The following is a 56,134-nucleotide window of genomic DNA, read 5'->3' as shown; positions in this document are numbered from 1 at the left end:
GACCACCACCGAGAGCAGCGAGACGTCCACCGAGTCCAGCACCTCGGAGGTCGAGCAGGGGCCGAGGAAGATCCTCGCGCTCGCCGACCACCCGATCCTGCAGGACCCCGACGCCGGCCTGCAGAACCTCGCGTGCCACCTCCCCGCGTGGGAGAGCAACCCCGCGGCCGCGGAGGCGTTCTTCACCGCCGCGGCGGGCTGCCTCGACGCGGCGTGGGGGCCGTTCCTCGAGTACTACAACCTGCCGTTCGTGTCGCCGACGCTGCACTTCCCCTCGGGCGGCGGCTTCGACACCCCGTGCGGCACGATCGAGGTGGGCATCGCCACGGCCGCCTACTACTGCGAGAACAACCTGTACGTGCCCTTCGCGGGGCTGCAGACCGAGCAGTACGGCAACAACCCCGGCGTGTACCTGGCGCTGTTCGCCCACGAGTACGGCCACCACGTGCAGGAGGTGGCGGGGATCATGGACGCCGCGTGGGAGGAGATCTACGCGGCGGGCCAGAACAGCCCGGCGGGACTGGAGATGTCACGGCGCAAGGAGCTGCAGGCCCAGTGCTTCTCGGGCATGTTCATGGGCGCGCACGTCGACCGTGGCGGCACGATCACGAGGGACATGTACGACAAGGCGTGGTACGACCAGGAGACCCGCGGCGACGACACGTCCGGCACCCAGGACCACGGCAGCAACCAGAACTACGCGGCATGGTGGCGGGCCGGCGCCTACGACAACCGCATCGTCGACTGCAACACCTTCGCGGCCAGCAGCGCCGACGTAGCCTGACCAGCCAACCCCAGCCAGCCCCAGCCAGCCCCAGCCAACCGCAGTGAAGGCCACCTTGCCTGCGTTGAACGCAGTGATGGTGGCCTTCACTGCGGTTGGGCAGAGTGGCCGGGTTGCGTCAGAGGACCGCGGCCGGGCGGCGGGGGCCCCGGGCGAGGAGGAAGGCGTAGGTGCCGCCCCCCGCGCAGCTCAGCACCAGCAGCGCGAGCCCGACGGGGCGCCGCAGGTCACTGCTGCCCACCGCTGCGTTGGCGAGCTGCACGTCGATCAGCCCTTCGGCCGCCGCGTGGGGCACCGCGATCTCGATCCGCTCGTCCTGGTTGTGCCCGCAGCCGCTGAGGGTGCCGTTGCGGGTGACGCCGTCCAGCTCGAAACGCACGGTCTCCTCGGCGTTCGGCCTGGTGCAGTCGGCAGGCAGCGTGACAGTGGCCTCGACGGTACGCGTGTCGGCGACCTCAGCGGTGCCGAACAGCGAGGGACCCGCCCACCAGGCGGCGAGAACGATGAGAATGCCAGTGGCGGCGGAGACGCCGAGGACCTTCCACGTCAGCGGCGGCATCGGCCGCCCGGATCCATTCGCTCGCTGCCACACGCGGCCAATCGTTCCAGATCATCGAACCGAATCACAGAAAGTGCAGTGCTCCCAACATCACACGACCGGGCACCTCAGCGCGCCGCGTGCTTCGCGGGTGTGACCTTGCGGACGTACAGCAGCCGGTCGCCCCGCTCGATGGCGTCGACCTCGGGCGAGTCCACGCGGTAGAGGCTGCCGTCCCGCACCACTCCGAGCACGATGTCGGGCAGGTGCCGGGGCGAGCCGCCCTCCTCCGACGGCTCCACGGGCCGCTCCGCGATCGCCAGCCCCGTCTCCGGGGTGAGCAGGTCCTCGACCATGTCGACCACGAGCGGCGTGCGCGTCGCGATGCCGAGCAGCCTGCCCGCGGTCTCGCTCGACACCACCACCTGGTCGGCACCGGACTGCTTGAGCAGGTGGACGTTCTCCGCCTCCCGCACCGAGGCCAGGATTCTGGACTTCGGGGCCAGCTCCCGCGCGGTGAGCGTCACCAGCACGGCCGTGTCGTCGCGGTTCGGGGCGACCACGATCGCGCGCGCCCGCTGCGCACCGGCCACCCGCAGCACGTCCGAGCGGGTCGCCGACCCGTGCACGGTGATGAGCCCGAGCGCGCTGGCCGCGTCGAGCGCCGCCTGGTCGGTGTCCACCACCACGATCTGGCTCGGCTCGGCGTCTTCCTCGGCGAGCAGGGAGTTGACCGCCGACCGGCCCTTCGTGCCGAAGCCGACGACCACCACATGGTCCCGCACCCTGTGCCTCCACTTCTGGATCCTCAGCGCCTGCCGCGAACGCTCGGTCAGCACCTCCAGTGTGGTACCGACCAGGACGATCAGGAACATCACCCGCAACGGGGTGATCACCACGATGTTGATCAGCCTGGCGAAGTCGGTCACCGGCGTGATGTCACCGTACCCGGTGGTCGACAGCGAGACGGTCGCGTAATAGAAGCAGTCCAGGAACGACAGGCCGTCGTCGTTAGCGTCGCTGTAGCCGTCCCGGCCGATGTACACGATCAACACGGCCGCGAACAGGAACAGAAATGCCCCGATGATCCGCCGCCCGATCGAGCGGAGCGGGCTGACCTTCGTCTCCGGCATGCGGATGACGCCGACGAGCGCGTGACCGGGCTGGTCGGACAGCGGCTGCCGGATGAGGCGCTTGATCACGCGCGAACCTTAACCGCTTCCCGGGACTCCGCGCAGTAGCTCGCGCAACCCGTCCGCGTCGAGCAGATCCACCGGCCGCACCGTCCGGTCGGGCCGCACGTAGTGGAACGCGGCCCGAACCTTCTCCAGCGGGGCGCCCGACAGGCCCGCCCACGCCAGCCGGTACGCCGCGAGCTGCACCGACAGTGCGGGCAGCTTGCCGTCCTCGGGCACCGTGCCCGTCTTCCAGTCCACGACGGTCCAGCCGCCGTCGTCGTCGGCGAACACGGCGTCCATCCGCCCGCGCACGGTGACCCCGTCGATGTCGGTGGAGAACGGCACCTCCACCTCGTGAGGCGTGCGGTGCGCCCACGCGCTTCGCTCGAACGCCTCCTGCAGCGCCTCCAGCTCGGCGTCACTCGCCTCGCCGAAGTCGGCGGCGCCGGGCAGGTCCTCCAGCTCCAGGAGCCGCTCCCCGGCGAACCGCCGCTCGAGCCAGCCGTGGAAGGCGGTGCCCCTGCGGGCGAAGGCGTTGGGCGGGAACGGCAGCGGCCTGCGCAGCCTGCGTGCGAGCGCCTCGGGCTCGCCGGCGAGTTCCACGAGCTGACTCACCGAGAGCTGACCCGGCAGGGTCACCTGGTCGCCGTCGCCCGACGCGCGCTCCCGTTCCGCGAGCAGCACGTCGGTGTCGGCGATCCACCCGTCCGGGTCGTCGTCCGCGATGGGCAGGTCCAGCTCCTCCAGTGCGGCGAGCACCAGGTCGGCACCCTCACGCACGGCCGCGCGCCGTTCGCCCAGTGGGTCCACCGGCCAGCTCGCGGAGCGCGACGCCGTCACCAGCGGGTTGTCCTCGTCCTCGCCGGGCGGCTCGGCCCAGTGCACGACCGTGCCGACGCCTTCCTCCGCTCTGAGCACGTCGGCGATCTCGGTGAGGAACTCCGAGGGCCCCTTCGGCCGCGCGCTGCTCTCGTTCCACCAGTGGCCGGAGGCGAGCAGACAGTGCTCGGCCCTGGTCAGCGCGACGTAGCAGAGCCGCCGCTCCTCCTCGGCGTGCCGCGCGGCGAACCGCTCCTCGTGGTCGGCGCAGGCGTCGAGCACCTCCTTGCGGTTCTCGTCGCCGTGCAGCCGAAGCTCGGGCAGGTCCTGTGCGTCGCCACGCAGCGCGGCGGGCAGCTCGGGCACGGTCCGCAACCACGACGACGAGCGCCGTTTGCCGGGGAAGGTGTCCTGCACCAGGTGCGGCACCGCCACGACCCGCCACTCCAGGCCCTTCGCGGAGTGCGCGGTGAGCACCTGCACGCGGTCGGCCACCACCTCGACCTCACCGGGCGGCAGACCGTCCTCCGCGTGCTCCGCCGTCGCGAGGTAGTCCACAAAGGACAAGAGGGTGCCGGTGGGCGCGTGCTCGGCGTACTCGGTGACCACGTCGGCGAACGCGTCCAGGTGCGCACGCCCCGCGCTGCCCGGCCTCGCCAGCGCCTCGACGTCGAGCAGCATCGTGCGCTCGACGTCGGCCACCAGCTCCGGCAGCGGCTGGTCGAGTCTGCGCCGCAGCGCCCAGAGTTCCCTGCTGAGCCTGCGAATCCGGGCGTAGCCCTCCTCGGAGTAGCGGGCCGGGTCGCCGGGGTCGTCGATCGCGTCCACCAGCCCGGCCTGCTCGGCGCGCTCGGCGACGAGCACGTCGTCGTCGGCCGACAGCTCTCCCGCCCGCCGCCACAGCGCGCCGAGGTCGGCGGCCGCGAGCCGCCAGCGCGCGCCGGTGAGCAACCGGGCGGCGGCGGTGCCCGACAACGGCTCGGCCAGCACCCGCAGGGTCGCGACGAGGTCGGCCACCTCGGGCTCGTCGAGCAGCCCGCCGAGACCGACGACCTCCACCGGCAGCCCCCGCGCCCGCAGTGCCGCGGCGACCGGGGCCATGTCGGCCCTCCTGCGCACGAGCACCGCGGCCGTGGGCGGCGTGCCCGTCTCCTCGCGCTCGGCGAACCACACCGAGGCCAGCTCGCCGGCGAGCCAGTCGCGTTCGGCCCGAACGTCGGGCAGCAGCGCGCACCGCACGTCGGCGGGGCCGGCGCCGTCGCGGGCCCGCAGGCGCTGCACGCCGAGGCCCTGCGCGCGCAAGGGCTCGGCGACGGCGTTGGCGAGTGTGAGCACCTCCGGCGGGTTGCGGAAGCTCGTCAGCATCCCGTACTCGCGCGCGGGCAGCAGACCTTCCTTGCCGCGCCGGGGGAAGTCCGTGGTGAAGCGGGGCAGGTTGGCCGCGCTCGCCCCGCGCCAGCCGTAGATCGCCTGCGCGGGGTCGCCGACGGCCGTCACCGGCATCGGGTCCGTGCCGCCGAACAGCGACCGCAGCAGCACACGCTGGGCGTGCCCGGTGTCCTGGTACTCGTCGAGCAACACCGCGCCGTAGCGATCGCGCTCCCCCGCGACGACCTCGGGCTGCGACTCGGCGAGCGTGGCCGCGAGCGACATCTGGTCGGCGAAGTCGAGTGCGCCGTCGGCGCGTTTGCGCTGCTCGTACGCCTCGATCAGCGGCAGCAGCTCGAGCCGGAACCGTTGGGCCACCAAAATGTCGTTGAGCGCGACCGGCAACGCCTCCCGCTGCCCCTTGGCCCTCGGCGCGTTCTCGACGATCCGGCAGAGCCATGCCGTGTAGGCCCGCAGCTGCTCCGGGTCCACCAGGTGCTCCCCCAGCTCCCCGGCGAGGCCGAGCAGCTGCGCGGTGACCGATGGCGGCACGCGGTCGGTGTCCAGGTCACTGTCCCACGTGGACACCACGCGGTGCGCGAGCTGCCACGACGCCGTCTCCGACAGCATGCGCACGCCGGGCTGCACGGGCAGCCGCAGCCCGTGCTCGCCGAGCAGGCGGCCCGCGTAGGCATGGTAGGTGAGCACGGTGGGCTCGCCGGTGAGCACGGCCATTCGCCGCTCGCCGCCGGGATCGAGCCGGTCGAGCAGGCCGGACCCGGCGAGGCGGCGCAGGCGGGCGCGCACGCGGTCGGCGAGCTGCCGCGCGGCCTTGCGCGTGAACGTCAGCCCCAGCACGCGTTCCGGCGTCACGAGACCGTTGGCGACGAGCCACACGACGCGCGCCGCCATCGTCTCGGTCTTGCCCGCACCGGCACCCGCGACCACGAGCGCGGGCTCGGCGGGCGACGCGATCACGGCGGCCTGCTCGGGCGTGGGCGGATGCAGGCCGAGCGCGTGGGCGATCTCGGCGGGATCCACGAGGCTCATGGCGCCTCCGCGGGAGAAAGCACGTCGGCGCGCCTCATGGCCCGGTCACCTGCCTGCCCTCGGGCCGCAGCGGGCACGACGAACGGCCGGGGCAGCGGTCGCAGTCCGCGTTCTCCTGCGCCGCGTACTCCGGACCAGCCGTCGCCGCGGCGGCCTGGCGCACCAGCTCGAGCCACTGCCTGCCGCCGTCCTCGTCGAGCGGCGGCTGCGAGCGCTGGGAGGCGCCGGTCTTGTTGTGCGCCTTGGCGACGTAGACGAGCTTCGCACCGCCCGTGGTGCCGCCGTGCTCCGCGAACGCGCCCAGCAGCAGCGCCAGCTGGTAGGCAGCGAGCTGCGGGTGCTTCTCCGCGTCGGCGGCGCTCACCGGCGTCTTGCTGGTCTTGACATCGATGATCACGGGCCTGCCCTGGTTGTCGACCTCCAACCGGTCGACGCGGCCCGCGAGCTTGACCCGCAGCTCGTCGGCACCCGCGGGCAGCTCCACCTCCATGTCCTGCTCCACCGCGAGCTGGGTCAGCTCGCCCCGGCTGTTGCGGAGCCAGGCCAGGAAGTTCTGCACCATCTGCTCGACACGGCGGCGTTCCCGCCGCGAGAACCACGGCGCTCCCGCGTCGACCTTGGCCCACGCGGCGTCCAGCTCCGCCTTGAGCTGCTCGTCGTCGGCACCGCTCGCCGCGGCCTGCGCGAGCGCGTGCACGAGCGTGCCCGTGACGGCGGCCAGCTGCGCCGGATCGCTGCCGCCGTGCCGCTCGAGCAGCCAGCGCAGCGGGCACTTCGCAAGCACGTCCACAGTGGACGGTGAGACGCGGATGAGCGCGTCGGCTGGCCGCAGCGGCTCCTCCGTGCTCGGCCCGTGCAGGCCGTACCACTGGTCCGGATGGGCGCCGGGCACCCCGGCGCGCGCGAGCCGGGCGAGCTGCCGGACGGCGATCTCCCGCCTGCGCGGCTCGGCGTCGGAGTCGCAGGCCACGGACCGCAGCTCGCCGACCAGTTCGGCGAGCACGAGCGAGCGCTCGCGCGTGTAGCGGCGGACGTCGGGACCAGGGTCGTCGCCGCCCTCGTCGATCAGCTCGTCCACGAACCGCGACGGCTGCTCGTCCTCCCCCTGCACGGCACTGACCAGCAGCACGCGGCTCGCCCGGCTCGCCGCGACGTAGAAGAGCCTGCGCTCCTCGGCCAGTAGCGGCGCCGTCGCCGAGAGATGCTCACCATCCACACCGGACAGCAGATCGACGAGCCGCTCGACGCCCAGCAGTGTGCCCCGCAGGCGCAGGTCCGGCCAGCTGCCCTCCTGCGCGCCGACGACGGCGACGACCGTCCACTCCCGACCGGCAGCACCGTGCGCCGTGAGCAGGGAGACACCCTTGCCCCGCGCGGCCGTCGGCGCCAGGCTGTCGCCCGCGATGTGCTGCGAGGTCAGATACTCGGCGAATCCGGCGACGCTCGCCTTGGGCAGCCTGTCGACATAGCGACCCGCGGCGTGGAAGAGGGCAACGACGGCGTCCAGGTCGCGGTCGGCCTGCGCGGCGAGCGAACCGCCACGCGCGATCTGACGGAGCAGCCTGCCCTCCAGCTTGCTGACCTGCCACACCTGCCACAGCACGTCCTCCACGCCGAGTCCCCTGCTCACGCAGTCGCGCGCGGTGGCGAGCAGCCCCCCGACACGGCGCACCGGCGCGGCCTCGGCGTCGGCGAGTCCGGCGAGAATGTCGTTGTCCCGCAACGCCTCCACGAGCAGCTCGTCACTGGAGCGCTCCCCGCCCGCGGCCAGCTCCAGCCTGCGCAGCCCCCGGCGCAGGCGGCGCAGCGCGAGCGGGTCGGCCCCGCCGAGTGGCGAGGAGAGCAGCATCTCGGCGACGTCGACGTCGAGCGCGTCGGGCTCGGTGGCCAGGCGCAGCACCGCCAGCAGCGGGCGCACCCCCGGCTGGCGGGCGAGCGGCAGCTCCTCGGTGGCCGAGGCGATCGGCACACCCGCGGCGCCGAGCGCGCGCTGCAGCACGGGGAACGAGCGCGACGGCGAGCGGACGAGCACGGCCATCTCCGACCACGGGATCTCGTCGATCAGGTGCGCGCGCCGCAGCTGGTCGGCCACCCAGCTCGCCTCCGCGGCCGGGGTCGGCAGCAGCTTGGCGCGCACCACGCCCTCGTCGTCGCTCGCGGGCTGCACCGGGCGGCGCGCGCCCGGCAGGTTCGCGGCCACGCGCGAGACGGCGGCGTGCACCTCCTCGGTCATCCGGTGGCTGCGGGTGAGCGTGATCGTGCGGTCGCCGTCGTCGAGTCCGGCGAGCAGGCGTGGATCTGCGCCGCGGAACGAGAACACGGACTGGTCGGGGTCCCCTGCGACCACGAAGTCGTCGGCCGCGCCGCCGAGCAGCCGCACGAGCCGGAACTGCAGCGGATCGAGATGCTGGGCATCGTCCACGAAGAGGTACCGGATGCGCCGCTGCTCGCGGGCCAGCAGCTCGGGGTCGCCCTCCAGTTCCACGAGCGCGCTCGCCACCAGCTCGGCGGCGTCCAGCGCGGGCGCGCCGGGCTGGCCGAGCGCGTTGCCTCCCGAGCCGAGCAGGAGTGTGACCTCCTCGTACTGCCGCCAGAACGTCCCGGCCGCGACCCACGCCTCACGCTGGTGCTGGCGGCCGAGCTTGACCAGGTCCTCCGGGCCGAGGCCGCGTTCGGCGGCGCGCAGCAGGAGGTCCCGCAGCTCCTCGGCGAAGCCGGGCACGAGCAGGGCGGGGCGCAGGGTCTCTGGCCAGTAGCCGGCGCCGCGTTCGAGGTCACCCGCGAGCAGCTCACGCACCACGACGTCCTGCTCGGGACCGGAGAGCAGGCGCGGCGCGGGCAGGTCCTGGAGCCCGGCCTGCAGGCGCAGCACCGCGAAGGCGTAGGAGTGCACGGTGCGCACGAGCGGCTCGCGGATCGTGCGGCCGCTGTGCTCGGGATCGGCGGTGAGCCTGCGGGTGATGTCGGCGCGGACGGCGTCGGCCGCGCGGCGCGAAGCCGTGAGCACGAGCAGGCTCTCGGGGTCGGCGCCGTTCCGGACGCGTTCGGCGGCGACCGTGGCGAGCAGCGTGGTCTTGCCGGTGCCGGGGCCGCCGAGCACCCGCCGGAAGCCCGAGGGGGCCTCGATGAGCCCGGCCGCGCCGCCCTCCCACACCTGTGGCCGGGGAGGCTGAGCCGACGAGCGCACGAGCCTCGCGTTCAGTCCACTCCTGCTCACGATCTGATGGAACCACGCCGGACCGACGAAACCGCACAGCGCCACGGCAGATCACAGTTGACCAGGGAATTTGCCTAGAGTGTGCACTATGGACGAGGAGCTGCACGAGCGCGTGCGGGAGGTCGTGGCGGCGATCCCGCCCGGCTCGGTGTCGACCTACGGCGACGTCGCCGCGGCGGCGGGCGCGAACACCCCTCGGCTGGTGGGGCGCATCCTCTCCGAGGACGGGCACGATCTCCCCTGGCACCGGGTACTGCGCGCGAACGGCACTCCCGCGCCGCACCTGGTGCACCGGCAGCTGGAGCTGCTGCGCGCGGAGGGCGTGCTCGCCGACGGGCAGCGGATCGATCTCAAGAGGTACCGCTGGCGCCAGTCGTAGGTTAGCCTTGCCTAATGACGACGGCCGCGCCTCAGCTGACCTACCGCTCGCTCCAGGTGACCGCGATCCGGCGGCTCACCCCGCACATGGCCCGGATCACCTTCACCGGCGAACTGGACGGCTTCCTGAGCGTGGCGCCGGACCAGTACGTCAAGGTCTTCTTCCCGCTGCCCGGCGAGGACCGGCCGCAGCTGCCGCCGCCCGTGTCCTCGGACGTCACCTCGTGGTACCGCACCTACCTCGCGATGCCCGACGGCGTCCGCCCGCCGATGCGGACCTACACGGTGCGGGCGCACCGGCCCGAGGCACGGGAGATCGACATCGACTTCGTGCTGCACGGCGACAGCGGTCCGGCGTCGGCGTGGGCCGAGCGGGCAGTGGTCGGCGGCCAGGTCGCGCTGCTGGGTCCGCACGGCCTCTACTCGGTGCCGGAGGGCACGTCGTGGCAGCTGCTCGTCGGCGACGAGACGGCTGTGCCCGCGATCGGCGCGATCGTCGAGGCGCTGCCGTCGGGGTCGGCGGCGCGGGTGTTCATCGAGGTCGGCGACCCGAGCGACCGGCAGGACTTCACCACCGACGCCGACGTGGAGATCAACTGGGTCACCCGCGACGGCTCCCCGCACGGTCAAGCCGTGCTCGACGCCGTGCGCACCGCGACGTTGCCCCCAGGGCGGCCGTACGCATGGGTGTCGGGCGAGGCGGGCATGGTCAAGTTCGCGCGACGGCACCTCGTGCGCGAACGGGGTGTCGACAAGCGGGCCATCACGTTTACGGGCTACTGGCGGATCGGTCGCAGCGAGGAGGACACCGGCCGGGAGAGCCTGCGGCAGATCGACTCCGGCGCTGCTCCCGAGGAGGATTAGACCGCCGTCGGCCTTCGGGAACGCAGAACTCGGCGTCGGGAACGCAGAACTCGCGGGCTGGAGCGGGGGACTCGCGGGTCAGCGGGCCAGTTCGGCCACCAGCAGCTTGACGAGGGCGCCCAGGCGCTGACGTTCGGGCTGCAGGGTCGGCACGTCGAGCGCCGTCAAGGGCGCGGCCGTCACCGGGCCGACGCAGGCGCACACGACGTCCTTGCCGAGCCTGGCCACGAACTCGTCGTGCACACCCCGTTCGCGCGCCAGCGCGAGGAGGTTCGCCGTCGCGGGCGCGCTGGTGAACGCCAGCGCGTCGACCTCCCCCGCCAGCACGCCGTCGATCAGGCGGTGCGCGGGTGTGAGATCGGCGGGCCACTGCCAGCGGTACGGCTGCAGCTCGGTCACCTCGGCGCCCGCCTCGCGCAGCGAGTCGGTGAACTCCGGCAACGGCTGACCATGCAGCTGTACGGCCACCCGCTTGCCGTGCACGCCCTGCTCCAGCACGTGCTCGAAGAGCTCTTGGTTGCTCTCGCCGGGCGCCGACCACTGCTCGGTGAGTCCCCGCCCGCGCACCGCGCCCTTCGCCTTCGGGCCGCGCACGTAGACCTTCGCCCGCGACAAGGTGCCGTGCAGTCGCTCGGCGAGACCCCACTGCTCCGCGGCGGAGAACCAGCCGCGGAACCCGGCGCCCGTCGTCACCGCCGCGAAGTCGACGTCCGCGGCCAGCACGGCCTCCGTCGCGGCCCGGAGCCGCTCGTCGCCGGAGAGCGGGACGATGCTGATCGTCGGCGCGTGCCACACCGTCGCACCGTGGCGCTCCAGCGCGCCGATGAACTCCTCCGCACGCCGCTCAGCGGTGATGCCGATGGTCACTCCGCCCAGCTCACCCATACAGCGCACCCATCCTCGCCACCGCTTCGGCCACCTGTTTCCGGAGGTCGGCGGGCTCGAGCACCTCCAGCTCGGCACCGAAGTGCAGCAGCTCGCCGAGTGCGGGGGCGCCCGGTTCGACCGGCAGCTCCACGCGCGACCATCCGTCCTCGTCGGGCTCGCCGCCGCTCTCGCGCAACGCCCGCGCGCCGACGGCTCCCAGGTAGAACGGTACGAGGTCGCGTCCGAGCGGCGAAAGCCGCACCACGGCAACTCTGGGAAACATCCTGCGCTCGAACTGCTCCGACCACTGCCGCCAGTACCCGGCGAGGTCGAAGCCGTCGGGCCGGACGAAACCGCCGTCGTCGGCCAGCTCGTCGATCCGGGAGACGCGGTAGGTCCGTTCGCTGCCGTCGCACCGCGCCGCGAGGTACCAGTTGCCCGCCTTGAGCACGAGCCCGAGCGGTTCGAGGACCCGCTCGACCACGCTGTCGTCCCACCGCCGGTAGGTCACCTTCAGCCGCCGCGAGCGCCACACGGCGTCAGCGACCTCTTCGAGCCGGTCGAGCCGCTCGATGCCACGGTGCCAGCCGGGAACGTCGAGGTAGAAGCGCTCGGCGACCTGGCCGGCGCGCGTACGCAGCTCCTCCGGCAAGGCGGCGTAGAGCTTGAGCTGAGCCGCGGCGAGCACCGTGCCGAGCCCCAGTTCCGCCGCGGCGACCGGCAATCCGGCCAGCGCCAGCGACCTGGCCTCCTCCTCACTCAGCCCCGTCAACCGCGTGCGGTAGCCGCCGACGAGCCGGTAGCCGCCGGAGCGGCCGCGGTCGGCGTACACGGGCACGCCGGCCTCGGCGAGCGCCTCGATGTCGCGGTACACGGTGCGCACCGAGACCTCCAGCTCGCTCGCCAGCTCGTCGGCCGTCATCCGGCCCCGGTTCTGCAACAGCAGCAGCACCGACAACAACCTGCTCGCCCGCATGCCACAAGTCTCTCGCCAATACCTGACAGAAGATGACAGTCATGGCTGTGAAAGTGGGCCCATGAACGAGAACACCTTCACGATGAAGAGCTGGGACGAGCAGGTCGTGAGCGGTCCCGAGGACGGGCCCCGCTACGCGCACGCCCACGCGACGTTCGCCTACACCGGCGTGATCGAGGGCACGTCGAGCTGCGACTACCTGCTCTACTACGCCACGCCGGGCTACGACGACGGCAACGGGCAGGCCGCGCCGGGCTACGAGCGGATCGAGGGCAGCGTCGCGGGCCGCAAGGGCAGCTTCCTCGTCCGGCACGACGTACGTTACGGAGCGGACGGCATCTCCGACACGTGGTCCGTTGTGCCCGGTTCGGGTACCGGCGAGCTGGCCGGGCTCTCCGGCGCGGGCACGGCGAGCGGCAACTCGGAGACCGTCGACTACACCTTCGACTACACGCTCGGCTGAGGAGAGACGATGCTGGAGGTCGATCGCAGGCAGGTCCTCGCCTACCGGATCGCCGCGCACGGCCTGCACCGCGACGCGCGCGACGCGGCCGAGCTCGCGGTGTTCGACCTCGGCGTGCAGGACGTCACGAAGCGCGACACGGCCGTGCTCGCGCTCGTGGCCCGCCTTCCGGCCGGGGCGGAAACGCTACTCGACGACACGCGGTTCACTCTCGGCTGGACCCATCGCGGCGCCCCGCACTACCACCGCGCCGAAGAGTTCCGCGCCCTGATTCCGGCGCTGGTGCCCCTGGACGACGCCGACGCCGAGGCGCGGATGCTGTGGCAGCGCAAGGAGGTCGTGGCCGCCGGGATGCCGGCGAAGGACGTGCTGCTGACGGCGGCCAAGGCGCTGCGCGACGTGGTGGACCGTCCGATGACCAAGGGCTCTGCGAGCACCGAGGTCACCAAGCGCATCCCCGAGGGTTTCAGCCGGTGGTGCCGGGCCTGCCAGGCCACGCACATCCACGAGCAGCTGATGCGGCTGGCGACACCGCTCGCGGGGCTGCGGCTGGAACCGGGCACGAGCCCGGCCACCCTCGCGCCGCTGGCGAAGCGGCCGCGGATCCCGGCGAAGGCCGACGTCGCGGGAGCGACCCGCCTCGTGGAGACCTACCTGCGCCTGCACGGTCCGGCGACGGCCGCCGACGCGGCCGGGTTCGTCGGAACCACGCGCAAGACGGCCGCCGAGCGGCTGTGGCCGTCCGACCTGGCGGAGGTGAAGGTGGCCGGGCGCACGGCGTACCTGCCCGCCGCGCACGTGGCGGAGCTGGAGAACCCGCCGGAACCGGGCGTGGTGCGGCTCCTGCCGCCGTGGGACCCGCTGCTCCAGGCACGGGACCGCGCGATCCTGGTGCCGGACAAGGCGCACCAGAAAGAACTGTGGAAGATCCTCGGCAACCCCGGCGCGCTGCTGGCCGACGGGGAGATCGCGGGCTTCTGGCGGACGAAGTCGGCGGGCAAGCGCCTTGAATTCACGCTCACCGAGCTGTGGGCACTGACCAGGGCCCAGCGCGCCGAGGCGGAGGCGGAGGCCGAACGCGTGGCCGCCGCCCGCGCCTACGCCACCCCGCGCATCACCTGGACGTGACCCCTCCCAACTGCAGTGAAGGCCACCATGCCTGCGTTCAACGCAGTGATGGTGGCCTTCACTGCAGTTGGGGCTACGCGGCTCGGCGCTCGCGGAGGGCTTCTCGGTAGCGGCGGAGCACCAGGGCGGCGACTGCGGGGTGGGCGCCCAACGGCTCGGCGGTGACGTCCGCGGCCGCGTCGGTCACCCTTCGCTGGAACAGGCCCGGCGCCAGCAGCCACGACGCCACCGCGACCCGCCTGCCCTCGCTGTGAGCCGCCGCGACGACCTCGGCCACCGAGGGGCGGGCCGTCGCCGCGTAGCCGACACGCACAGGGGTGCGCAGCCGTCCGGCAAGGGAGTGCGCCGCCGTGGCGACGTCGCCGCGTGCCCGTTCGTCGCTGGAGCCCGCCGCCGCGAGCACCACCGCGTCGCCGGGCCGACGGCCCGCCTGCCGCAACCGGTCCGTCAGCGCGTCGAGCAGCTCGGGTGCGGGGCCGAACGCCTCGGCCACCACGACGTCGCCGTTGCGGCTGGCCGCGACCTGCGCCGGGATGTCCACGCACACGTGGTACCCGGCGGCGAGGAAGGCCGGTACGACCACCGCGGGTCCGCGCACGGAGTCGAGCACCGTCGTCACGTCGGGCTGCCGGACGTCGGCGTAGGCGATCTCCACCTCGGCGCCCCGCGAGCGCACCAGAGCGGCCAGTTCCTCCGTCACCTTCGGTCCCGCCGGGTCACGGGTGCCGTGCGCGACCAGTACGATCACGCCGACTCCCCCTCGGCGACGACGGCGAGGCGGTAACCGCGCTTGACGACCGTCTGCACGAGCCTGCCCTCGCCGAGCGACGTGCGCAGTCTGCCGATCGCGGTCTCCACCGCGTGCTCCTCTCCTCCGCTGGGCAGTGCAGCCGTCAGCTCGCGCCGGGACACGACCCGGCCCGGCTGCCGCGCGAGCGCGCGCAGCACGGCCATGGGCGCGGGAGCCACCTCGCACAGCTGACCGTCGACGACGGCGGCCTGTCCGCGCAGCTCGATCTGCCTGCCCGCGGCACACAGCCGGGGCGAGCGGGCGATCAGCGCCTCCGAGAGTGTGCGCGCGAGCGCACCGATCCTGGCCCGCTGCGGTTGCACGGTCGGGATGCCCAGCGCCGCGAGGGGTCCCGCGGTGATCGGGCCGACGCACGCCACGAGCACGCGGCGCGTGAGCGCGTCGACGAGCGCAGGCTGCCGCCCGGTCCGCTTCGCCATCGCGAGCATGCTCGCCGCGGCCGGCGCGCTGGTGAACGGCAGCGCGTCTACGGAGCCGTCCAGCACCGCGTCGATGAGCCGGTCGAGCGGACCCGGATCGGTGGGGCCGACCCAGCGGTACACCGGGATCTCCACCACTTCCGCGCCCGCCGAGCGCAGCGAGTCCACGAAGTGCGGCAGCGGCTCACCGTGCAGCTGCACCGCGATCCGCTGACCGTCCACACCGGAGTCGAGCAGGTGCTGCAGCAGCTCCGCGTTGCTCTCCGACGCCGGGGAGTACGCCTCCGAGAGCCCCGCCGCCCGCACCGCGCCCTTCGCCTTCGGGCCGCGCGTCAGCACGTTCGTCGAGGCGAGCCGGTCGAGTAGCGCCTCGCCGAGGCCCCAGCCCTCCGCGGCCTCGATCCAGCCGCGGAAGCCGATACCGGTGGTCGCCACCACGGCATCCACGGGCTCTTCGAGCAGCAGCCTGGTCGCCGCGTGCAGCTCGGTGTCGTCAGCCAGCGGCACGATCCGGATCGCAGGGCCGTAGCGCACGGTGGCGCCCTTGCGCACCAGCAACGCGCCGAGCTCGTCGGCGCGCCTCGCGGCCGTGATGCCGATCGCGAACCCGGCCAACGGCATCACGTCGGTCACGGCGAGCCCACGTGCACGACACCGTCGACGACGCGCACCGGGTAGGTGGCGACGCGCACGGTCTCGTCGTCGAGACACCGGCCCGTGCGCAGCTCGAACTGCTGCTTGTAGATCGGCGAGGCCACCACGGGGAGGCCGCCCGCGTCGCCGACGATTCCCCGCGACAGCACGGCCGCGCCACTGAAAGGGTCCAGATTGGACAGTCCGTAGAACTCGTCGTCCCAGGTGCGGAAGATCGCCACCTGTTCGCCGTTCTCGAGCAGGGCGGCCACCCCGTACGCCCGCAGCACGGCGTCGGCACGGCACACGGCCACCCAGGTCCGCTCGGCCGTCGCGGTCATCGGCTCACCACCTCCGGAACTCCCAGCAGCACGGGCACCTTCTGCTCACGTTCGGTACGGAAGGAGATCGTCGGGTCCGGCGTGCCGGGCGCGTTGACGAAGGACGTGAACCGCGCGAGCTTCTCCGGGTCCTCCAGTACGCCCTTCCACTCGTCGCGGTAGCTCGCCACGTGTTCGGCCATCGCCTCCTCCAGCTCGGCGCAGATGCCGAGGCTGTCGTCGACGATCACCGCACGCAGGTGGTCGAGCCCGCCCTCCATCTCCTCCACCCAAGGCGCCGTGCGCTGCAGCCGGTCGGCCGTGCGCACGTAGAACATCAGGAACCGGTCGATGATCTTGATCAGCGTCTCCGTGTTCACATCGGACACGAGCAGGTCTGCGTGCCGCGGGATCGCTCCCCCGTTGCCGCCGACGTAGAGGTTCCAGCCCTGCTCGGTGGCGATGATGCCGAAGTCCTTGCTCCTGGCCTCGGCGCACTCGCGGGCGCAGCCGGACACGGCGGACTTGAGCTTGTGCGGTGAACGCAGGCCCCGGTAGCGCAGCTCCAGCTCCACGGCGAGGCCGACGCTGTCCTGCTGGCCGTAACGGCACCACGTGGTGCCGACGCACGACTTCACCGTGCGCAGCGCCTTGCCGTACGCGTGGCCCGACTCGAACCCGGCGTCGACGAGCCTGCGCCAGATGAGCGGCAGCTGGTCGACGGTGGCACCGAACAGGTCGATGCGCTGCCCGCCGGTGATCTTGGTGTAGAGCCCGAACTCCTTGGCGACCTCGCCGATCACGATGAGCTTGTCGGGGGTGATCTCGCCGCCGGGGATGCGCGGCACCACCGAGTAGGTGCCGTTGCGCTGCATGTTGGCGAGGAACTTGTCGTTGGTGTCCTGCAGCGTCGCCTGCTCGCCGCCGAGGATGTGCCCGTTGCCGAGCGTGGCGAGGATCGAGGCGACCGCGGGCTTGCAGATCGCGCAGCCCTTGCCCTTGCCGTGCTTGGCGATCAGCTCGGAGAACGTGGTGACGCGCGTGGCGCGGACGATCTCGAACAGCTCGGCGCGCGACTGCGGGAAGTGCTCGCACACGGCCTTGGACTGCTCGACGCCGCAGGAGTCGAGCAGCTTGCCCAGCATCGGCACGCACGAGCCGCACGAGGTGCCCGCGCGCGTACACGCCTTGATCTTCGCAACGCTGTCGCAGCCCTCCTCGGTGACGGCGTGGACGATCGCGCCCTTGGTGACCGCGTTGCACGAGCAGATCTGCGCGTCGCCGGGCAGCGCGTCGACGCCGACCGCGGGGTCGCCGCCACCGACGGGGGAGATCAGCGCGGCGGGCTCGGCGGGCAGCTTGTTGCCGACGAGCGGGCGCAGCAGGTTGTACTCGCTCGCGTCACCGACGAGCACGCCGCCGAGCAGGGTGCCTGCATCGTCGGAGACCACGAGCTTCTTGTAGGAGCCGCTGACGGCGTCGTTGAACACCACTTCCAGCGCGCCCTCGGTGGTGGCGTGCGCGTCGCCGAAGCTGGCCACGTCGACGCCTATCAGCTTGAGCTTGGTGGAGGTGTCGGCGCCGGGGAACGAAGCCTCCTTGCCGAGCAGCGTCGCCGCGGCGACCTCGGCCATCGAGTAGCCGGGCGCGACCAGTCCGTACACCCGGCCCTCCAGCGCCGCGCACTCCCCGATCGCGAAGACGTCGGGGTCGCTCGTCCGGCACGTGGCGTCCACGAGCACGCCGCCCCGCTCGCCGACGTCGAGGCCGCACGCGCGGGCCAGGTCGTCGCGCGGGCGGACACCGGCGGAGAACACGAGCAGGTCGACGTCGAGCTCGGTGCCGTTACCGAGCTTGGCGACGAGCCTGCCGTGGTCGGCCTCGATCGCGTCGGTCGACGTGCCGGTGTGCACGGTGACGTCGAGGTCGGTGATGAGCCTGCGCAGCAGGCTGCCGCCGCCGTCGTCGACCTGCAGCGGCATGAGCCGGGGCGCCATCTCCACGACGTGCGGGGAGAGGCCCATGTCGCGCAGCGCCTTCGCGGCCTCCAGCCCGAGCAGGCCGCCGCCGACCACCGCGGCGGCGGGCCTGCCGCGGCCGTGCCTTGCCCGCTCGACGGCGTCCCGGATGTCGTCCAGGTCCTCGATGGTGCGGTAGACGAAGCAGCCGGGCAGGTCGTGCCCCGGCACCGGCGGCACGAACGGCCGCGACCCGGTCGCCAGCACCAGCGCGTCGTATGGCTGCACGTGCCCGGTCGCGGTCGTGACGCGCTTCGCCTCGCGGTCGACCGCGACCACCGGGTCGCCGAGGCGCAGTTCGACGTTGTCGTCACCGGCGTAGGTGGAGCCGGGCAGCGCCAGTTCCTCGGGGTCCCAGTTGTCTACATAGGACGTCAGCGCGACCCGGTCGTAGGCGGGGCGGGCCTCCTCCCCGAGCACGACGATCCGCCACGTCCCGTCGACGTCGTCGGAGCGGACGGCCTCCACCAGCCGGTGAGCCACCATTCCGTGCCCGACGACAACCAACGTTCGACTCATAGACCAACCTCCGTAGAACTGCCCTCAATGCTCGCCAGTGCGCGTATCCCCGGCGCTTCCGCGACGTTGCGGCGCTGTTACCAACAACTCCCTTCGCAGGTCAGAACCCGTGCATGGGGCGAAAAGGTCAGATACCGGCGCCCGCGAGCGCTGCCTTCCTCTCCTCGGTGGTGCGCACGATCGGCCCGCGCAGGTACACGGCCCACGTGGTGAGGAAGCACAGCCCGTAGAAGACGAGGAAGGCCACGAACGCGGGGACCCCGCTGCCGGTGCTCGTGAACGCGGAGCGGAAGACCAGGTTGATGAACAGGCCGCCGAGCGCGCCGACGGCGCCCGCGATGCCGATGAGCGCACCGGAGAGCCTGCGGGCCCTCGGCATCGCCGCCTCCCTGGCCTCACCCTCGGCCACGGCCGCGAGTGCCTTGGTGCGGAAGATCGCCGGGATCATCTTGTAGGTCGAGCCGTTGCCGATGCCGGAGAACACGAAGAGGCCGATGAACCCGGTCATGAACAACGCCAGTGAGTCCCCATTGGACGCCACGATGCACAGCACCGTGCCCACGGCCATACCGAGGAACGTCCAGAGCGTCACCTTCGCGCCGCCGAGCTTGTCGGCGAGCCAGCCGCCGACCGGGCGGATCACCGAGCCGAGCAGCGCGCCGATGAACGTCACCTGCGCGGCCTGCAGCGGGCTGCGGTCGAACTGGTTCTGCAGCACGAGACCGAAGGCGAAGCTGTAGCCGATGAACGAGCCGAAGGTGCCGATGTAGAGGAAGGACATGACGTACGAGTGCTTGTCCTTCAGCACCTCGCGCATCGCGTTGCCTTCCTTCTTGACGTCGGCGATGTTGTCCATGAACAGCGCGGCGCACGTCATCGCTACGACGATCAGCGGGAGGTAGATGTAGAAGATGATCTGCGGGGCCGAGGCGCCGGCGGTGCTGATCACGACCAGACCGACGACCTGGATCGCGGCGACACCGAGGTTGCCGCCACCCGCGTTGAGGCCCAGCGCGGCGCCCTTGAGCCGCTCGGGGAAGAACGAGTTGATGTTCGTCATCGACGAGGCGAAGTTGCCGCCGCCGACGCCGCCGATCGCCGCGATGACCATGAAGACCCACAGGGGTGTGCCCGGCTCCATCGCGATCGCGGCGAGAACCGTCGGCAGCAGCAGCATTCCCGCACTGATGATCGTCCAGTTTCGACCGCCGAACTTCGCCACGGCGAGCGTGTACGGAATACGCAGGAGCCCGCCGACGAGCGAGGGCGTTGACACGAGCAGGAACTTGTCGGCGGGCGAGAGCCCGTACTCGGGGCCCATGAACAGCACCAGCACCGACCACAGTGTCCAGATCGAGAACCCGATGTGCTCTGCGAAGATCGAGAACCAGAGATTGCGGTTCGCGACCTTCCTGCCGCCGTTCTCCCAGAACTCGGTGTCCTCGGGATCCCAGTGCTGGATCCACCGTTTGCCGGTGTGCGTCGCAGCGGACATGGTGTCACTCCTCTTCGTCGGGCGGGCCCGTGTTGAGCGCAGAACCTAGGCGGGGCCCGTTTCACGAACCGGCGTCACGTGGTCGCGTCGTTGCTAACTTCTCCTCACCGCAGGCGATCCCCGCTGTGAGGACCGGGTCTACGCGGTGCTCGCGAGCCAGTCGGCGATGCCGCACACCGCGTCCTCGCAGCTGCCGCATCCGGTACTGGCTCTCGTCGCCGCCGCGAGCTCGGCGACGCTCGACGCACCGGCCCGCCACGCGTCGACGAGCTGTCCCTTGCTCACCGAGTTGCACCGGCACACCACCGCGGAGGCGGGCAGATCGGCCGGGCTCGCCGCGTTCGGCGCACCGGAGGGCAGGGCACGGCCGAGCAGCAGCGCGAGCCGGTCGCTCGGCGCGGGCAATCCGCGGTCGTAGAGCTGCGTGATGGTGGCCGCCGCGTCGGGAACTCCGAGCACGATGGCACCGGCGACGCGGTCGTCGCGCAGCACGAGCTTGGCGTAGCGGCCGCGCGCGGGATCGTCAAGGCACAGCACCTCGGCACCGTCGTCCCCGGTCCCGGCCTGGGTCTCGCCGAGCGCGGCGAGGTCGACGCCGCGGGCCTTGAGCCGCGTCACTACCGGCGTGCCCCGGTAGCGGGCCGCCGTGTCGGCGCCGGTGAGCAGGTCGGCCAGCACGTCGGCCTGCTCCCACGCGGGCTGTACGAGCCCGGACACCGTGCCGGGATGCTGGGCGCAGTCACCGATCGCGTGGATCCGCCCGTCGCTCGTGCGGAGCGCGTCGTCCACGAGCACCCCCCGGTCCACGGCGATCCCGGCCCCGGCGGCGAGCTCGGTCTCGGCGCGCACCCCGGCGGACACCACCACCAGGTCCGCGGGCACATGGCTGCCGTCGTCGAGCTTCAAGCCGTCACCGGGCACGTACTTGGCGGCGAACCGGCCGAGCCGGAAGTCGATGCCGAAGTCACCGAGCGTCCTCGCGAGCACGCGGCCCGCGCCCGCGTCGAGCTGGCGTTCCATCACGTGATCGGCCGGATGAACCACGGTGACGAGGTTTCCGCGTCCGGCGAGGCCCCTCGCGGCCTCCAGCCCGAGCAGCCCGCCACCGAGCACCGCGACCGGCGCGCCGACGGCCGCGGCCTCGAGGATGCGCTCGCAGTCGGTGAGCGAGCGGAACGCGACGGCGCCCTCGGCGAGCTCGCCGTCCTCCCCGGTCAGGCCCTCGACCGGCGGCAGCCACGGCTTGCTGCCGGTGGCGAGCACGAGCGCGTCGTACTCGACGCTCGTGCCGTCGGTCAGCGTTACTGTCCGCGCGGCGCGGTCGAGCTCGCGTGCCTGGACACCGAGCCGCAGGTCGATGCCGTGCCTCGCCGTCCACTCCTCGTCGTGCAGGCGAACGCTCTCCGGCCGCATCGTGCCACCGACCACGGCCGAGAGCAGCACCCGGTTGTACGCATGGTGCGGCTCGTCGCCGATCACGGTCAGTCGCACGCGCTCACCCCGTGGATCGCGGCGGCGGAGCTCGTCGGCGAGCCGCGCCCCGGCCATCCCGTAACCGAGCACGACCACGTTGCGCGGGCTCATTCGGCACCATCCTCTTTGGTCAGTCGGACCGCGCAGACCTTGAACTCGGGCATCCTGCTCGTGGGGTCGAGCGCTGGGTTGGTGAGCAGGTTCGCGCGCTGGGCTCCGGGGAAGTGGAAGGGCAGGAACACGACGTCCTGGCGCATCGAGCCGACGCAGCGGACCCGCGCGGTGGTGCCGCCCCTGCGCGAGGTGACGCGCGCGAGGTCGCCGTGGGCCAGTCCGGCGCGCTCGGCGGTGTCCGGGTGCACCTCGACGTAGACCTCGGGCACCGTGTCGTTCAGCTCGGCGACCAGCCGCGTCTGCGCGCCGGACTGGTAGTGCTGGAGCACGCGGCCCGTGGTGGCGAGCAGGGGGAAGCCGGCGTCCGGCGGTTCGGCGGGACCGGTGTGCTCGACGGGCTCGAACCGCGCCCTGCCGTCCGGGTGGGCGAAGGCGTCGAGGAACATGCGCGGCGTGCCGGGGTGTCTCTCGTCCGGCACGGGCCAGTACAGCGCCTCGCCGTCGCGGAGCCGTTCGTAGCTGATGCCGGAGTAGTCGGCGGGACCACCGGCGGAGGCGGCGCGCAGCTCGGTGAACACGGTCTCGGCGTCGGTGGGGAACCGTTCGGCGGGCTGGCCGAGCCGCTCGGCGAGCCCGGCCAGGACGTCGAGATCGGTCCGCACGCCCTCAGGCGGGTCGACCGCCTTGCGCCGCAACAGGATCCGGCCCTCGAGGTTGGTCATGGTGCCGTCCTCCTCGGCCCACTGGGTCACCGGCAGCACCACGTCGGCGAGCGCGGAGGTCTCCGAAAGGACGAGGTCGGCGGTCACGAGGAGGTCCAAACGGGACAGCCGCTCGGCGACCCGCGCCGAGTCCGGCGCGGAGACCACCACGTTGCTGCCGAACACGAGCAGGGCCCTTGGCCCACCCTCGGTGCCGAGCGCGTCGAGCAGCTCGAAGGCGGAGCGACCCGGCCCGGGCAGCGACTCGGCGGGCACGCCCCACACCGAGGCGACGTGCTCGCGTGCGGCCGGGTCGGTGATCTTGCGGTAACCGGGCAGCTGGTCGGCCTTCTGGCCGTGCTCGCGCCCGCCCTGGCCGTTGCCCTGCCCGGTGAGGCACCCGTAACCGGAGCCCGGGCGGCCGGGCAGGCCCAGCGCGAGCGCGAGGTTGATCCACGCGCTGACCGTGGCGACGCCGGTGGCGTGCTGCTCGGCGCCGCGGGCGGTGAGCACGTAGGCGTTGCGGGCACGGGCGAGCAGCGCGGCGACGCGGCGCTGGTCGGCGGCCGCGACACCGGTGACGCGCTCGACCTGCTCGGGCCAGTACCCGGCGACAATGCGCCACACGGCGTCGAACCCGCTCGTGCGGTCCTCCACATAGGACTGGTCGAGCAGCCCGTCGGCCACCACGGCGTGCAGGATGCCGAGCGCGAGCGCGAGGTCGGTGCCCGGTGCGGGCGAGAGGTGCAGATCGGCCTGCTCGGCCGTCGGCGTGCGGCGCGGGTCGACCACCACGAGACCGCCCTTGGCGTTGGCGCCGCGCAGGTGCTGAACGAAGGGCGGCATGGTCTCGGCCGGATTGGCGCCGACGAGCACGATCGCGTCGGCGTCGGCGAGGTCGGTGAGCGGGAACGGCAGGCCCCGGTCGAGGCCGAACGCCTTCATCCCCGCCGCCGCGGCGGAGGACATGCAGAACCGGCCGTTGTAGTCGATCTGGGACGTGCCGAGCGCGACGCGGGCGAACTTGCCGAGCAGGTAGCTCTTCTCGTTGGTGAGCCCTCCGCCGCCGAAGGCGGCGACGGAGTCGGCCCCGTGCTCGGCCCGAAGCTCCTGGAGCCTCCTGGCGATGAGGTCCAGCGCGGCGTCCCAGCTCGCGGGGCGCAGCTCGCCGTCGGTGCGGACGAGCGGGGTGGTCAGGCGCGCGGGCGAGCGCAGCAGCGCGGGCGAGGTCCACCCCTTCTGGCACAGCCCGCCCGCGTTGGTTGGGAACTGGCGGGGCGTGACGTCGGCCTCGGGGCTGAGGGTCATGCCGCACTGGAGTGCACAGTAGGGACAGTGGGTGGCTACGGCGGTCGTAGTCGTCGGCTCGGCCGTCAGCGTCAACGGGCACCTCCTGCTGCTCGCTGGCAGTCCCTGACGGTAGGTAGCCCGTGTTACTTGGACGTGGCGGAATGTTTCGGCCGTGCGACATTGCCCGCCCCGGTGGTGCCCAATGCAGTGAAGGCCACCTTGCCTGCGCCCACCCGTCTCCCACCACCCGAACGGAGACGCTGCGTGCCGCTGTGTTGATCCAGCGCAGTGAAGGTGGCCTTCACTGCGGTCAGATGAGCTCGCTCACCTCGCTGGCCGCCGCTCGGAGGCCGTCGAGCGCGGCCGCGGTGGAGCGCGGATGCAGCGCGTTGAAGGCCAGCCGGAACAGTGCCGCGCGCAGCAGCAGCTGCGACCACTCCGGCAGGTGGGACCAGCGGCGCAGCAGCTCGCCGTCGGCACCACCCCAGGCGATGGCGTCCACGGCGGCGACGGCGGCGCCCCATTCGGCGGGGCGGAAGTACGGGACGAAGTCGACGATGCCGGGCGGGGCGTCGCCGTCGAAGAGGACGGTGCCGAACAGCTCACCGTGCACGAGCTGGTCGGGGAGTTTCACGGGGCGTCGCGCGGGAGCGAGTACCTCGAACCAGCGCCCGCCCTTGGTCTCGTCGAGCTCGGCGTCCTGCTCTCCCCATGCGATGCGTTCGGCGACGGAGGCGATGTCGGTGCGGCGGGAGAGGAAGTCGGGACGCGGCAGATCCGCGACGGCGCGGTGGAGCCGAACGGCGGTGAGGACGACGTCGTCGGGGCGGTCCTCGGGGGTACCGGTCACGTAGCGGCTGGCTGCCCAGCCGGCGATCACCCACCGGCCGTCGGTGGTCTGGAGTGGGCGGGCGAGGCGAATGTCGGGGCTGTCGATGGCGGCGAAGGTGCGGGCGAGCCAAACGGCGTGGGCTCTGTCGCTGACCTGTCTCAGCACGATGTCGCCGCAGAGCCACGCGTTGCCCTCACCGGCAAGGCGCTCCGCGTCGTGGTGGCTGACGCCGAACGCCGTGCACACGTGCACAGGCGGCGGCTCACGGCTGGGGACCACAGCGTGCGACGTTACCGCGACCACACCCGGCCGGGCGTTAGCCACCCCGCGCTCGCCGCGCAACCCCGCTTTCCCGCCCCGAAGGGAGCAAGGGAGCTTTACTCCCGTTTTCCGGTAGCAAAGCTCCCTTGCTCCCGCCCGGCCAGGGGCACGAAAAAGGTGAGGGCTCCGTTCGCACCACACGAACGGAGCCCTCACCGCACCCTTGAAACGTACCCGCCAGACGCCCTCGGCGCCTCGGCGCCTCAGCTCGTCAGCACCTCGATACCCCGGCCCTCACGGGCCCGAACGCGATCAGTACGTCGGCAGGCTCTGGTCGATCTGCTTCGCCCACGCGAGCACGCCACCGCCAAGGTGCGTGGCGTCCTTGAAGCCGGCCCGGTGCAGCGCCGCCAGCGCCTCCGCCGAACGCGCACCCGACTTGCAGTGCAGCACGATCGGCTTGTCCTGCGGCAGCTCGACCAGCGCCTCGCCCGACAGGATCCGGTCCTTCGGGATCAGCTTGGCGCCCTTGATGTTGACGATCTCGTACTCGTGCGGCTCGCGGACGTCGATCAGCTCGAAGTTCTCGCCCGCGTCGAACTTGGCCTTCAGCTCGGCCGGGGTGATCGTGCTGCCCGACGCCGCCTCCTGCGCCTCGTCCGACACGACACCGCAGAACGCCTCGTAGTCGATCAGCTCAGTGATCTTCGGGGTGTCCGGGTCCTTGCGGATCTTCACCTCGCGGTACTTCATCTCGAGCGCGTCGTAGCTGATCAGCCTGCCGAGAAGCGGCTCCCCGATGCCCGTGATCAGCTTGATCGCCTCGGTCACCATGATCGAGCCGATGGACGCGCACAGCACGCCCAGCACGCCACCCTCGGCGCACGACGGCACCATTCCGGGCGGCGGCGGCTCCGGGTAGAGGTCTCGGTAGTTGAGGCCCCTGCCGTTCGGCGCGTCCTCCCAGAACACACTGACCTGGCCCTCGAACCGGAAGATCGAGCCCCACACGTACGGCTTGCCCAGCAGCACCGCGGCGTCGTTCACCAGGTACCGGGTGGCGAAGTTGTCCGTGCCGTCCAGGATCAGGTCGTAGCCGCGGAAGACGTCCAGCGCGTTGTCCGTGGTCAGCTGCTCCTGGTGCAGGATTACGTCGACGAACGGGTTGATCTCGGCCACCGACTCCTTCGCCGACTGCGCCTTCGGCTTGCCGACGTCGGACTGTCCGTGGATCACCTGGCGCTGCAGGTTCGACTCGTCGACGACGTCGAAGTCGATCACGCCGAGCGTGCCGACGCCGGCCGCGGCGAGGTACAACAGCGCCGGGCTGCCGAGACCCCCGGCGCCGATCACGAGCACCTTGGCGTTCTTCAGCCGCTTCTGCCCGTCCATCCCGACATCCGGGATGATGAGGTGCCGGCTGTACCGCGCGACCTCGTCCTTCGTGAGCTCGGCGGCCGGCTCGACGAGCGGCGGCAGCGTGCCTGACATCGGGTCCTCCATCTCGCGCGAATCGCGGTCCATCAATCTATAACCGCTAGCCGGGTCCAGGTCTTCCCCCGGTCCACATCGTGGACGTGCGCGTCGTCAGCGCCCCTGCACCTGTGGGTTCGGCCATGCGTTCGGCTTGCACACCTTGCCGTCCGCGGGCACCGTGCCCTGGTCCCCGCCCGGGGTGTCGTTGAGCTGCGCGACGTAGTCGTTGGCGACGCCGAACGTCTGCTGCATCATCACGGGCGCCAGCGCGTCGTTCTGCGCGCAACCCTCGTGACCGTTGCCGAGAGCGTGCCCGACCTCGTGGTTGATGGCGTACTGCCGGTAGCCGGTCATGTCCGAGCTGAAGGCCAGCGCCCCGCGCACCCACCGGGCCAGGTTGATCACGACGCGGTCCTCGCCCTGGACATCGCGCCGGTAGCAGGAGGACTCGAACGGGATCGAGCCGCCGCAGATGTCGGGCCGGTGCGCGGTGTCGGGGGTGGTGAGGCTCACCCGGAAGTCGGGGTCGGGGTGGCTCGCGTCCACGCGCTGCAGCGAGATCTCGCCGCTGCCGGTCCAGCTCCTCGGATCGGAAAGGGTGCCCTCGACGGTGTCGGCGAAGCTGTCGTCGCCCGCGTAGCTCGACGGGTCGATGCCGTCCTCGACCTCGACGGTGTAGGTGAGCACCTCGTCGCTGGCGCCCACCGGATCGCTGGAGCCTGGCACGACGTGCCACGTGCCCGCGCCCTTCTGCGTGAAGTCGCCGCCCTCGGGCAGCTTCGCGGTGGGGATGTCGAGGTCCACGGCCTTCGCCGGGTTCTCGCTGGCCACCGGCCCCTCGGCACGGGCTCCACCGGGGTTCACCGTGTTCTCGGACGTCGAGCCGAGAGCCGTGCCCGACTCGCCGGGGTCACCCCTCGTGGTGTCGACCACCACGAGCGCGGTGATCACCAGCAGCACCGGGATCGCGTAGACCCGCCAGCCGTAGGTGGAGGTGAGCCTGCGCAGGCCCGATGGTCTGGGCGGACGCTCGTCCTCACTCTCCTCCGGCTCGGCCGTCGGCCGCCACGACGCACGTAGCGGCTCGGCCGACACCCGGCGGGCGCCCGGCCGGTAACGATCTTCCGCCGACGGCCTTGACGGGTGTCGGTACGCCGACGACGTACGGCGCGGATACTCGGCCCGCCTGCCATCCCGTCGTACGTCGTGCGTCACCCGGTCCACCGCCCCAGGGTGCCACACTCGCACGGTGAGACCCGTGCCGACCGGCCGCCGTCGACCGTTCCGGCATCACCCGATCGGCGCAACGTCCGGTCACCAGGTGCCGGCTTCGACGCTCTCCCACATGCCCAGCACGGCCCTGGCCACGGTCACCGGACGTTCCATCTGCGCGACGTGACCCGTCTTCGGCAGCACCAGCAGCCGCGCCCTGGGCATCAACTGGGCGGTACGCGCGGCGCGCCGCACGGAGATCACCTTGTCCTTGGTGCCCCACACCACGAGCGTCGGCACTTCGACCGTCGGCGCCACGGCCCACAACGACCGCTCTCCCCTGGTGAACCACGCGCGGAAGATCTCGAAAGTGCTGCGCGCCATCGCCATGTTGGCCCAGGTGAACCCCGCCCGCTTGCTGTGCTCGTCCGCGAGCTCGTCGAACCGGTGCGCGGGGAACGACTCCGGGTCGGCGAAGCACAGCCGGATCACCTGCTGGGCCCGCTCCCTTGGGCCCATCGCGGCGAGCTGCCTGCGCACCCGCCTGCCGACGAACGGCAGGTACGCGAGCGCCATGCGCGGGTCGGACAACCGCCTCGGGTCGGGCCTGCGGTCGGGCATGGCGGGCGAGATCAGCGTCAGCGTGCGCACCAGGTCAGGTCGTTTCGCCGCGAGCAGGAGCGACACCGCGCCGCCCATCGAGTTGCCGACCACGTGCACCGGCCGCGTCGAGTTCCGCTCGATGAAGTCCGCCACCACCTCGGAATGCGCCCTGAGGCTGAACGTGAACCCGTCCTTCGGCTCGGAGAACCCGAAGCCCGGCAGGTCCAGCGCGATCCCGCCGGCGTGCGGTGCGAGCAGGCCCGCGAGGTCCGTCCAGTTGGTGGACGAGCCGCCGAGCCCGTGGACGTACACCACCGTCACGTCGTCGGCACCGGGAGTCCGCCGCACGTGCAGATCGAGGTCACCTACCCTTTCCTGTTGGCCCGGCCACGGGGCCACCGTGGCGTCGAGCGGGGGTAGCGGGGTATTCGACAGCGGTACGTGCGTCAGCGGCGGCCGCTTCGCGGAGCGGGGAGCCACCTGGCGGGACAGTGTTTCCGACACCGTCCCAGGATGCCTCAAGTTCGCCGCCCTTGGCGTTCAACGCGTACCGGCGAGTAATGTGCGGTGGGAATGAAGTTGGAGGCGGGATGACTGAGACGGCGCACCCTCAATCGCAGGGGACGAGCGAGAGCACCGGATCGGCGCAGTTCGGCCGTGGTGTCCGGCTCCCTCGCACGGAGCGCCGCGCCCAGTTGCTGGCGGCGGCGCAGCAGGTCTTCGCCGCGAACGGGTACCACGCGGCGGCCATGGACGACATCGCCGAGCGCGCAGGCGTGAGCAAGCCGGTGCTGTACCAGCACTTCCCCGGCAAGCTCGACCTCTACATCGCGCTGCTGGAGAGCCACGTCGACAGCCTGGTCAAGGCCGTGCAGGACGCCCTGTCCTCCACCACCGACAACAAGCAGCGGGTGAAGAACGCCGTGGGCGCCTTCTTCGACTTCGTCAACGGCGACGCCGGGGCGTTCCGCATGGTGTTCGAATCGGACCTGCGGGGCGAGCCCGCCGTGCAGGAGGCCGTGGACAGGGCCACGTCGGCGAGCGTCGACGCGATCACCGAGACGATCACCGCCGACGCCGGCCTCGACGAGGAGAAGGCGCGCCTGCTGGCCGTCGGGCTGGTCGGCCTGAGCCAGGTCAGCGCGCGGTTCTGGCTGACCCACCACAGCACGATGAGCCGTGATGACGCCGTCGCGCTGACCTCGACCCTGGCCTGGCGCGGCATCGGCGCCGGCTTCCCCCTGCAGCAGCCCCAGTGACGGTCAGGACGCGCTGACCGGCACCGGCCCCCCTCGAGCCTGCTCAACCGCGCGAAGCCTGTCCGCGGGGGCGGTGCCGGGTGGCGGGTGGGCGTCTCCTCGCGAGGACAGCGCCGTCGTGGTGAGTGGGCATTCAGGAGGCGATCCCGGAGCGAGGAGGAGCCATGGGTTCCGCCACCCGCACCAGCCCGCCCAGCTGCACGGCCACCTCGTGCGCTCGTTCCTGGGGCAGCATGTGGCCCGCCCCCGGGTACAGCCGCAGCCTCGCCCCCGGCAGCTCGTCGGCGATCGCCCGCGCGTGCGAGACGGGGCAGAGCCGGTCGGCGTCCCCCGCCAGCACCACGGCGCGTGTCGTCCGCAGCGCAGCGAGCGCCACCCTGCGATCGTGCAGCGAGATGGCGTTCTGGAAACCGCCGATGCTCGCCGGGTGGGCGCACAACAGCTGGTCGACCACGGACGCCACGTCCTGCCTGCGCGGCCTGCGCCCGAACACGAGCCAGCGGGCTCCAGCCCTCGCCGCACCGGGCCGCAGCGGCAAGGCGTCTTTGCGGTAGGCCAGCAGCAGCTGGGCGAGTCGCCGCTCCGCCTTGGCCGCGCCCGCCCCGGCCACACCCGGCAGCCCGAGGGTGATGCGGTCCATGTTGCCGCAGGACGTCGCCACGAACGCTGCTCCGTCCACGCGCTCGGCCACCAGCGCGGGATGCCGGTCGGCGAGCGCCATGATCGTCATCCCGCCCATCGAGTGCCCGGCGAGCACGAGCCTGCCCTCGGGCACCCGCTCGGCGACGAGCTCGGCGAGGTCGTCGGCCAGCTGGTCGATCGTCGCCGTCCCGGGCCTCGCCGGCGCCGACCGGCCGTGCCCGCGCAGGTCGTACCGCAGCACGCGGAGGCCGGACGGCAGCTCGTCAACCACCCGGTCCCACGTGCGAAGGTCCTGCGTCCAGCCGTGGACCAGCACGAGCGTCACCGCCGAGTCCGAAGGCCCGCTCAGCTCGACGTGCAGGCGCGTGCCGTCGCTCGTGACGAACTCGCCGCGCTTCGCCCGCGCGGTGTCCAGCGCAGAACGGGCCGCGGTCACCGGTCGTTCACCAGGAACGAGCGGCGCCACCAGCGCATCCCCGGTGCGCCGACGAGACCGGCCTCCTCGAGGAACGGCATGATCCGCTCGCCCGCGTAGTGGATCGTCTGCTGCCAGTGCGGGTTGTTCATCGCGGCGTGGTAGCCGTCCCGGGGCCGGATGCCGACGGCCTTGTAGACGGCGGGGTTCACGAGGCTGCGCGTGATCTCGTGGGACACCAGGGCGATCAGCAGCCGCTGGTAGGCCAGCTCGGACTTCGAGAGCTTGGCCATGCCGCGCGTGACCTCCTCGCGCGCGAACGTGACGTGCCGCGCCTCCTCGAGGACGTGGATGCGGTTGACCATGCGCACGAGGGGCTGGATGTCGGGGTCGTTCATCTGCTCGCGCTGCAGGCGATCGAGGATCTCCTCGGCGACCAGGATCGAGCCGTAGAGAGCGGGGCCGTAGCCGATGACGGGCAGGATCTTGCCCAGCCTGCGGCGCCACTTCACCGGGCCGTACGGCGGGCAGCCGATGCGCTCGGCCATGCGGGCGAACATCGTGGAGTGCCTGCACTCGTCGGCGACCTCGGTGAGCGCGTACTGCGCGTGGTTGCTCGTCGGGTCGGCGTCGTAGACCTCCTTGAGCAGCATCTGCATCAGCAGGATCTCGAACCACAGGCCGTTGGTGGCCACGCTGGCGATCTCGTGCTTGCCCAGCTCGATGCGCTGTTCCGGTGTCAGCTGCTCCCACAGCTCGGTGCCGTACAGGGTCGAGCGGTGTTCCGGGATGTAACGCTTGCCCTCGACCAGCGGCGCGTCCCAGTCGATGTCGACCTCGGGGTCGTAGAACTTGTTCGCCGACGACTTGAGCAGCCGTTCGGCGGTCTTCTCACGGCCAGCGTCGCCCAGGGTCCGCGTCATCGCCGACACCACCTTCCCCTTGTATGTAACCTCGGGTAACAGTTACTTTTGGTAGCATGAGCCGCATGGCCGACCGTGTCAAGCGCGACAGCAAGCAGAAGGCCCCGAGCAGCCCGGGAGACGCCCGCCGTGACCGGTGGCGCAAACACCGCATCGCCCGGCGCGCCGAGTTCGTCGAGGCCGCGCTCAAGGCGCTCGACGAACACGGCCCCGAGCTCGGCATGGAGGACGTCGCCGCGGCCGCCGGCGTCACCAAGCCCGTGCTCTACCGGCACTTCGAGGACAAGGCCGACCTCTACGTCGCGCTGGGTCAGCGCGGCACCGAGCTGCTGTTCGAGCGACTGATGCCGGCGATCAACGCCGAGCTCGCGCCGGTGCCCCGCATCCGCATGGCGCTCAACGCGTTCTTCACGGTGATCGAGGAGCACCCGAACCTCTACCGCCTGCTCGCCCGCAACTCGTTCGCCGACAAGCCCGTGGACGCCGACGTGGTCGCCGAGGACAAGGAAGTGATCGCGACGGCGCTGACGGCCCTGCTCGGCGACTACATGCGGATGTTCAACATGGATTCCGGCGCCGCGGAGCCGTGGGCCTACGGCATCGTCGGCATGGTGCAGAACACCGGAGAGTGGTGGCTGGACAAGCGGACCATGAGCCGCGACAGCGTCGTGGAGTACCTGACGCAGATCATCTGGGCGGCCATCGACGGCCTGTCCCGCCAGCACGGCGTGACGATCGACCCCGACCAGCCGCTCGAGGCGAACAAGGTCGTGAAGCTGGCGCACGTGCGCACCGAGAAGACGGGAGAGGGATCGTGAGCGAACACCACCACGAAGAGGACGGTTACACCGGACCCGCGAAGCTGCTGGTCGAGGAGGCCGAGCTCGACATCGAGGTGGAGCTGCGCGGCCACTTCCAGCCGATCGACGGCTACTACCACTGGTACGGCCGCGTGAAGGTGAACGAGCAGCTCTCCGCGCTCGCGGGCGGCAAGAAGAAGAAGGTGGAGATCCGCACCCCGGAAGGCACGGCGCAGGGCGAGATCTCCGACCCCGACCCGTGGGGCCGCTACCGGATCATGGGCACCAGCACGCCCCCGTTCACGGTGCCCACCACGCTCGAGGCGATCAACGGCTGAAAAACGACGCGGGCCGGGGCCGTGCGGCTCGTGCACGGCCCCGGCCCGCGAGTGCGTCAGGAGCCGACGGCGAAGCCGACCTTGCGGACGTCCGACGGCGCGATCTCGACATAGGCGATCCGGTCCGACGGAACCAGGTACTTGCGGCCCTTGTCGTCCGTCAGGCGGAACAGACCGTTAGCGGCACTGTCGGCACCCAGCGCGTCGGCAACCAGCTTCTCGACCTCTTCGGCCGACTGGCCGCTGGACACCACGAGCTCCCGTGGGGTGTCCTTGATGCCGATCTTGACCTCCACGTGCAACCTCCGCCTGGGTTCATGCCGGTTCGTTCACCGTCAAGGCTAGCCGAGACCGAGCACCTGCATCCGCTTGGTGTGGCCCTGCTGCAGCCGCCGGAACAGCGCCGCGATGCCGGAGAGATCGCCGGAGCCCGCGACGATGAGCTCGGCGAGCCCGTCGCGCTCGGCCACGATGTACTGGGCCTGCGTCAACGCCTCGCCCAGCAACCTGCGGCCCCACAGCGCGAGCCGGTCGCGCTGCTTGGCGTCGGCCATGATGCCCGCGGCGACTTCGCGCTCGGCGAACGCGGAGTGGCCCGTGTCGGCCAGCACCGTCAGCACGAGCTTGCGGGTCTCCTCGTCAAGCACCTGGGAGAGCTCGCGGTAGAGGTCGGCGGCGAGGTTGTCGACGACGTACGCCTTGACCAGCGACTCCAGCCACGACCTCGGCGACGTGGAGTTCTGGAAGGCGTCGATGTGCCGCATGAAGGGCTTCATCGCGTCCTCGATGTCCACGCCGTGGTCGCTGAGGTGCCGTTCGAGCATCTCGTAGTGGCCGATCTCGGCAGCGGCCATCGACGCCAGCGCGGCGCGCCCGGCCAGCGTGGGGGCCGTCCTCGCGTCCTCGGCCAGCCGGTCGAACGCGGACAGCTCGCTGTACGCGAGCACCCCCAGCAGGTCGGCGACCCCTGGGGCGATCTGTGCCTTCGCCTCACTCACAGTGTCACCGTAGTGGGGAAACTCGTCCCCGTAACCGGGGAGACCAACAACACGTGACACATTGCGAGCACGGTCACCGACTGAGCAGGTAGACAAGGTACACTTCGGACTGATAGTGAAGTTGTCACTTCATCGTGTGCCGCCGCACGTCGGTGAATACACAGTGTGCGTGCACGCCTCGAGCGGTGTTCCCACGCAGGACGCGTTTCGCGTGACCAACCGCGAAGCGGACCGCAATCCGCGTGGTCGAGTGCCGCGTAATGCCTGGCCGTGCGCGCTGGTATGAGAGAGGCGATCGACAATCGACCAGAACACCAGTCCAAGTACAGACCCCGTCCAGCTCGAACACAGTGAGAGCGGCCTGCCCGCGACCGACACGTCGCACCCGCTGCAGGCCGATGCCCCGGTGAAGCCGGAGTCCCCGACCTTCGCCGAGTTCGGCGTCCGCCCGGAGATCGTCTCGGCGCTCCAGTCGGCCGGAATCGAGCGGACCTTCGCCATCCAGGCGCTGACCCTCCCGCTCGCCCTCGCGGGCGACGACCTCATCGGCCAGGCCCGTACCGGCATGGGCAAGACCCTCGGCTTCGGCGTCCCGCTGCTCCAGCGGCTCGAGCTGCCCGGTGACGGCACGCCGCAGGCGCTCGTCGTGGTCCCCACCCGCGAGCTGTGCCTGCAGGTCACCCACGACCTGACCGACGCGGGCAAGAACCTCGGCATCCGCATCGCGTCCATCTACGGTGGCCGTCCGTACGAGCCGCAGATCGCGACACTGCGCAAGGGCGTCGACGTGGTCGTCGGCACCCCCGGCCGCCTCCTCGACCTCGCCGAGCAGCGGCACCTCGTGCTCGGCAAGGTCCGCGCGCTCGTGCTGGACGAGGCCGACGAGATGCTCGACCTCGGCTTCCTGCCCGACATCGAGCGGATCCTGCGGATGGTGCCGGAGAAGCGGCAGACGATGCTCTTCTCGGCCACCATGCCCGGCCCGATCATCACGCTGGCCAGGACGTTCCTCAACCAGCCGACTCACATCCGGGCAGAGGAGAACGACGCGGGCGCCGTGCACGAGCGCACCACGCAGTTCGCCTACCGGGCCCACTCGCTCGACAAGATCGAGCTCATCGCCAAGGTGCTCCAGGCGAAGGACCGCGGCCTGACGATGATCTTCGCGCGCACCAAGCGCACCGCGCAGAAGGTGGCCGACGACCTGGCCGAGCGGGGCTTCGCCGCCGCGGCCGTGCACGGTGACCTTGGCCAGGGCGCCAGGGAGCAGGCGCTGCGCGCCTTCCGCTCCGGCAAGGTGGACGTGCTGGTGGCCACCGACGTCGCGGCCAGGGGCATCGACGTCGACGACGTCACCCACGTGATCAACTACCAGACGCCGGAGGACGAGAAGACCTACGTCCACCGCATCGGCCGCACCGGCCGGGCGGGCAAGACGGGCGTCGCGATCACGCTGGTGGACTGGGACGAGATCCCGCGCTGGAAGCTGATCTCCGACGAGCTGAACCTCGACATGCCGGAGCCGGTGGAGACCTACTCCACTTCCGAGCACCTGTTCACCGACCTCGAGATCCCCGAGGACGCGACCGGTCGGCTCCCGCTGGCCAAGCGCACCCGCGCGGGTCTCGCAGCCGAGGAAGAGGAGGACTTCGGCGGCAAGCGCAGGGGACGTTCCTCCGGCACCGCCTCCTCCCGGCGGTCCAGCAGGTCGCGCCGTCGCACGCGGGGCGGCAGGGACGTCGCGGGCGAGGCGAAGTCCGAGGGCGAGTCCGCCGAGTCCGGCGAGGCGGCCGCGGGGACCGAGAACGGCCGCTCCCGCAGCCGGCGCCGCACGCGCGGCGGCGGTTCGAAGCCGGCGGGCGAGTCGCCCTCGAGCAACGAGAAGGCCGACGCGGCCACCGGCGAGGGGGCCGAGCGTCCCGCGCGCCGCCGCCGCAGGCGCAGGGCCGGGGTGCCCAACGCGGCCGAGACGTCGGCGGGGGCAGACTAAGGCACGTGAACACCTCCTCCGGGCGGCATCGCAGGCACGACGACCGCGAACGGCACGACGCGGATCCCCCCGTGCTCCCGCCCGGCACGGAGGACGTGCTCACACCGGCCACCGAGCACCGCGCCGACGAGGCGGACGCCGCACCGGGCAGGTCCCGGCACGCGGCGCTGCCCCATGTCCGGCCGTCGCCGTGGAACCGCAGGCGGGACCGGGTGGCCGCGGCGCTGATCACGGTGGTCGTGCTGGTCGCCGGTGTTCTCGTCTGGGCGTTCAGCGATCAGCGGGCCACCAGCCACGAGCTGGCCGATCCGCCGGCGGCACTGCCGCCCGCACCCCCTTCGGTGCCCGCGTCCCTGCAGGAGATCTGGCAGGCCGAGAGCCCGGCGACGCCGGTGCCCGTCAGCGAAGGCTCGTCGGTGGTCACCGGCTCCGGAGGCGAGGTCGCCGGCCGCGACCCGCTGACCGGTGAGGTGCGCTGGCGGTATGCGCGCGACCTGGAGTTGTGCACGGTCGCGGGCGCCTGGTCGAGGGCGCTCGCCGTCTATCACAAGGACACCGGCTGCAGCGAGGTCACGCAGCTCGACCCCGCCACCGGCAGGCGCACCGCACAGCGCAACGGCGACGCCGAGCTGAACACCCGGCTCGTCAGCGACGGCGGGCACGTCACGACCACGGGCGAGCGCCTGCTCAACACGTGGCGAAACGACCTGGTGAAGAGCCTGGAGTACGGCGAGGTGTTCCCGAAGGTCAACCCCGGCAAGCAGCCAAGGGAGGGCTGCACGTACGGCACGGTCGCGGCGAACGCGGGCGAGGTCGGCGTGATCGAGGACTGCCCAGGCGAACAGGGCGCGCGCCTCACCGTGCTCAAGGCCGCCGGCGAGGAGGCCGACGAGCCCGAGGAGGTGTTCAGCACGGTGTTGTCCGACTCCTCCGCGTGGCTGGTGGCGATGTCCGGCGACACCATCGCGATCGCGCTCCCCCAACGCCGTCAGCTGGTGCTCTACGGGTCCAAGGGCGAGCAACTGGCGGCGTACCCGCTCGACGTCCCCGCCGCCGATCTGCGGCACGCGCCGGAGGGCGGGGTGACGCCGACCGCCAAGGGCACCGACAACATCTACTGGTTCACGGGTTCGAGCACCGTGGCCCTCTCGCGCAAGGACCTCACGCCGCGGTGGACCCTCGACGGCACGCACGGTCCCGGCGGCATGTTCGCGGGCCAGTACGTGGTGCCGATCGAGGGCGGGCTCGCGGTCGTCGACGAGGGCACCGGCGCCACCGTGCGCACGGTGGGCGTCGACCGGCACGGCTACCGGGGGGCAGGTGCAGCTCGCATCGGCGGGCCCGGTGTTGCTGGAGCAGCGTGGCGGCACCGTGGTGGCGCTGCGATGACGGCCGCCTTCTCACAGCTGTCGCCGCACGGCGCTAGCCGGACATCGCTGGCGGGCCGGTACGGACCCGTGGCGGCGCTGTCCGGGCCGCGTCCCGCCGAACCGCTGGCCACCGTGCTGCTGCTGCCGGGCTACACGGGTTCGAAGGAGGACTTCGCGCCGCTCCTCGACGGCATCGCCGAGGGCGGTCTCCATCCCGTCGCGATCGACCTGCCGGGCCAGTACGAGTCGCCTGGCCCGGACGACGAGTCGTGCTACCTCCCGCTGGCGCTGGGCGAGGCGGTGGCCGAGCTGATCACGGGGCTCAGCGGCGACGGCCTCCCTGTGCTGCTGCTCGGGCACTCCTACGGCGGCCTGGTTGCCCGTGGTGCGGTGCTGTGCGGTGCGCCGGTCGCCGGGCTGACGCTGCTGGGCAGCGGTCCGGACCGGTTGCCGCCCGGCGCGCGGCTCAGCGCACTGGACGTGGGCGAGCCACTTCTGCGAGGCCACGGCGTCGAGGCCGCCTACGCGGTCCGCGAGCAGGTGAGCGCGCGGGCGCCGGCCTGGCTCGCCATGGCCGAGGAGCTGAGGGCGTTCCTGCGGACGCGGTTCGTCTCGTCGAGCACGGCGGGTCTGCTCGGCATGGCGGCGGGCCTGCGGTCGGAGCCGGACCGGGTGGAGGAGCTCGCCGCGGCGCTGCGGGACCGCGGTGCTCCGGGCCTGGTGGTGGCCGGTGAGCACGACGACGCGTGGAGCGTGGAGCAGCAGAAGGACATGGCTCGGCGGCTGGAGGTGCCGTTCGCGGTGGTCGAGCGCGCCGCGCACTCGCCGAACACCGAGAACCCGCCGGGGTTGCTGGAGATCCTGGTGCCGGAGTGGCGATCCTGGCTCCGGTGAGTCAGGCCCACCAGTAGAGCCACAGCACGCCGCCCGCGATCGCGAGCACACACAGCGCGGCAACGCCCGCGAGGCGCCCGCGACGGCGGTCCACCACGAGCTGAGCGATGACGGCGAGCGCCGCGCCGGCGAGGTGGCCGAGCACGGAGACGAGTCCGGGCCCCTCGGCGTCGCCCAGCCAGCTCACGACCTGCACGCCGAGCACGAAAAGGGCGAGCACCACCAGCCCGGCCGCGAGGGAGCCGGTGAGGCCGCGCCACCACCGGCCCGTGCGGCGAGAAGGCGGCTGCCCCCCGGTGCCGGGCGTGGCCAACTCGACCGTCTCGAGCTCTGTCGTGTTCGGCCCGTGCAATCTCACTCCACGTGTGTCTTCCGCGCTCAGGGCGCGAGCAGGTCCCACGAACGGGCGGCGGGCGCCGCCTGCTGCCCGTCCGGGCAGCTCGGCCGGAAGTCGCACCAGGAACAGCGCCGTGACGTGCGCGCGGGGAACAGCGTGTCGGCGTCTCCGCCCGCCTCAAGGGTATCCGTTGCGGTCTGCAGCTCCGCCGCCGTCTCATCCGCGCGGGTGAGCTGCCTGCGCAGGCTTTCGGGCGTGTGCTCGGCCGCCGCGACGGTGCCGCTGGGCACGTGGTGCAGCTCGACGCGGTGGCAGGGCCTGCGCAGCGTGCGGGCGGCGGCCACGGCGTAGAGGGCGAGCGCCTGGGAGCCGCGGGCCTCGTACTCGTCGGGCGCATTCCTGCCGGTCTTGTAGTCGATGATCACGAGCTCGCCGTCGCGCTCGTCGATGCGGTCGGCGCGGCCCTCGACGATCAGCGACGGCGGCCCGTCACCCGCGCTGACGGGCGCGGAGACCCAGCGTTCGAGCCCCACCGGGTCGCCGCTGACGTCGTTGTGCTCGACGTACTCGGCGACCCACTGCCTGGCCCGCTCGCGGTACTGCTGCGCCTGCGCGGCGTCGAGGAAGCCGGCGTCGTTCCACTGCTCGGTGACGAGCGCGGCGGCCCGCTCCGGCGTGCGCCGGTCGGCAGGCAGGTCGAAGAGGGCACGCAGGGCGTTGTGGACGACGGCGCCGAGCGTGCTGTGCGCCCAGGCGCCGGTGCGCTGCGGGGTGGGACGGTCGAGGTAGGTGAGCCGGTAACGACGCGGGCAGTCGTCGAACGTCGACAGCCGCGCGGGCGTCACCTTCGTCAAACGCTTCGGCTGCACTCCGAAGTCGAAGCCCAGCTGCCCCATGCACACCACCCTGTCCCAGCGTACGTATCCCCACCGACAACCCCGCGCCCGAAAGGCGAGCAAGGGAGCTTTGCTCTCGCCAAACGGTAGTAAAGCTCCCTTGCTCCCGGTGGGGACGGGGCGCGAGCGGAGACCTCACGCCCCCGAGATGAACCCGCGCACCGAGTCGGCGACCAGCTGCACGGCGATCGCGGCCAGCAGCAGGCCGGCGATCTTCGCCAGCAGCGTGATCCCGCTTTCCCTGATCACCTTGATCAGCACGCCCGAGTAGCGCATGCACGCCCACAGCACCACGTGCACGGTCACGATCGCCAGCGCCAGCGCCACGTACGCACCGGCCCGACCGTCGGCCTGCCGCACGAACACGATCGTCGCCGCGATCGCGCCCGGGCCCGCCAGCAGCGGCGTGCCAAGCGGCACGAGCGCCACGTTCACGTCCTCCGCCGCCTCGGGCTCGGAACCGCCCCGGCCGGTGAGCAGGTCGAGCGCGATGAGCAGCAACAGCAACCCGCCCGCGCCCTGCAACGCCGGGATCCCGATGCCGAGGTAGGTCAGGATCGCCTGGCCCGCCACCGCGAACAGCGAGACGACCAGCAGGGACACCAGCACCGCCTGCCGCGCCGCCTTCGCCCTCGCCGACGGCGGCTTGCGGCCGACGAGACTCAGGAACACCGGCACGGTCCCCGGCGGGTCCATGATCACGATGAGCGTGATGGCGGCCTCGAAGAACAGGTTCGCGTCGAAGTAGTCCGCGAACGCCACGGCGCTCAGCCCACCTGCACGGCGGCGCCCGAGGCCCGCGCGACGAGCGCCTCGAACTCCTCGGGGTCCGTGGTCTCCTGGCCGATCGCGATCGTCTTGTTCGTGCCGTGGTAGTCGCTGGACCCCGTGCGCACCAGGTCCAGCTCCTTCGCCAGGTCACGCAGTTCGGCGCGCGTCTCGGAGTCGTGGTTCGGGTGGTCGACCTCCAGCCCGGTGAGCCCGCACTCGGCGAGGTCGGCGATCACCTCCGGGGTCACCGTCGGGCCGCGCGAGGCCGCGAACGGATGCGCCAGCACGGTCACGCCGCCCGCGTCGGCGATCATCTCGATCGCCGTCTCCACCGGCGTGTCCCGGCGGGGCACGTAGTAGCCCCGCCCGTTGCCGAGGTAGCTCGTGAACGCCTCGTCGACCGACGACACCAGCCCGGCCCGCACCAGCGCCTGCGCCAGGTGCGGCCTGCCCGCGGGCGCGTCCGGGTCGAGCAGACCGAGAATCTCGTCGGGGTCCACCGGCAGGCCGTCGGCCGCCATGTGCACCGCCATCGTCCGCAGCCGGTCGCGCCGCTCGCGCCGCAGCCGCTGCTGCTCGGCGACGATCGTGGGCGACGTCGGGTCGAACAGGTACGCGAGCAGGTGCACGCTCACCCTGCGGCCGTAGGCGTCGACCGACTCACAGGACAGCTCGGCCCCGGGAACGAGCCGCATACCCGGTGGCAGAGCCTGGGTCGCGGGCTGCCAGCCCGCGGTGGTGTCGTGGTCGGTCAGCGCGACGACGTTCAGGCCGGCGCGTGCCGCCGTGGCCACCAGCTCCGCGGGGCTGTCAGTGCCGTCCGAGACGGTCGAGTGGGTATGCAGGTCGATGCGCACACGGTCCATTGTCCAGCGCGCCCGGCGCGGGAATCAGCCGACCACTCGCTTACCCCGCGCGGCGCGCTGCGCCTTGATCATGGAGAACCGCTCCGCCTGCTTGGCCTTGTCGCCGAACACCAGCGCCGAGATGGTGTCGTAGAACTCCTCCGGCTTCGGCAGGTACTCGATGCGGTTCAGCGCCTGGATCTGCCCCGCCGACTCCACGACCATGGTCCCGTAGCCGAGCATGCGGCCCCAGAACGAGCGCTCGTAGGTGAGGTCGGTGACCTTGGTGATCGGCATCATCAGCACCTTCGTCGTCCAGACGCCGGTGGTCATGATGAACCGTTTGTCGGTGACGACCAGCCGTTCGACCCACCACTCGATCACCTGGTACGCGAAGCGCAGCACGACCAGCAGCGCCAGGTACCAGAGGATGTTCTGCACCACCCACATCGACGGCGGCAGGATGTACGACACCATCACGCAGATCGCGATCAGCGCGATGGCCTCGAACATGTCCCAGGCCAGGCAGGACCAGTGCCGCCTGATCCGGATGACCCTCCGCTCTGTGTCGAGGAGGTACTCGTCTGGGTCGCGCGGAGCGAACATAGAGGAAGGGTAGCGTCGATCAGCTGAAGATGTTGCTCACGAAGGTGATCACGGCCTCCGCCGCGTCGCGGAGGAAGCCGATGATGTTGTTCACGAGGCCCGCCGCGTTTCCGGGTTGGGCGATCACGAAGAACAGAACCAACGCGATACCAGCGAAAGTCGCAAGCTTTTTCGCGTTCACGGCGATCAATCCCGTCTCTCGAGTGCAGACCTGGTGGCAAGGTGCCACTAAGTTTGTACCGCACTGCGCAGCGTTACGGGAGGAAAGTCCTGCGCTTGGGTCAGCGGACTGCGCAAATCGGCCCCATTGACTACCGAGCGTGACATGGAGGACTACACATGGGCGGGGTTCGGTGCGTCGGCGGCATCGTGCACGACGACGCCGGCCGACTGTTGCTCATCCAGCGTGGCCACGAGCCCTCGGCCGGCCGGTGGTCGCTGCCGGGCGGGCGGGTCGAGGAGGGCGAGAGCGACGCCGACGCACTGGCCCGTGAGCTGCGCGAGGAGACCGGGCTGGACGTTGTCGCTGGTCAGCTCGTCGGCAGTGTGACGAGGGGGTCGTACGTCATCTACGACTACGCGTGCACCGTGAGCGGCGGCGAGCTGAAAGCGGGCGACGACGCGGCCGACGCCCGCTGGGTCGACGCCGCCGCCTTCGGAGCACTCGCCGCGGCGGGGGAACTCACCGAAGGGCTCGCGGCCACCCTGCGTGACTGGGGTGTGCTTCCCCACGGCGCGGGTGACCGCTAGCCCTGGACGCGGCTCACCCTTCCGGCCCAGTCCCTCTCGCGCAGCTGGAACTTCTGGATCTTGCCGGTCGACGTCTTGGGCAGCTCTGTGACGAACTCCACCACGTCGGGCACCTTGTACCGCGCGATCTGCCCGCGGACGTGCTCCAGCAACTCCTCGGCGCTCACCTGCTCGCCCGGCCGCAACACCACGTACGCCTTGGGCCGCTCGCCCCACTTCTCGTGCGGCACGCCCACCACGGCGACCTCCAGCACGGCGGGATGCGAGTCGACGGCCGCCTCCACCTCGATCGTGGAGATGTTCTCGCCACCCGACACAATGATGTCCTTGGCCCGGTCACGCAGCTCGATGTAGCCGTCGGGGTGCCACACGCCCAGGTCGCCGGAGTGGAACCAGCCGCCGCGGAAGGCCTTCTCCGTGGCCTCGGGGTCGGCGAAGTAACCGGACATCACGTTGTTGCCCCGCATCACGACCTCGCCCATCGTGACGCCGTCCCTCGGCACGTCCGTCATGTCCTCGGCGACCACTCGCACGCCGTCGGTGACCACCATGCCGACGCCCTGCCTGGCCAGCAGCCTGCTCCGCGCCTCGACGTCGAGCTTCGGCCAGCCCTCCTGCCACTCGCACACCGTGTAGGGCCCGTAGGTCTCGGTCAGCCCGTAGACGTGCACCAGCCGCGCGCCCAGCGCCGTCATGCGCTTGATGACCGTCGGGCTCGGTGGCGCGCCCGCGGTCGTCACCACGACCTCCTGGGCGAGCGGATGCGCGCCCTCGAAGTTGGCGATCGTGTTGAGCACGGTCGGCGCGCCGTTGAGGTGCGTGACGCCCTCGGTGTCGAGCAGCCGCCAGATCTCCGCGGCGGCAGGCGCCCGCAGGCACACGTGGGTGCCGCCGATCGCCGTGATCGCCCACGTCGTGCACCAGCCGTTGCAGTGGAACATCGGCAGCGTCCACAGGTACCGCGACTCCGGGGTGTGCCGGGAGTGGACCAGCTCGGCCAGCGAGTTCAGGTACGCGCCGCGGTGGTGGTACATCACGCCCTTCGGCTTGCCCGTGGTGCCCGACGTGTAGTTGATCGAGATGGTGGCGCGCTCGTCGGCGACCATCCACGGGAGCGGCTCGTCGCTCCCGCGCGCGAGCAGGTCGGCGTAGGAGATGCCGCCGGCACCGGCGTCCGGGCTCGCGCCGGACGCCGGGTCGGTGACGGTCACGATCTCCCGCACGGGCGCGTCACCGGGCACCGAGCCGTGCAGCGCGGCGTCGACCACCAGCAGCCTCGCGCCGGAGTGCTCGAGGATGTACCGGATCTCGGCAGGCGCGAGGCGCGTGTTGATCGCCACCAGCACCCCGCCCGCGAGCGGCACCGCGAAGTGCGCGACGAGCATCTCGGGGATGTTCGGCAGCAGGTAGGCGACGCGGTCGCCAGGCTCGACGCCGCTCGCACGCAGTCCGCTCGCGACTCTCGTCGTCTCCGCGGCGAACTCGCGGTAGGTGAGCCGGCGCTCCCCGTAGGCGATGGCGACCTTGTCGGGGAACACCTCGGCCGACCGGCGCAGGAACGACAGCGGGGTGAGCGGCGTGTGCCACGTGTCCGCGTGTTCCGGGGTGACTGCCATCACCCCATCCTGTCCAGCGGCGGCCTACCGGGCAAGCCAGGTCATGCGCTGACCATGCGAGGACGCGAGCGCGAGCGCCTGCGCCTGCACGGTGCCGCCGTTCCACGTGGCCACGCCGAGCACGGACTGGGCGGTGCGGGTGTAGGCAAGCTCGTCGCGGCCCGGCAGCACGTGGACGAGCGCCGACTCGTACGGCTCGGCCGTGACCCACCACAGTGGACGGTCGGCGGCGACCTCGGCGAGCGCGGACACGAAGGCGGCGCGCTGCTCGGCGGCGAGGTAGGCGAGCACCCAGCTGGTGAACACCACGAGCGGCAGCTCGGTGGGCACCCGTGCGGCCGCCGAGGCCAGATCCGCCACGGCGTCGCCGGTCACCAGCTCCGGCGGGTCCTTGCGCTGCGCGGCCGCGGCCGTGCGCAGCAACCGGATCCGGTCGGGCTGGTCGGCCCACACGCACGCCTCGAGCCACGCGAGCTCGTCCTCGTCGGCACTGTCCACCGGGGACCGGTCGAGCCCGACCTTGGCGCCGACCACGAGCTTCTTCGGCACCTTCGGCAGCGCCGCGCCCTCGCCGAGCTCCAGCGCGCAGTGCAGCCCGACGGGCGTGCGTGCCGGGCCCGCCGCGATCTGCTCTCCGCCGTCGCACTGGTAGTGGTAGCCGTACGAGGCCAGGCCCAGCAGCAGGCCCGCGCTGCACCCGACCTCCAGCAGGCCGACCGCGCCCTTCGGGCCCTTGGCCTGCTTGGCGACCATCGCGACCGCCGGGTACAGGATCGTCGCCCTGCGGACCTCGTTGGTCTGCGTGAACCGCGTGCTCACCAGCTCACGCACCTTGTCGGCACGCTCCAGCAGGAACTCGCGGAACAGCGGCCACGTCTGCGAGTCGACGCCGTCGAACCCGCCCAGCGACGGGTAGTAGCGCGACAGCGGATGGATCGGATCGGCCTGCACGAGCCGGTGCGCGGCGGCCAGCAGCAGCGTGGGCTGCGCGTCCTCCGGATCCGCCGCCGTCAGCAGGCCCGCGATGTCGTCGTCCTCGGCGGCCTGCGCCGCCAGGTGCTCGTACAGCGGCGAGGTGCCGCCCGCGTCGTGCTCGGCGAAGCGGCGCAGGCGGCGCTTGATTCTGTCCAGGTCACTCATGGGGCACCGGACGGCCCGGCTGCTCGCCGCCCCGGGCCTCGCCGTAGGAACGCTTGGGAACCATGACCTTCCTCCGGAACGTGCACACGACGGTGCCGTCCTGCTTGTAGCCGCGGGTTTCCACGTACACCACGCCGCGGTCGTCCTTCGACTTCGACGGCGTCTTCTCCAGCACCTCGGTCTCACCGTAGATGGTGTCACCGTGGAAGGTCGGCTTGATGTGACGCAGTGACTCCACCTCCAGGTTGGCGATGGCCTTTCCGGAGACGTCGGGCACGGACATGCCGAGCAGCAGCGAGTAGATGTAGTTGCCCACCACCACGTTCTTGCCGAAGTCCGTGGTCTCCCCCGCGTAGTGCGCGTCCATGTGCAGCGGGTGGTGGTTCATCGTCAGCAGGCAGAAGAGGTGGTCGTCGTACTCGGTCACCGTTTTCCCGGGCCAGTGCTTGTAGACAGCGCCGACCTCGAACTCCTCGTAGTACCGCCCGAACTGCACCGCTGTAGCCTCCTTGCCGGTAACGTCACACCGCCCTGCGGCGACGTCCAGTGATGTTGGGGAGTACCCTTGACCATTGGCGCGCGGTGCGTCAACGCGAGTAACACCACCCTTCGGCCTGAGGAGGTGAGGAACGCACGATGAGTAGTGGCGATAGTCCGCTCCCTAGTTCAGCCGGCGTTCCCTCCTGGGCCGAGCACGTTCTCTCTCGGTAACCGGGCCGGGTCCGCTGGCAGTGCCGGGCGGACGTTTCACGTCTTTCGTCCGGTGCGTCGTCCTCATCAGTGACGAGCCAGGAGATCTCCCATGCCTGCGATTCCCTCCCTCGGTGGTCTGCGCGGCCGGGGCAACGGCCGTGCGGCGCGCGCGGTCACCCCGCCGAAGCCCGTGCCGCCGTCGGCCTACGTGGTCGACTGCGGGGTGTACGTCGACGGGGTCCGTCAGCCTGGTCCGTGGACGCACGCCGAAGCGATCCGCGAGGTCCGGGAGCGCGGTGAGGGCTTCGTCTGGATCGGTCTGCACCAGCCCGACGCCGAGCAGATCCAGGGCGTCGCCGACACGTTCGGCCTGCACGAGCTGGCCGTCGAGGACGCCGTGCACGCCCACCAGCGGCCGAAGCTGGAGCGCTACGACGACACGTTGTTCATGGTGTTCCGCACGGTCCGCTACGTGGAGCACGACTCCCCCACCACGGCCAACGAGATCGTCGAGTCCGGCGAGCTCATGGCCTTCCTCGGCACCGACTTCATCATCACCGTGCGGCACGGCAACCACGCAGGCCTGGCCAACCTGCGCCGCGAGCTCGACGCCGACCCGGAGCGGCTGGTGCCGGGCCCCGCGTCGGTGCTGCACGCGATCGCCGACCACGTCGTCGACCACTTCCTCGAGGTGACCGACAAGATCGAGGACGACATCGACGAGATGGAGACCGAGGTCTTCGCCCCGAGGACCCAGGTCACGTCCGAGCAGATCTACCTGATGAAGCGCGAGGTGCTGGAGCTGCGCAGGGCGGTGTCGCCGCTCGCGACGCCGCTGCGCAGGCTTTCGGAGGGCTACACCCGGCTCGTGCCCGACGACGTGCGCTCGTACTTCCGTAACGTCCACGACCACGTCACGACCGTGGCCGAGCGCGTCGAGTCCTTCGACGAGCTGCTCACGACGCTGGTCGACGCGACGCTGGCCAAGATCACGCTCCAGCAGAGCACCGACGTGCGGAAGATCACCGCGTGGGCGGCGATCATCGCGGTGCCCACGGCACTGGCCGGGATCTACGGCATGAACTTCGACTACATGCCGGAGCTGCATTCCCGCTACGGCTATCCGATGATCATCGCCGTCATTCTCATCATCTGTCTGCTGCTTTATCGAATATTCCGGAAGAACCGCTGGCTCTGACCCGAATCGTTCGACATGCGACTGGAGAATGCCATGCCCCGCATGCTGACCAACATCAAGTTCTGGGCGCTGGCCGCCGCGATCACCTGGATCGTCGTGGTCGTCGCCGTCATCGCGAAGAACCCCGACTACGCGCTCGGGACGCAATAGCCGCTTAGTCTGGCTGTATGCCGCGAGCGCTGGTGGTCGCCGACGAGGTCGACGAGAAGCTCTGGACCGACTGCGTGCGGAGCCTCTCGGTCGACCTCGTGCTGGGTGCGGGCGACCTGCCGTTCGACTACCTCGAACACCTCGCCGACACGCTGGAGAAGCCGCTCGTGTTCGTGCCCGGCAACCACGACCCCGACCTCACCGGGTTCACCCGCTACCGGGGGCTCGTGCTGCGCGCGGGCTTCCCGGCCCGGTGGCCTGGGCCGTGTGGGGGCGTCAACGCGGACGGCCGCGTCGTCGAGGTCGCCGGGCTGCGGATCGCGGGCCTCGGCGGGTCGATCCGCTACAACGAGGGCCCGAACCAGTGGACGCAGCGCCAGCAGGCCCGGCGCGCCCGGCGCCTGGTGCGCTCGGCCCGCGGCAAGGCCGTCGACGTGCTGCTGACCCACTCGCCGCCGCGCGGGGTCGGTGACCGCGAGGACCGCGCGCACCATGGGTTCGACTGCCTGCACCGGACGGTCGAGCGGCTGCGCCCGCGCTGGCTGCTGCACGGCCACATCCATCCGCACGGCGAGAAGGTCCGAGAGCACCGCGTGGGCGATACGCGCGTGCGCAACGTCGTGGGCGCCCACGTGCTCGAACTCGGCAGGCAGGGGGTGGGAGTTCCGTGAGCTCGCGAGAGACCGGGTTCCCGAGGGCCGACGCCGAGCACGACTTCCTGCGGGCCCGCCGCAGACAGGTCCTTTCGCGGCTGGCGACGTGGCTGCGCAGGGAGCCCGACGACGTCAACATCATGCTGCCGTTCGACGAGGTCGTCGACGCGCTGGGCTGGGAGGGCGAGCGCCGCATCGGCCTGCGCGTGATCCGGCTCGACTCGATAGTCGGCAGCGTCGACCGGGGACGGGACTTCGACCGGCGGTTCCGCCCCACGTCGGGGCGGGTAAGGCAGCGCTGGGAACGGCTCGCGCTGGCGAGCCGCCGCGGCGAGGCCATCCCGCCGATCGAGGTGTACCGGATCGGTGAGCTGCACTTCGTGATCGACGGCCACCACCGCGTTTCGGTGGCGCACGCGCTGGGGCTGGAATCGATCGAGGCCTACGTCACCGAGGTGCGCACGAAGCTCAACCCGAGCGGCATCCGCTACCGCGGCGACCTGATCGTCAAGGACTACCGGCGGCTCTTCCTCGAACGTGTGCCGCTGACCGGGGAGGCACGCGCGGCGATCGTGCTCTCGGACCCGTGGGACTACGCGGAGCTCGGCGAGCACGTCGAGGCGTGGGGGTTCCGGCTCATGCAGGACGGGGGCACGTTCCTCGACCGGGTCACCATCGCGGCGCGCTGGTACGAGACGGAGTACGAGCCGGTGGTGCGGATGCTGCGGCAGGCCGACCTGATCGGCGACCGAACCGAGGCCGAGGCGTACATGTGGGTGGCGGGCGAGCGCTACCGGCTCATCCGCACCCACCGCTGGGACGACGACGTGATCGAAGCCCTCCGCAGCCGCCGCAGGTAACCCCACAACGGTCAGCCCCGCTGCAGTGAAGGCCACCTTCACTGCGTTGAACGCAGTGAAGGTGGCCTTCACTGCAGTTGTGTGGGTCAGGAGGAGGTGTGGGCTTCACCGCGCAGGCGGCGGCGTTCCACGGCCTCCGGGTGGTGTCGGGCGAGCACCACGATGCCGCTCACCGCGATCACGCCGCACACCACGAGCGTGGTGAGGAAGTCAGAGCTGATGCCGCCCGCCTCGTCGAGCACGGCGAAGCCGATCGTGGTGGCGACCGCGGGGTTGAGCATGGTCTGCGCGCCGACCACGACGTCCGGCGGTCCGCTGGCGTAGCCGAGCTGGATGAACCAGGAACCGGCGAGGAAGGCAACCGCGAGCGCGACCAGCGAGAGCATCGGCAGATGGGAGATGCCCTCGGTGCGGACGGTGTAGGTCACGTCGCGGATGAGCACCGTCACGAGCCCGTACGCGGCACCCGCCGCCATCGCGAGCGAAACGCACCGCACGATGCCCCTGCTCAGCGCCGCGAGCAGGCCCAGCAGTGCCACGCCGAGCGCCACGAACTGGCCGGCCAGCAGCACCGCGCTCGCCGGGATCTCCTGCTCGGTCACCTCACCGGCCGTGCGGGTCACGAACAGCACGATGGCCGCCGTGGTCGCGCCGACGGCGATCCAGCCAGGGACGTCCAGCTCGCGCGCGTTCAGCAGGGCGACCATCGGCAGCGCCAGCACCACGATGGGCGCTACGACGGTGACGGGGGCGAAGGTGAGCGCGAGGATCTGGAGCACGGCGCAGGCGAACAGCACGGCGAACCCACGCGCCCACAGCGGATTGCGCACCAGGTCGCCGAGCTTGCGCAGCGTCAGCTTGCCGCCCTTGGTCTCGGCGCGGACCCCGTCGTGTTGCAGCTGCGCGCCGATCGCGCTGCACGCCGCGCCGAGCACGGCGAAGAAGATCGCGACGGTGATCATGACGTCAGCACCGGCTCGTCGGCAGTGCGCCGGGGCGCGCGGATGGCCGTCCACGACACCACGAGCAGGCGGACCGCGAGCACGAGCAGCATGGCCAGCTCGAGCGTGAACAGGCCGCGCTGGATCAGGCCCGAGACCGCCCGCCAGTCGAGCACACCGGGGAACTCCCACCACGCCAGGAGATCCGGCGACCGGGCGGCGAGGTAGGCCAGCGCGAGCACGACGCCGCCGAGCGCGAGCACGCGCAGGACGCGCGCCGTGTCCGCCCAGCCGGGCTGCGTGCCGAGGGCCCTTGCCAGCGCGAGCCCCGCCAGCGGCAGCGTGACGAACAGCGAGGCACCCGCGAACTGGTGGATCCAGCCGCTGGCCGTCTCGATGCGCGGGGAGTTGTCGGTGGGGAACACGGCGCAAAGGACCAGCGCGACACACCACGCGCCGAAGCCGACCACGGCGCGCGCACCGAGGCGGACGCGCAGCTGCGCCATGCCGACCAAGATAGTGGCTGTCGCCATGGCGACAGCGAAAAGCGCGGCGTCGAATGTTTCGGCGCCACGCTCCACGAAGACGTAGTAACTGACCGCGCGCGACAGCGGGTCGACCTCGTCGGCGAAGTGAACGTTCAGGTAGGTCATCGCGAGCACCGAACGCGCGAGCGTCAGCAACGCGAACACCGCAAGTGCACAGGCCAGCACGGAGAACGCACCCGCCCAGCGAGCGCGTCTGACGCTCGGACCCCCTGCGTTCAATCCGGACCTCCCCTACCGCGAGGCTCCCTCAGGTCAACGTCGAGATCGTCGCACCTGTTCCCTGAGAACACGCGGAGAGAAAGGCCCCCAAGGCCACCTTTGGTGCGTTGAGCCAACGCTGCGGCGCGTCAGCGTCTCCGTTTGGGTGGTGGTGGGAGACGGGCGGGCGAAGCAAAGGTGGCCTTGGGGGCAGGTGGGCGTTAACCCGAGTAGGTGAGGTTGGTTCCGTTGGCGGGGTCGAAGAGCTGGATACGGTCCGGGTCGAACCAGACGTCGAGCGGCTGGCCTTCCCGCGCCTCCGAGCTGGCCGAAAGCCGGGTGACGATGGCGGAGCCGGTGCCGGGGACGTCGGTGGCGCCGGCGTCGGCGGCGAGCTCCTCCAGCTCGGCCGTGGTGGCGAGCTCCTCCTCGACGGTGAAGTAGGCGTACTTCTCGGCGCCCATCGACTCCAGCACGTCGACGGTCGCCGTGAACGTCGAGCCGCCCTGGCGGTGCGACTCCTCCATCAGCGCCGCGTCCTCGAAGTGCTCGGGGCGGATGCCGGCCACGACCTCGCGGGGCGCGTCGGCCGCCTCGGCGAGGCGGCGGACGCGGTCGGTCAGCGTGATGGTGCCCAGCGGGGTCTTCAGGCTGCCGTCCTCGAGGGTCGCGGGGACGAAGTTCATCGACGGCGAGCCGATGAACCCGGCCACGAACAGGTTCGCCGGGTGGTCGTAGAGGAACTGCGGCGAGCCGATCTGCTGCACGATCCCGCCGCGGAGCACGACCACCCGGTCGCCGAGGGTCATGGCCTCGGTCTGGTCGTGGGTGACGTACACGGTGGTGGTGCCGAGCTGGCGTTGCAGCTTCGACACCGAGGTGCGCATCTGGCCACGCAGCTTGGCGTCCAGGTTGGACAGTGGTTCGTCCATGAGGAACGCCTTGGGGCTACGCACGATCGCCCGGCCCATCGCCACGCGCTGGCGCTGGCCGCCGGAGAGGTTCGACGGCTTGCGGTCGAGGTGCTGGGTGAGGTCGAGGATCGCTGCCGCCTCCTCGACCTTGGAGCGCACGGTGGCGTCGTCGACCTTCGCCAGCCGCAGTGGGAAGGCCATGTTCTCCCGCACGCTCATGTGCGGGTAGAGGGCGTAGGACTGGAACACCATGGCGATGTCGCGGTCCTTGGGTGCCTTCTCGTTGGCGCGGGCGCCGTCGATGCGCAGCTCGCCGGAGGAGATGTCCTCCAGTCCCGCGATCATGTTGAGTGCGGTGGACTTGCCGCAGCCGGAGGGCCCGACGAGGATCACGAACTCGCCGTCGGCGATCTCGATGTCCATCTCGGACACTGCCAGTGCTCCGTCCGGGTACCGCTTGGTCACCTTGTCGAGCACGATCTCAGCCATTGCGTTACCCCTTAACCGCACCGGAGGTCAGCCCCGCGACGATGCGGCGCTGGAAGAACAACACGAACAGGATGATCGGGATGGTGATCACCACGGCCGCCGCGGAGATCGTCCCGGTCGGGTCCTCGAACTGCGAGGTACCCGTGAAGAACGACAGCGCCGCCGGCACCGTGCGCGACGCCTCGGTCGACGTCAGCGAGATGGCGAACAGGAAGTCGTTCCAGCAGAAGATGAACACCAGGATCGCCGTGGTGAACACGCCAGGCGCGGCCAGCGGGGCGATGACCCTCCGGAACGCCTGTCCCGGGGTGGCACCGTCCATTTTGGCCGCCTTCTCCAGCTCCCACGGGATCTCGCGGAAGAACGCCGACAGCGTGTAGATCGCCAGCGGCAGCGCGAAGGTGATGTAGGGCAGGATCAGACCGGGCCAGGTGTCGAACAGCCCCAGCTCGCGTTCGATGTTGAACAGCGGTGTCACCAGCGAGATCTGCGGGAACATCGCGATCAGCAGCGAGATGCCGACGAGCAGCTTCTTGCCGGGAAAGTCGAGCCTGGCGATGGCGTAGGCCGCCATCATGCCGAGGATCACCGCGATCAGCGTCGCGATGATCGAGATGCCCAGCGAGTTGATCAGCGGCCGGATGAACTCGTTGGTGGCGAAGATGTCGGCGTAGTTCTGGAACGTCCACTCGCGCGGGATGAAGTTGCCGTCCGACAACGTCTCCTTGGACTTGAACGACAGCGAGACGATCCAGAGCACGGGGAACAGCGCGTACACGACGACGATCACGTCGACGAGCGCCCACCTGGCTTTGCGGCCCGTCGTGACCGCACCTCCGATGGCCATCAGCGCCTACCCCCTTGGTCGCTACCCGGTGCCGCCGTCCCGAACACCTTGACGAAGATGAACGCGATGATGGCGACCGTGATGAAGATCAGCACGGCCATCGTCGAGCCGATGCCTAGGTTCAAACCCTTGATGAGATTGTTGTAGGTCTGCATCGACACCGACGACGTGTCGTTGGCGCCGTTGGTGAGCACGAAGATGTTGTCGAAGATGCGGAACGCGTCGAGCGTGCGGAACAGCAGCGCCACGAGGATCGCCGGTTTCATCACCGGCACCATCACCTTCGTGAACCGCTGCCACGCGTTCGCCCCGTCCATCGACGCCGCCTTCAGCAGGTCGTCCGGCACCAGCGCGAGCCCCGCCATCAGCAGCAGAGCCATGAACGGCGTCGTCTTCCACACCTCGGCCAGGATGATCAACCACAGCGACGGCCACTGCTGGGTCAGTGGCGCGCTCTCGCCGGCAAGCGCGTTGGCCAGATATCCCGTCTCCGGGGTCCACGCGTAGAACCACGAGAACGCCGCCACCACCGTGACGATCCCGTACGGGATCAGCGTCACCGTGCGCACCAGCCCCCGGCCGACGAGAGTCCGGTGCATGACCAAGGCCAGCGCCATGCCCAGCACCAGCTCGATCGCCACCGACACCACGGTCAGGAACATCGTGGTGCCGAACGCCGTCCACCAGTACGAATTGCTGAGCACCGCGACGTAGTTCTCGAAACCCACGAACTGCCGCTCGTCCGGGAACCGCAGGTCGTACCGCTGCAACGACAACCAGATCGAATACGCGATCGGATAGCCCGTCACCGCGATCATCACGATCGCCGCGGGCGCGCACAGCAGCAGCCCCAGCCGCCGCTCCGCGCGCTTGCCCTCGCTCAGCGCCGGTTTTCCCTTGGCAGGCGCGGGTTTCGCCGGTGCCTCGGTGACTGCGTGGCTCATGGGATCACGCCCTTCGAGTCGAGCGCGTCGGTCAGCTGCTCACGCAACTGCTCCGCCGTGCCTTCCGGATCGATGTCCGACGGCGGGGACAGCACCTTCGACATCACCGTCGACAGGTTCTGGTACGCCGGAGTCAACGGCCGCACGGCCGCGTTCTTCAGCGCCTCCAGGATCGTGTCCTTCATCGGATACTCGGTCGCCATGCTCGGGTTGTTCTCCGGGTCGGCAGGCTTCGAGGGGTCGAGCGGGCGCGGGTCGGTGTAGACCGACTCGATCGTCGGCGGAACACCGTCGTTGAGCGCCGAGAACTTCTGGTTCTCCGCGCTCCGCAGGCACAACGCCGCCTCGAACGCCTCGGGCTTGTGCTGCGACGCCGAGCTGACCGCCAGGTCGTAGCCACCGATCGTGGTGCGGCCGTCGCCGTTCGACCCGACGCCGGGGTACGGCGCCCACTTGAAGTGCTCGAGGTCATCCGGCTTCTCCGACGCGTAGGAGGCGTAGACGAACGGCCAGTTCAGCTCGAACGCGCCACGGCCCTCCTGCATCGCAAGGCGAACCTGGTCCTCCTCCATGTTGGTCAGCGACGGGTCGGTCAGCCCGGAGGCGCTGACCTCCTTGAGGATCTCCAGCGCGCGCACCGCGCCCTCGTCCATCACCACCGACTGCCCGTCCTCGGAGAGGATGCGCCCGCCCGCGGACTCGACGATCGAGTTGTAGACCACCACCAGGCCCTCGTACTGGGCCCCGGTGAAGAGGATCTCGTGCGGCTCACCGCGTTCCTGCAACTCGCGGGACATCTGCATCATCTGGTCCCACGTGCGCGGGGGTTCCGGCGTGATGCGGTCGTCGTACCACAGCAGCTGCACGTTGGTGTTCTTCGGCGCCGCGTACAGCCTGCCGTTCCACGTCGCCGTCTCCAGCGGTCCGGGCAGGACGTCTCGCTCGGCCTCCGCCTTGTTGGCGCCCGTCCACTCCTCGACCCAGCCCGCCTCGGCGAACTCCGGCACCCACGTCACGTCGAGACCGAGCACGTCCATCGTGTCGTCTCCGGCGGCCAGCCTGCGCACCATCTGCTCGCGCTGGCCGTCCGCGTCACGCGGGAGCTTGTTGTAGACGATCTCGTACCGACCGTTCGCGTCCTCGTTGCAGTTGTCCACCACCGTCTGGAAGTTGTCCTCGGGCGCGTAGTAGACGTTGATCTTCATCCCGCCCTCGGTCCCGCAGGCGGTGAGCAGGCCCGCGCCCACCACCGTCGCTCCGAGTAGACCCGCGGCCCTGGCGGGCGGTCGGCCTCGCCTTGACCACGTCGGGGGCTTCGCCATCTGGTCTCCCTCCCATGTCACGCAGACAGGGCGGGAAACCCGTTCGCACCCCGTCGTGCGTGAGAACCAACCTCACGGCAACCATCCGTGTGCCGCTGACCGGTGCCGAAAACCTATGCCCGCCGATCAGAGCACGCAAGCACTCACCGTAACGATTCAGTGCCGGACCTGCTCCGTCGGTGGCACCCTGCGGCCACGAAACGTCAGCCGGACCTGCCCATCGCGAGCTTCGCGAGCAGATCGCGGCCCTTCTCGGCGTTGCGCGGCTGGCACAGGACGTCGTACCGGCCCGCGACCAGCTGGCTCGCCGAGGAGAAGTCGCGCCGCCCTCGGGACGACGCGTAGCTGAGCGCGGCGAACACCACGCCGAACAGCACACCGGCGATCAGGCCGACCAGGACCGGCGCGTACGACATGCCCTGCGAGCTGTTGAACATGCCGAGCAGCAGGCCGACGAAGAGACCGAACCAGGCGCCGGACAGTGCGCCGGTGCCCAGCACGCGGCCCCAGGAGAGCCTGCCGATCACGCGCTCGACGAGCATGAGGTCGACGCCGACGATGGTCACGTCCTGGACGGTGAAGTCGTTGTCGGCGAGGTAGTCGACGGCTCGCTGCGCCTCCTCGTACGTGCCGTACGAGCCGATCGGCCAGCCGGTGGGTGGTGTCGGAAGGCGGGGCAGACCGGGCGCCTGCCGCCCCGATGAGAGTGGACCGGTCACGATCATCACCTGTGCCTCGATTAGTCCGCGCTGTGGGCCCTCACCAGCGCTCCGCCCATGGTCTCATCCTGCCAATACGGATGAAACCACGCGAACACGGCGACCGGTGAAGATCCACCGGCTAGCCCGTTCAGGTGATCAGTCGGCGCTGGAGGCCTTCGCGTGCATGGTGGCGAGCGCCCGGTAGGCCTCCGCGTTGTGAACGGTGCTCTCGCGCTCCTCGGCCGTCAGCTCCCGGCGGACCTTGCCCGGCACGCCCGCCACCAGCGAACCCGGCGGAATCTGAGTGCCCTCCAGCACCACGGCACCCGCCGCGATGAGCGAGCCGCGGCCGACGACCGCTCCGTTGAGCACCACCGCCCCCATTCCGACGAGCGCGTCGTCCTCGATCGTGCAGCCGTGCAGCACGGCGCGGTGGCCGACGCTCACGCCCTCACCGATGGTCACGGGGAAACCGGGGTCGGCGTGCACCACCGAGCCGTCCTGGATGTTGCTGCCGACGCCCACCGTTATCGAGTCCAGGTCGGCCCGCAGCACCGACGTGTACCAGACACTGGCCTCGGCGTGCAGCGTCACCTGGCCGCAGAGGCGGGCGTCCGGCGCGACCCACGCCGTGTCGTGCACCTGCGGGCGATGACCGTTGATCTCCACGTTCGGTTCCTTCCGTTGCTAGAGCGACGACGGCAGGATCGCCACCGTCCAGGACAGTAGCGGTGCGCCGACCACGACGAGCCCCTGTAGCCCGCAGCTGCCGGTGGAGAGGCCGCCTGTCGGGCACCTGGCACGGACCCTGACCGCAGTGCAGGGCCCAGACGACCGCAGTGAAGGCCACCTTCACTGCGTTGAACGCAGGCATGGTGGCCTTCACTGCGGTCGGGGTGGGATGGGTTGGGTGGGTGGGTCGGGTGGGGGTGGGGTTAGTTTTTGGTTTTGTATTCGCGGAGCAGGCCGCGGCTGATGATGGTCTTCTGGATCTCGCTGGTGCCCTCGCCGATGAGCAGGAACGGGGCCTCCCGCATCAGGCGTTCGATCTCGTACTCCTTGGAATAGCCGTAACCGCCGTGGATGCGAAACGCCTCCTGGGTGACCTCGGCGCAGTACTCGGAGGCGAGCAGCTTGGCCATCCCCGCCTCCACGTCGTTACGCGCGCCGGCGTCCTTCAACCTCGCCGCGTTCACCATCATCAGATGAGCGGCCTCCACCTTGGTGGCCATCTCCGCCAGCTTGAACGCGATCGCCTGATGCTCGGCGATCGGCCTGC

At 71.0% G+C, this 56,134-nt stretch carries 53 protein-coding genes and 1 pseudogene (1 of these 54 cut by a window edge); 15 read left to right on the top strand and 39 right to left on the bottom strand.

Translation table 11 applies throughout. From position 1 onward, the window contains the following. Positions 1 to 784: the 3' portion of a neutral zinc metallopeptidase gene (locus FCN18_RS28545; RefSeq protein WP_113644877.1), read on the top strand. Its footprint begins 311 nt before the window's first position; only the last 784 of its 1,095 coding nucleotides appear in the window; its start codon lies beyond the left edge, outside the window; its stop codon occupies positions 782 to 784. Positions 785 to 902: 118 nt separating this feature from the next. On the opposite strand, the gene FCN18_RS28540 is transcribed toward FCN18_RS28545, so the two are convergent. The 4 genes from FCN18_RS28540 to FCN18_RS28525 form a co-directional block, all read right to left on the bottom strand. Beyond that, a complete protein-coding gene (locus FCN18_RS28540) occupies positions 903 to 1,343 on the bottom strand; it encodes a hypothetical protein (protein ID WP_112276070.1) in 441 nt (146 codons plus the stop codon). Between the two features lie 107 nt (positions 1,344 to 1,450). Further along, complete coding sequence (locus tag FCN18_RS28535; RefSeq protein WP_137096581.1) at positions 1,451 to 2,455, bottom strand: potassium channel family protein; 1,005 nt, start codon at positions 2,453 to 2,455, stop codon at positions 1,451 to 1,453. Between the two features lie 78 nt (positions 2,456 to 2,533). Next, positions 2,534 to 5,737, bottom strand: coding sequence for an ATP-dependent helicase (locus tag FCN18_RS28530; protein ID WP_113644878.1), 3,204 nt, complete (start codon positions 5,735 to 5,737; stop codon positions 2,534 to 2,536). Between the two features lie 34 nt (positions 5,738 to 5,771). After that, the gene (locus FCN18_RS28525) at positions 5,772 to 8,954 is read right to left on the bottom strand and encodes an ATP-dependent helicase (RefSeq protein WP_407675798.1); all 3,183 of its coding nucleotides are present in this window, start codon (positions 8,952 to 8,954) and stop codon (positions 5,772 to 5,774) included. Between the two features lie 88 nt (positions 8,955 to 9,042). Here FCN18_RS28525 and FCN18_RS28520 point away from each other — a divergent pair, with 88 nt between their 5' ends. Together FCN18_RS28520 and FCN18_RS28515 are read left to right on the top strand one after the other, a co-directional pair. Further along, positions 9,043 to 9,333, top strand: a complete 291-nt coding sequence (locus FCN18_RS28520; RefSeq protein ID WP_112276066.1) for an MGMT family protein — start codon at positions 9,043 to 9,045, stop codon at positions 9,331 to 9,333. 14 nt (positions 9,334 to 9,347) lie between these two features. Continuing rightward, positions 9,348 to 10,196 carry a siderophore-interacting protein gene (locus FCN18_RS28515; protein ID WP_137096557.1) on the top strand — a complete coding sequence of 283 codons (849 nt, stop codon included), beginning with the start codon at positions 9,348 to 9,350 and terminating at the stop codon, positions 10,194 to 10,196. Between the two features lie 78 nt (positions 10,197 to 10,274). Here FCN18_RS28515 and FCN18_RS28510 read toward each other — a convergent pair whose 3' ends face one another. Next, on the bottom strand, positions 10,275 to 11,081 hold the full coding sequence (locus FCN18_RS28510; RefSeq protein ID WP_137096556.1) for a uroporphyrinogen-III synthase: 807 nt from the start codon (positions 11,079 to 11,081) through the stop codon (positions 10,275 to 10,277). Next, complete coding sequence (locus FCN18_RS28505) at positions 11,074 to 12,039, bottom strand: helix-turn-helix transcriptional regulator (RefSeq protein ID WP_112276060.1); 966 nt, start codon at positions 12,037 to 12,039, stop codon at positions 11,074 to 11,076. The genes FCN18_RS28510 and FCN18_RS28505 overlap by 8 nt, the downstream gene beginning before the upstream one ends. 61 nt (positions 12,040 to 12,100) lie before the next feature. Between FCN18_RS28505 and FCN18_RS28500 the strand changes: the two genes are divergently transcribed. Together FCN18_RS28500 and FCN18_RS28495 are read left to right on the top strand one after the other, a co-directional pair. After that, positions 12,101 to 12,502, top strand: coding sequence for a DUF3224 domain-containing protein (locus tag FCN18_RS28500; protein WP_112276058.1), 402 nt, complete (start codon positions 12,101 to 12,103; stop codon positions 12,500 to 12,502). A gap of 9 nt (positions 12,503 to 12,511) precedes the next feature. After that, positions 12,512 to 13,630 (top strand): winged helix DNA-binding domain-containing protein, encoded by a 1,119-nt coding sequence (locus tag FCN18_RS28495; RefSeq protein ID WP_137096555.1) that lies wholly within the window; start codon positions 12,512 to 12,514, stop codon positions 13,628 to 13,630. Positions 13,631 to 13,703: 73 nt separating this feature from the next. Here the strand turns inward: FCN18_RS28495 and FCN18_RS28490 are convergent, their stop codons facing one another. The 11 genes from FCN18_RS28490 to FCN18_RS28440 all read right to left on the bottom strand — a co-directional run bounded on the left by FCN18_RS28490 (position 13,704) and on the right by FCN18_RS28440 (position 28,311). Further along, the gene (locus FCN18_RS28490; protein WP_137096554.1) at positions 13,704 to 14,378 is read right to left on the bottom strand and encodes a sirohydrochlorin chelatase; all 675 of its coding nucleotides are present in this window, start codon (positions 14,376 to 14,378) and stop codon (positions 13,704 to 13,706) included. Then, positions 14,375 to 15,493 (bottom strand): uroporphyrinogen-III synthase, encoded by a 1,119-nt coding sequence (locus FCN18_RS28485; protein WP_112276052.1) that lies wholly within the window; start codon positions 15,491 to 15,493, stop codon positions 14,375 to 14,377. The genes FCN18_RS28490 and FCN18_RS28485 overlap by 4 nt, the downstream gene beginning before the upstream one ends. Further along, positions 15,490 to 15,834 carry a nitrite reductase small subunit NirD gene (gene nirD, locus FCN18_RS28480; RefSeq protein WP_113644884.1) on the bottom strand — a complete coding sequence of 115 codons (345 nt, stop codon included), beginning with the start codon at positions 15,832 to 15,834 and terminating at the stop codon, positions 15,490 to 15,492. The genes FCN18_RS28485 and nirD overlap by 4 nt, the downstream gene beginning before the upstream one ends. After that, entirely contained in the window at positions 15,831 to 18,350 is a 2,520-nt protein-coding gene (nirB, locus tag FCN18_RS28475) for a nitrite reductase large subunit NirB (RefSeq protein WP_137096553.1), read from the bottom strand. Before nirB ends, nirD begins: the two co-directional genes overlap by 4 nt. Positions 18,351 to 18,477: 127 nt before the next feature. After that, a complete protein-coding gene (locus tag FCN18_RS28470) occupies positions 18,478 to 19,845 on the bottom strand; it encodes a nitrate/nitrite transporter (protein ID WP_137096552.1) in 1,368 nt (455 codons plus the stop codon). A gap of 138 nt (positions 19,846 to 19,983) precedes the next feature. Then, positions 19,984 to 21,429 carry an FAD-dependent oxidoreductase gene (locus FCN18_RS28465; protein ID WP_137096551.1) on the bottom strand — a complete coding sequence of 482 codons (1,446 nt, stop codon included), beginning with the start codon at positions 21,427 to 21,429 and terminating at the stop codon, positions 19,984 to 19,986. Then, positions 21,426 to 23,516 (bottom strand): molybdopterin oxidoreductase family protein, encoded by a 2,091-nt coding sequence (locus FCN18_RS28460; protein ID WP_137096550.1) that lies wholly within the window; start codon positions 23,514 to 23,516, stop codon positions 21,426 to 21,428. Before FCN18_RS28460 ends, FCN18_RS28465 begins: the two co-directional genes overlap by 4 nt. 217 nt (positions 23,517 to 23,733) lie before the next feature. Further along, positions 23,734 to 24,534: a TIGR02569 family protein gene (locus FCN18_RS28455; protein ID WP_137096549.1), complete on the bottom strand. Its 801-nt coding sequence runs from the start codon at positions 24,532 to 24,534 to the stop codon at positions 23,734 to 23,736. Positions 24,535 to 24,828: 294 nt separating this feature from the next. Next, positions 24,829 to 26,007, bottom strand: coding sequence for an adenylyltransferase/sulfurtransferase MoeZ (moeZ, locus tag FCN18_RS28450; RefSeq protein WP_137096548.1), 1,179 nt, complete (start codon positions 26,005 to 26,007; stop codon positions 24,829 to 24,831). Positions 26,008 to 26,103: 96 nt separating this feature from the next. Continuing rightward, positions 26,104 to 27,216 carry a DUF3152 domain-containing protein gene (locus FCN18_RS28445; RefSeq protein ID WP_112276038.1) on the bottom strand — a complete coding sequence of 371 codons (1,113 nt, stop codon included), beginning with the start codon at positions 27,214 to 27,216 and terminating at the stop codon, positions 26,104 to 26,106. A gap of 90 nt (positions 27,217 to 27,306) precedes the next feature. After that, positions 27,307 to 28,311 (bottom strand): alpha/beta fold hydrolase, encoded by a 1,005-nt coding sequence (locus FCN18_RS28440; protein WP_137096547.1) that lies wholly within the window; start codon positions 28,309 to 28,311, stop codon positions 27,307 to 27,309. An 86-nt stretch (positions 28,312 to 28,397) separates the two neighbouring features. Between FCN18_RS28440 and FCN18_RS28435 the strand changes: the two genes are divergently transcribed. After that, positions 28,398 to 29,066: a TetR/AcrR family transcriptional regulator gene (locus FCN18_RS28435; protein WP_113644890.1), complete on the top strand. Its 669-nt coding sequence runs from the start codon at positions 28,398 to 28,400 to the stop codon at positions 29,064 to 29,066. Positions 29,067 to 29,199: 133 nt separating this feature from the next. On the opposite strand, the gene FCN18_RS28430 is transcribed toward FCN18_RS28435, so the two are convergent. Further along, positions 29,200 to 30,144 (bottom strand): alpha/beta fold hydrolase, encoded by a 945-nt coding sequence (locus FCN18_RS28430; protein WP_112276033.1) that lies wholly within the window; start codon positions 30,142 to 30,144, stop codon positions 29,200 to 29,202. Then, a complete protein-coding gene (locus tag FCN18_RS28425; RefSeq protein ID WP_112276031.1) occupies positions 30,141 to 31,046 on the bottom strand; it encodes an AurF N-oxygenase family protein in 906 nt (301 codons plus the stop codon). The genes FCN18_RS28430 and FCN18_RS28425 overlap by 4 nt, the downstream gene beginning before the upstream one ends. Positions 31,047 to 31,102: 56 nt before the next feature. On the opposite strand from FCN18_RS28425, the gene FCN18_RS28420 reads away from it, so the two are divergent. Continuing rightward, complete coding sequence (locus FCN18_RS28420) at positions 31,103 to 31,864, top strand: TetR/AcrR family transcriptional regulator (RefSeq protein WP_369973652.1); 762 nt, start codon at positions 31,103 to 31,105, stop codon at positions 31,862 to 31,864. After that, the gene (locus FCN18_RS28415; protein WP_137096546.1) at positions 31,861 to 32,184 is read left to right on the top strand and encodes a DUF4873 domain-containing protein; all 324 of its coding nucleotides are present in this window, start codon (positions 31,861 to 31,863) and stop codon (positions 32,182 to 32,184) included. The genes FCN18_RS28420 and FCN18_RS28415 overlap by 4 nt, the downstream gene beginning before the upstream one ends. Before the next feature lie 56 nt (positions 32,185 to 32,240). Here the strand turns inward: FCN18_RS28415 and FCN18_RS28410 are convergent, their stop codons facing one another. Together FCN18_RS28410 and FCN18_RS28405 are read right to left on the bottom strand one after the other, a co-directional pair. Beyond that, positions 32,241 to 32,480: a DUF3107 domain-containing protein gene (locus tag FCN18_RS28410; protein WP_110335174.1), complete on the bottom strand. Its 240-nt coding sequence runs from the start codon at positions 32,478 to 32,480 to the stop codon at positions 32,241 to 32,243. A 45-nt stretch (positions 32,481 to 32,525) separates the two neighbouring features. Then, positions 32,526 to 33,182 carry a ferritin-like fold-containing protein gene (locus FCN18_RS28405; protein WP_112276027.1) on the bottom strand — a complete coding sequence of 219 codons (657 nt, stop codon included), beginning with the start codon at positions 33,180 to 33,182 and terminating at the stop codon, positions 32,526 to 32,528. Positions 33,183 to 33,588: 406 nt separating this feature from the next. Between FCN18_RS28405 and FCN18_RS28400 the strand changes: the two genes are divergently transcribed. The 3 genes and pseudogenes from FCN18_RS28400 to FCN18_RS28390 all read left to right on the top strand — a co-directional run bounded on the left by FCN18_RS28400 (position 33,589) and on the right by FCN18_RS28390 (position 37,436). Continuing rightward, entirely contained in the window at positions 33,589 to 35,172 is a 1,584-nt protein-coding gene (locus FCN18_RS28400; RefSeq protein ID WP_369973653.1) for a DEAD/DEAH box helicase, read from the top strand. 5 nt (positions 35,173 to 35,177) lie between these two features. After that, a pseudogene (locus FCN18_RS28395) lies at positions 35,178 to 36,561 on the top strand (Rv3212 family protein). Further along, the gene (locus FCN18_RS28390; RefSeq protein ID WP_137096545.1) at positions 36,558 to 37,436 is read left to right on the top strand and encodes an alpha/beta fold hydrolase; all 879 of its coding nucleotides are present in this window, start codon (positions 36,558 to 36,560) and stop codon (positions 37,434 to 37,436) included. Before FCN18_RS28395 ends, FCN18_RS28390 begins: the two are co-directional and overlap by 4 nt. Before the next feature lies 1 nt (position 37,437). On the opposite strand, the gene FCN18_RS28385 is transcribed toward FCN18_RS28390, so the two are convergent. The 6 genes from FCN18_RS28385 to FCN18_RS28360 all read right to left on the bottom strand — a co-directional run bounded on the left by FCN18_RS28385 (position 37,438) and on the right by FCN18_RS28360 (position 41,072). Then, the gene (locus tag FCN18_RS28385) at positions 37,438 to 37,794 is read right to left on the bottom strand and encodes a hypothetical protein (protein ID WP_233520427.1); all 357 of its coding nucleotides are present in this window, start codon (positions 37,792 to 37,794) and stop codon (positions 37,438 to 37,440) included. A gap of 20 nt (positions 37,795 to 37,814) precedes the next feature. Continuing rightward, positions 37,815 to 38,669, bottom strand: a complete 855-nt coding sequence (locus FCN18_RS28380) for a RecB family exonuclease (protein WP_137096544.1) — start codon at positions 38,667 to 38,669, stop codon at positions 37,815 to 37,817. 135 nt (positions 38,670 to 38,804) lie between these two features. After that, positions 38,805 to 39,431: a MarC family protein gene (locus FCN18_RS28375; RefSeq protein WP_112276023.1), complete on the bottom strand. Its 627-nt coding sequence runs from the start codon at positions 39,429 to 39,431 to the stop codon at positions 38,805 to 38,807. 5 nt (positions 39,432 to 39,436) lie between these two features. Then, positions 39,437 to 40,306: a PHP domain-containing protein gene (locus tag FCN18_RS28370; RefSeq protein WP_112276022.1), complete on the bottom strand. Its 870-nt coding sequence runs from the start codon at positions 40,304 to 40,306 to the stop codon at positions 39,437 to 39,439. A gap of 24 nt (positions 40,307 to 40,330) precedes the next feature. Then, on the bottom strand, positions 40,331 to 40,891 hold the full coding sequence (locus FCN18_RS28365; RefSeq protein WP_112276021.1) for a PH domain-containing protein: 561 nt from the start codon (positions 40,889 to 40,891) through the stop codon (positions 40,331 to 40,333). A 19-nt stretch (positions 40,892 to 40,910) separates the two neighbouring features. Beyond that, positions 40,911 to 41,072, bottom strand: a complete 162-nt coding sequence (locus FCN18_RS28360; RefSeq protein WP_168213889.1) for a hypothetical protein — start codon at positions 41,070 to 41,072, stop codon at positions 40,911 to 40,913. Positions 41,073 to 41,230: 158 nt separating this feature from the next. On the opposite strand from FCN18_RS28360, the gene FCN18_RS28355 reads away from it, so the two are divergent. Next, entirely contained in the window at positions 41,231 to 41,641 is a 411-nt protein-coding gene (locus FCN18_RS28355) for an NUDIX hydrolase (protein WP_112276020.1), read from the top strand. Here the strand turns inward: FCN18_RS28355 and FCN18_RS28350 are convergent. From FCN18_RS28350 to FCN18_RS28340, 3 genes are read right to left on the bottom strand one after another with little or no spacing between them, the layout of a single operon-like run. Beyond that, a complete protein-coding gene (locus FCN18_RS28350) occupies positions 41,638 to 43,257 on the bottom strand; it encodes an acyl--CoA ligase family protein (protein WP_137096543.1) in 1,620 nt (539 codons plus the stop codon). The genes FCN18_RS28355 and FCN18_RS28350 overlap by 4 nt on opposite strands. Before the next feature lie 24 nt (positions 43,258 to 43,281). Beyond that, a complete protein-coding gene (locus tag FCN18_RS28345) occupies positions 43,282 to 44,397 on the bottom strand; it encodes a DUF2332 domain-containing protein (RefSeq protein WP_112276016.1) in 1,116 nt (371 codons plus the stop codon). Beyond that, positions 44,390 to 44,893 carry a MaoC family dehydratase gene (locus FCN18_RS28340; RefSeq protein WP_110335161.1) on the bottom strand — a complete coding sequence of 168 codons (504 nt, stop codon included), beginning with the start codon at positions 44,891 to 44,893 and terminating at the stop codon, positions 44,390 to 44,392. Before FCN18_RS28340 ends, FCN18_RS28345 begins: the two co-directional genes overlap by 8 nt. Before the next feature lie 306 nt (positions 44,894 to 45,199). Between FCN18_RS28340 and FCN18_RS28335 the strand changes: the two genes are divergently transcribed. The 3 genes from FCN18_RS28335 to FCN18_RS28325 all read left to right on the top strand — a co-directional run bounded on the left by FCN18_RS28335 (position 45,200) and on the right by FCN18_RS28325 (position 47,951). Beyond that, positions 45,200 to 46,288 (top strand): magnesium and cobalt transport protein CorA, encoded by a 1,089-nt coding sequence (locus FCN18_RS28335; protein WP_112276014.1) that lies wholly within the window; start codon positions 45,200 to 45,202, stop codon positions 46,286 to 46,288. A 167-nt stretch (positions 46,289 to 46,455) separates the two neighbouring features. Further along, on the top strand, positions 46,456 to 47,109 hold the full coding sequence (locus FCN18_RS28330; protein ID WP_112276012.1) for a metallophosphoesterase family protein: 654 nt from the start codon (positions 46,456 to 46,458) through the stop codon (positions 47,107 to 47,109). Continuing rightward, a complete protein-coding gene (locus FCN18_RS28325) occupies positions 47,106 to 47,951 on the top strand; it encodes a ParB N-terminal domain-containing protein (RefSeq protein WP_113644899.1) in 846 nt (281 codons plus the stop codon). The genes FCN18_RS28330 and FCN18_RS28325 overlap by 4 nt, the downstream gene beginning before the upstream one ends. An 86-nt stretch (positions 47,952 to 48,037) precedes the next feature. On the opposite strand, the gene FCN18_RS28320 is transcribed toward FCN18_RS28325, so the two are convergent. The 9 genes from FCN18_RS28320 to FCN18_RS28280 all read right to left on the bottom strand — a co-directional run. After that, positions 48,038 to 48,913: a DMT family protein gene (locus tag FCN18_RS28320; RefSeq protein WP_112276008.1), complete on the bottom strand. Its 876-nt coding sequence runs from the start codon at positions 48,911 to 48,913 to the stop codon at positions 48,038 to 48,040. After that, on the bottom strand, positions 48,910 to 49,605 hold the full coding sequence (locus FCN18_RS28315; protein ID WP_228714167.1) for a DUF998 domain-containing protein: 696 nt from the start codon (positions 49,603 to 49,605) through the stop codon (positions 48,910 to 48,912). Before FCN18_RS28315 ends, FCN18_RS28320 begins: the two co-directional genes overlap by 4 nt. A 254-nt stretch (positions 49,606 to 49,859) precedes the next feature. Beyond that, on the bottom strand, positions 49,860 to 51,041 hold the full coding sequence (locus FCN18_RS28310; RefSeq protein ID WP_112276006.1) for an ABC transporter ATP-binding protein: 1,182 nt from the start codon (positions 51,039 to 51,041) through the stop codon (positions 49,860 to 49,862). A gap of 4 nt (positions 51,042 to 51,045) precedes the next feature. Then, positions 51,046 to 51,888, bottom strand: a complete 843-nt coding sequence (locus FCN18_RS28305) for a carbohydrate ABC transporter permease (RefSeq protein ID WP_113644901.1) — start codon at positions 51,886 to 51,888, stop codon at positions 51,046 to 51,048. Further along, the gene (locus tag FCN18_RS28300) at positions 51,888 to 52,832 is read right to left on the bottom strand and encodes a carbohydrate ABC transporter permease (protein WP_137096542.1); all 945 of its coding nucleotides are present in this window, start codon (positions 52,830 to 52,832) and stop codon (positions 51,888 to 51,890) included. Before FCN18_RS28300 ends, FCN18_RS28305 begins: the two co-directional genes overlap by 1 nt. Then, on the bottom strand, positions 52,829 to 54,154 hold the full coding sequence (locus FCN18_RS28295) for an ABC transporter substrate-binding protein (RefSeq protein WP_112276000.1): 1,326 nt from the start codon (positions 54,152 to 54,154) through the stop codon (positions 52,829 to 52,831). The genes FCN18_RS28300 and FCN18_RS28295 overlap by 4 nt, the downstream gene beginning before the upstream one ends. Before the next feature lie 203 nt (positions 54,155 to 54,357). After that, complete coding sequence (locus FCN18_RS28290; protein WP_112275998.1) at positions 54,358 to 54,879, bottom strand: general stress protein; 522 nt, start codon at positions 54,877 to 54,879, stop codon at positions 54,358 to 54,360. 132 nt (positions 54,880 to 55,011) lie between these two features. Next, the gene (locus FCN18_RS28285) at positions 55,012 to 55,524 is read right to left on the bottom strand and encodes a gamma carbonic anhydrase family protein (protein ID WP_407675797.1); all 513 of its coding nucleotides are present in this window, start codon (positions 55,522 to 55,524) and stop codon (positions 55,012 to 55,014) included. A gap of 266 nt (positions 55,525 to 55,790) precedes the next feature. Further along, the coding region (locus tag FCN18_RS28280; RefSeq protein WP_267285354.1) for an acyl-CoA dehydrogenase family protein at positions 55,791 to 56,134 on the bottom strand (344 nt) is incomplete at its 5' end.

It is taken from the genome of Prauserella endophytica, from assembly GCF_005146945.1.
Classification (GTDB): domain Bacteria; phylum Actinomycetota; class Actinomycetes; order Mycobacteriales; family Pseudonocardiaceae; genus Prauserella_A; species Prauserella_A endophytica.
This window is presented reverse-complemented; position numbering and strand designations above follow the sequence as displayed.

Bases quoted from the DNA above. Each gene is read 5' to 3' on its own strand.
- FCN18_RS28380 (WP_137096544.1), bottom strand. From the start codon at position 38,669: ATGGGGCAGCTGGGCTTCGACTTCGGAGTGCAGCCGAAGCGTTTGACG.
- FCN18_RS28520 (WP_112276066.1), top strand. From the start codon at position 9,043: ATGGACGAGGAGCTGCACGAGCGCGTGCGGGAGGTCGTGGCGGCGATC.
- FCN18_RS28510 (WP_137096556.1), bottom strand. From the start codon at position 11,081: ATGGGTGAGCTGGGCGGAGTGACCATCGGCATCACCGCTGAGCGGCGT.
- nirB (WP_137096553.1), bottom strand. From the start codon at position 18,350: ATGAGTCGAACGTTGGTTGTCGTCGGGCACGGAATGGTGGCTCACCGG.
- FCN18_RS28530 (WP_113644878.1), bottom strand. From the start codon at position 5,737: ATGAGCCTCGTGGATCCCGCCGAGATCGCCCACGCGCTCGGCCTGCAT.
- FCN18_RS28540 (WP_112276070.1), bottom strand. From the start codon at position 1,343: ATGCCGCCGCTGACGTGGAAGGTCCTCGGCGTCTCCGCCGCCACTGGC.
- moeZ (WP_137096548.1), bottom strand. From the start codon at position 26,007: ATGTCAGGCACGCTGCCGCCGCTCGTCGAGCCGGCCGCCGAGCTCACG.
- FCN18_RS28355 (WP_112276020.1), top strand. From the start codon at position 41,231: ATGGGCGGGGTTCGGTGCGTCGGCGGCATCGTGCACGACGACGCCGGC.
- FCN18_RS28465 (WP_137096551.1), bottom strand. From the start codon at position 21,429: ATGAGCCCGCGCAACGTGGTCGTGCTCGGTTACGGGATGGCCGGGGCG.
- FCN18_RS28365 (WP_112276021.1), bottom strand. From the start codon at position 40,891: ATGTTCGCTCCGCGCGACCCAGACGAGTACCTCCTCGACACAGAGCGG.
- FCN18_RS28295 (WP_112276000.1), bottom strand. From the start codon at position 54,154: ATGGCGAAGCCCCCGACGTGGTCAAGGCGAGGCCGACCGCCCGCCAGG.
- FCN18_RS28300 (WP_137096542.1), bottom strand. From the start codon at position 52,832: ATGAGCCACGCAGTCACCGAGGCACCGGCGAAACCCGCGCCTGCCAAG.
- FCN18_RS28290 (WP_112275998.1), bottom strand. From the start codon at position 54,879: ATGATCGTGACCGGTCCACTCTCATCGGGGCGGCAGGCGCCCGGTCTG.
- FCN18_RS28335 (WP_112276014.1), top strand. From the start codon at position 45,200: ATGCCTGCGATTCCCTCCCTCGGTGGTCTGCGCGGCCGGGGCAACGGC.
- FCN18_RS28330 (WP_112276012.1), top strand. From the start codon at position 46,456: ATGCCGCGAGCGCTGGTGGTCGCCGACGAGGTCGACGAGAAGCTCTGG.
- FCN18_RS28345 (WP_112276016.1), bottom strand. From the start codon at position 44,397: ATGAGTGACCTGGACAGAATCAAGCGCCGCCTGCGCCGCTTCGCCGAG.
- FCN18_RS28310 (WP_112276006.1), bottom strand. From the start codon at position 51,041: ATGGCTGAGATCGTGCTCGACAAGGTGACCAAGCGGTACCCGGACGGA.
- FCN18_RS28370 (WP_112276022.1), bottom strand. From the start codon at position 40,306: ATGGACCGTGTGCGCATCGACCTGCATACCCACTCGACCGTCTCGGAC.
- FCN18_RS28425 (WP_112276031.1), bottom strand. From the start codon at position 31,046: ATGACGCGGACCCTGGGCGACGCTGGCCGTGAGAAGACCGCCGAACGG.
- FCN18_RS28320 (WP_112276008.1), bottom strand. From the start codon at position 48,913: ATGATCACCGTCGCGATCTTCTTCGCCGTGCTCGGCGCGGCGTGCAGC.
- FCN18_RS28305 (WP_113644901.1), bottom strand. From the start codon at position 51,888: ATGGCCATCGGAGGTGCGGTCACGACGGGCCGCAAAGCCAGGTGGGCG.
- FCN18_RS28495 (WP_137096555.1), top strand. From the start codon at position 12,512: ATGCTGGAGGTCGATCGCAGGCAGGTCCTCGCCTACCGGATCGCCGCG.
- FCN18_RS28435 (WP_113644890.1), top strand. From the start codon at position 28,398: ATGACTGAGACGGCGCACCCTCAATCGCAGGGGACGAGCGAGAGCACC.
- FCN18_RS28470 (WP_137096552.1), bottom strand. From the start codon at position 19,845: ATGTCCGCTGCGACGCACACCGGCAAACGGTGGATCCAGCACTGGGAT.
- FCN18_RS28350 (WP_137096543.1), bottom strand. From the start codon at position 43,257: ATGGCAGTCACCCCGGAACACGCGGACACGTGGCACACGCCGCTCACC.
- nirD (WP_113644884.1), bottom strand. From the start codon at position 15,834: ATGACCGCGACGGCCGAGCGGACCTGGGTGGCCGTGTGCCGTGCCGAC.
- FCN18_RS28515 (WP_137096557.1), top strand. From the start codon at position 9,348: ATGACGACGGCCGCGCCTCAGCTGACCTACCGCTCGCTCCAGGTGACC.
- FCN18_RS28505 (WP_112276060.1), bottom strand. From the start codon at position 12,039: ATGCGGGCGAGCAGGTTGTTGTCGGTGCTGCTGCTGTTGCAGAACCGG.
- FCN18_RS28500 (WP_112276058.1), top strand. From the start codon at position 12,101: ATGAACGAGAACACCTTCACGATGAAGAGCTGGGACGAGCAGGTCGTG.
- FCN18_RS28390 (WP_137096545.1), top strand. From the start codon at position 36,558: ATGACGGCCGCCTTCTCACAGCTGTCGCCGCACGGCGCTAGCCGGACA.
- FCN18_RS28535 (WP_137096581.1), bottom strand. From the start codon at position 2,455: ATGCCGGAGACGAAGGTCAGCCCGCTCCGCTCGATCGGGCGGCGGATC.
- FCN18_RS28420 (WP_369973652.1), top strand. From the start codon at position 31,103: ATGAGCCGCATGGCCGACCGTGTCAAGCGCGACAGCAAGCAGAAGGCC.